This is a genomic window from Lactiplantibacillus sp. 7.2.4, from assembly GCF_018991185.1.
GTDB classification, from domain to species: Bacteria; Bacillota; Bacilli; order Lactobacillales; family Lactobacillaceae; genus Lactiplantibacillus; species Lactiplantibacillus pentosus.
Genome location: NZ_JAGYGS010000009.1, coordinates 1 through 57671, shown reverse-complemented (window position 1 = coordinate 57671; position 57671 = coordinate 1). Strand labels below are relative to the sequence as shown.

The 57671-nt window shown below is 47.3% G+C and carries 55 protein-coding genes, 2 pseudogenes and 1 riboswitch (1 of these 58 running past the window's edge); of the genes and pseudogenes, 19 read left to right on the top strand and 38 right to left on the bottom strand.

Annotated elements, in window-relative coordinates; translation table 11 throughout:
- The 5 genes from KGF70_RS04965 to KGF70_RS04945 all read right to left on the bottom strand — a co-directional run.
- Nucleotides 1-900, bottom strand: partial view of an MFS transporter gene (locus KGF70_RS04965; protein WP_105923368.1) — the 5' portion only. The gene continues 291 nt to the left of window position 1, outside the view; only the first 900 of its 1191 coding nucleotides appear in the window; its start codon is at nucleotides 898-900; the stop codon falls past the left edge of the window.
- Nucleotides 901-961: 61 nt separating this feature from the next.
- Entirely contained in the window at nucleotides 962-1261 is a 300-nt protein-coding gene (locus tag KGF70_RS04960) for a helix-turn-helix transcriptional regulator (protein WP_003637385.1), read from the bottom strand.
- A gap of 236 nt (nucleotides 1262-1497) precedes the next feature.
- On the bottom strand, nucleotides 1498-2730 hold the full coding sequence (locus tag KGF70_RS04955) for an MFS transporter (RefSeq protein ID WP_065674438.1): 1233 nt from the start codon (nucleotides 2728-2730) through the stop codon (nucleotides 1498-1500).
- A gap of 327 nt (nucleotides 2731-3057) precedes the next feature.
- Complete coding sequence (locus KGF70_RS04950) at nucleotides 3058-3480, bottom strand: Hsp20/alpha crystallin family protein (RefSeq protein ID WP_216767846.1); 423 nt, start codon at nucleotides 3478-3480, stop codon at nucleotides 3058-3060.
- A gap of 144 nt (nucleotides 3481-3624) precedes the next feature.
- Nucleotides 3625-4098: a MarR family winged helix-turn-helix transcriptional regulator gene (locus tag KGF70_RS04945; RefSeq protein ID WP_105920309.1), complete on the bottom strand. Its 474-nt coding sequence runs from the start codon at nucleotides 4096-4098 to the stop codon at nucleotides 3625-3627.
- A gap of 109 nt (nucleotides 4099-4207) precedes the next feature.
- Between KGF70_RS04945 and KGF70_RS04940 the strand changes: the two genes are divergently transcribed.
- From KGF70_RS04940 to KGF70_RS04930, 3 genes are all read left to right on the top strand, one after another.
- A complete protein-coding gene (locus KGF70_RS04940) occupies nucleotides 4208-4810 on the top strand; it encodes an NADPH-dependent FMN reductase (RefSeq protein WP_209042288.1) in 603 nt (200 codons plus the stop codon).
- 64 nt (nucleotides 4811-4874) lie between these two features.
- Nucleotides 4875-5069, top strand: coding sequence for a PspC domain-containing protein (locus KGF70_RS04935; RefSeq protein ID WP_050337966.1), 195 nt, complete (start codon nucleotides 4875-4877; stop codon nucleotides 5067-5069).
- A gap of 455 nt (nucleotides 5070-5524) precedes the next feature.
- Nucleotides 5525-8269, top strand: coding sequence for a cation-transporting P-type ATPase (locus tag KGF70_RS04930; protein WP_216767845.1), 2745 nt, complete (start codon nucleotides 5525-5527; stop codon nucleotides 8267-8269).
- 159 nt (nucleotides 8270-8428) lie between these two features.
- Here the strand turns inward: KGF70_RS04930 and KGF70_RS04925 are convergent, their stop codons facing one another.
- The 4 genes from KGF70_RS04925 to KGF70_RS04910 form a co-directional block, all read right to left on the bottom strand.
- Nucleotides 8429-8671 (bottom strand): AbrB family transcriptional regulator, encoded by a 243-nt coding sequence (locus tag KGF70_RS04925; protein WP_216767844.1) that lies wholly within the window; start codon nucleotides 8669-8671, stop codon nucleotides 8429-8431.
- 127 nt (nucleotides 8672-8798) lie between these two features.
- Complete coding sequence (locus KGF70_RS04920) at nucleotides 8799-9581, bottom strand: alpha/beta fold hydrolase (protein WP_216767843.1); 783 nt, start codon at nucleotides 9579-9581, stop codon at nucleotides 8799-8801.
- A gap of 24 nt (nucleotides 9582-9605) precedes the next feature.
- A complete protein-coding gene (locus KGF70_RS04915; RefSeq protein ID WP_216767842.1) occupies nucleotides 9606-10316 on the bottom strand; it encodes a hypothetical protein in 711 nt (236 codons plus the stop codon).
- A 217-nt stretch (nucleotides 10317-10533) separates the two neighbouring features.
- Nucleotides 10534-11898, bottom strand: a complete 1365-nt coding sequence (locus KGF70_RS04910) for an amino acid permease (protein WP_050337973.1) — start codon at nucleotides 11896-11898, stop codon at nucleotides 10534-10536.
- Between the two features lie 237 nt (nucleotides 11899-12135).
- Between KGF70_RS04910 and KGF70_RS04905 the strand changes: the two genes are divergently transcribed.
- Complete coding sequence (locus tag KGF70_RS04905; RefSeq protein ID WP_216767841.1) at nucleotides 12136-12600, top strand: NUDIX hydrolase; 465 nt, start codon at nucleotides 12136-12138, stop codon at nucleotides 12598-12600.
- Nucleotides 12601-12946: 346 nt separating this feature from the next.
- On the opposite strand, the gene KGF70_RS04900 is transcribed toward KGF70_RS04905, so the two are convergent.
- Both KGF70_RS04900 and KGF70_RS04895 read right to left on the bottom strand, forming a co-directional pair.
- Nucleotides 12947-14539: an HIRAN domain-containing protein gene (locus KGF70_RS04900; protein WP_216786417.1), complete on the bottom strand. Its 1593-nt coding sequence runs from the start codon at nucleotides 14537-14539 to the stop codon at nucleotides 12947-12949.
- 371 nt (nucleotides 14540-14910) lie between these two features.
- Nucleotides 14911-15255 carry a helix-turn-helix domain-containing protein gene (locus tag KGF70_RS04895; protein ID WP_021338275.1) on the bottom strand — a complete coding sequence of 115 codons (345 nt, stop codon included), beginning with the start codon at nucleotides 15253-15255 and terminating at the stop codon, nucleotides 14911-14913.
- A gap of 167 nt (nucleotides 15256-15422) precedes the next feature.
- Here KGF70_RS04895 and KGF70_RS04890 point away from each other — a divergent pair, with 167 nt between their 5' ends.
- Nucleotides 15423-16448: a zinc-binding alcohol dehydrogenase family protein gene (locus KGF70_RS04890; protein WP_216767862.1), complete on the top strand. Its 1026-nt coding sequence runs from the start codon at nucleotides 15423-15425 to the stop codon at nucleotides 16446-16448.
- Between the two features lie 174 nt (nucleotides 16449-16622).
- On the opposite strand, the gene KGF70_RS04885 is transcribed toward KGF70_RS04890, so the two are convergent.
- The 5 genes from KGF70_RS04885 to thiM all read right to left on the bottom strand — a co-directional run bounded on the left by KGF70_RS04885 (nucleotide 16623) and on the right by thiM (nucleotide 20917).
- Entirely contained in the window at nucleotides 16623-17351 is a 729-nt protein-coding gene (locus tag KGF70_RS04885) for a gamma-glutamyl-gamma-aminobutyrate hydrolase family protein (RefSeq protein ID WP_216767839.1), read from the bottom strand.
- Between the two features lie 82 nt (nucleotides 17352-17433).
- Nucleotides 17434-18633 (bottom strand): putative hydroxymethylpyrimidine transporter CytX, encoded by a 1200-nt coding sequence (gene cytX, locus KGF70_RS04880; RefSeq protein ID WP_216767838.1) that lies wholly within the window; start codon nucleotides 18631-18633, stop codon nucleotides 17434-17436.
- Entirely contained in the window at nucleotides 18630-19286 is a 657-nt protein-coding gene (gene thiE / locus KGF70_RS04875; RefSeq protein WP_216767837.1) for a thiamine phosphate synthase, read from the bottom strand. The genes cytX and thiE overlap by 4 nt, the downstream gene beginning before the upstream one ends.
- Nucleotides 19276-20100, bottom strand: coding sequence for a bifunctional hydroxymethylpyrimidine kinase/phosphomethylpyrimidine kinase (gene thiD, locus KGF70_RS04870; protein WP_216767836.1), 825 nt, complete (start codon nucleotides 20098-20100; stop codon nucleotides 19276-19278). The genes thiE and thiD overlap by 11 nt, the downstream gene beginning before the upstream one ends.
- Nucleotides 20101-20125: 25 nt before the next feature.
- Nucleotides 20126-20917 (bottom strand): hydroxyethylthiazole kinase, encoded by a 792-nt coding sequence (gene thiM, locus KGF70_RS04865; protein WP_122212047.1) that lies wholly within the window; start codon nucleotides 20915-20917, stop codon nucleotides 20126-20128.
- A gap of 79 nt (nucleotides 20918-20996) precedes the next feature.
- A riboswitch (TPP riboswitch) is annotated at nucleotides 20997-21102 on the bottom strand.
- Between the two features lie 160 nt (nucleotides 21103-21262).
- Here thiM and KGF70_RS04860 point away from each other — a divergent pair.
- Nucleotides 21263-22234, top strand: a complete 972-nt coding sequence (locus tag KGF70_RS04860; RefSeq protein WP_105922081.1) for a zinc-binding dehydrogenase — start codon at nucleotides 21263-21265, stop codon at nucleotides 22232-22234.
- A 291-nt stretch (nucleotides 22235-22525) separates the two neighbouring features.
- Here KGF70_RS04860 and larE read toward each other — a convergent pair whose 3' ends face one another.
- The 6 genes from larE to larA are packed head-to-tail and all read right to left on the bottom strand — an operon-like array spanning nucleotide 22526 to nucleotide 27541.
- Complete coding sequence (gene larE, locus KGF70_RS04855) at nucleotides 22526-23356, bottom strand: ATP-dependent sacrificial sulfur transferase LarE (protein ID WP_216767835.1); 831 nt, start codon at nucleotides 23354-23356, stop codon at nucleotides 22526-22528.
- Nucleotides 23357-23379: 23 nt separating this feature from the next.
- A complete protein-coding gene (larD, locus tag KGF70_RS04850) occupies nucleotides 23380-24096 on the bottom strand; it encodes a D/L-lactic acid transporter LarD (protein ID WP_216767834.1) in 717 nt (238 codons plus the stop codon).
- A 4-nt stretch (nucleotides 24097-24100) separates the two neighbouring features.
- A complete protein-coding gene (gene larC / locus KGF70_RS04845) occupies nucleotides 24101-24532 on the bottom strand; it encodes a nickel insertion protein (RefSeq protein ID WP_253954711.1) in 432 nt (143 codons plus the stop codon).
- A gap of 38 nt (nucleotides 24533-24570) precedes the next feature.
- A complete protein-coding gene (locus tag KGF70_RS04840) occupies nucleotides 24571-25473 on the bottom strand; it encodes a LarC family nickel insertion protein (protein WP_216767833.1) in 903 nt (300 codons plus the stop codon).
- A 30-nt stretch (nucleotides 25474-25503) separates the two neighbouring features.
- Nucleotides 25504-26265, bottom strand: a complete 762-nt coding sequence (larB, locus tag KGF70_RS04835; protein WP_050337986.1) for a nickel pincer cofactor biosynthesis protein LarB — start codon at nucleotides 26263-26265, stop codon at nucleotides 25504-25506.
- Nucleotide 26266: 1 nt separating this feature from the next.
- Entirely contained in the window at nucleotides 26267-27541 is a 1275-nt protein-coding gene (larA, locus tag KGF70_RS04830; RefSeq protein WP_216767832.1) for a nickel-dependent lactate racemase, read from the bottom strand.
- Between the two features lie 250 nt (nucleotides 27542-27791).
- Here larA and KGF70_RS04825 point away from each other — a divergent pair, with 250 nt between their 5' ends.
- From KGF70_RS04825 to KGF70_RS04805, 5 genes are read left to right on the top strand one after another with little or no spacing between them, the layout of a single operon-like run.
- Nucleotides 27792-28457, top strand: a complete 666-nt coding sequence (locus tag KGF70_RS04825; protein WP_003637353.1) for a Crp/Fnr family transcriptional regulator — start codon at nucleotides 27792-27794, stop codon at nucleotides 28455-28457.
- 14 nt (nucleotides 28458-28471) lie between these two features.
- Nucleotides 28472-29458 carry a cobalt transporter CbiM gene (cbiM, locus tag KGF70_RS04820; RefSeq protein ID WP_216767831.1) on the top strand — a complete coding sequence of 329 codons (987 nt, stop codon included), beginning with the start codon at nucleotides 28472-28474 and terminating at the stop codon, nucleotides 29456-29458.
- Entirely contained in the window at nucleotides 29433-30254 is an 822-nt protein-coding gene (locus tag KGF70_RS04815; RefSeq protein ID WP_216767830.1) for an energy-coupling factor transporter transmembrane component T, read from the top strand. The genes cbiM and KGF70_RS04815 overlap by 26 nt, the downstream gene beginning before the upstream one ends.
- 1 nt (nucleotide 30255) lies before the next feature.
- Entirely contained in the window at nucleotides 30256-30987 is a 732-nt protein-coding gene (locus KGF70_RS04810) for an ABC transporter ATP-binding protein (protein ID WP_216786416.1), read from the top strand.
- An 18-nt stretch (nucleotides 30988-31005) separates the two neighbouring features.
- Nucleotides 31006-31239, top strand: a complete 234-nt coding sequence (locus tag KGF70_RS04805) for a hypothetical protein (protein WP_003637349.1) — start codon at nucleotides 31006-31008, stop codon at nucleotides 31237-31239.
- 138 nt (nucleotides 31240-31377) lie between these two features.
- Here KGF70_RS04805 and KGF70_RS04800 read toward each other — a convergent pair whose 3' ends face one another.
- The 3 genes from KGF70_RS04800 to KGF70_RS04790 all read right to left on the bottom strand — a co-directional run bounded on the left by KGF70_RS04800 (nucleotide 31378) and on the right by KGF70_RS04790 (nucleotide 38009).
- On the bottom strand, nucleotides 31378-32127 hold the full coding sequence (locus tag KGF70_RS04800; protein ID WP_216767829.1) for a hypothetical protein: 750 nt from the start codon (nucleotides 32125-32127) through the stop codon (nucleotides 31378-31380).
- 106 nt (nucleotides 32128-32233) lie between these two features.
- Nucleotides 32234-34360, bottom strand: a complete 2127-nt coding sequence (locus KGF70_RS04795; RefSeq protein WP_216767828.1) for a hypothetical protein — start codon at nucleotides 34358-34360, stop codon at nucleotides 32234-32236.
- Entirely contained in the window at nucleotides 34353-38009 is a 3657-nt protein-coding gene (locus KGF70_RS04790) for an ATP-binding protein (protein ID WP_216767827.1), read from the bottom strand. Before KGF70_RS04790 ends, KGF70_RS04795 begins: the two co-directional genes overlap by 8 nt.
- 613 nt (nucleotides 38010-38622) lie before the next feature.
- On the opposite strand from KGF70_RS04790, the gene KGF70_RS04785 reads away from it, so the two are divergent.
- Nucleotides 38623-40266, top strand: coding sequence for a peptide ABC transporter substrate-binding protein (locus KGF70_RS04785; RefSeq protein WP_216767826.1), 1644 nt, complete (start codon nucleotides 38623-38625; stop codon nucleotides 40264-40266).
- Nucleotides 40267-40478: 212 nt separating this feature from the next.
- Here KGF70_RS04785 and KGF70_RS04780 read toward each other — a convergent pair whose 3' ends face one another.
- The 5 genes from KGF70_RS04780 to KGF70_RS04760 all read right to left on the bottom strand — a co-directional run bounded on the left by KGF70_RS04780 (nucleotide 40479) and on the right by KGF70_RS04760 (nucleotide 43085).
- The gene (locus KGF70_RS04780; RefSeq protein WP_216767825.1) at nucleotides 40479-41288 is read right to left on the bottom strand and encodes an ImmA/IrrE family metallo-endopeptidase; all 810 of its coding nucleotides are present in this window, start codon (nucleotides 41286-41288) and stop codon (nucleotides 40479-40481) included.
- Entirely contained in the window at nucleotides 41281-41619 is a 339-nt protein-coding gene (locus KGF70_RS04775; RefSeq protein ID WP_050337994.1) for a helix-turn-helix domain-containing protein, read from the bottom strand. The genes KGF70_RS04780 and KGF70_RS04775 overlap by 8 nt, the downstream gene beginning before the upstream one ends.
- A 204-nt stretch (nucleotides 41620-41823) precedes the next feature.
- Complete coding sequence (locus tag KGF70_RS04770; RefSeq protein WP_105920180.1) at nucleotides 41824-42258, bottom strand: pyridoxamine 5'-phosphate oxidase; 435 nt, start codon at nucleotides 42256-42258, stop codon at nucleotides 41824-41826.
- A gap of 89 nt (nucleotides 42259-42347) precedes the next feature.
- Nucleotides 42348-42548 (bottom strand): hypothetical protein, encoded by a 201-nt coding sequence (locus KGF70_RS04765; RefSeq protein ID WP_152704958.1) that lies wholly within the window; start codon nucleotides 42546-42548, stop codon nucleotides 42348-42350.
- 51 nt (nucleotides 42549-42599) lie between these two features.
- Nucleotides 42600-43085, bottom strand: a complete 486-nt coding sequence (locus KGF70_RS04760) for a hypothetical protein (protein ID WP_181186311.1) — start codon at nucleotides 43083-43085, stop codon at nucleotides 42600-42602.
- Nucleotides 43086-43273: 188 nt separating this feature from the next.
- On the opposite strand from KGF70_RS04760, the gene yaaA reads away from it, so the two are divergent.
- Nucleotides 43274-44020, top strand: coding sequence for a peroxide stress protein YaaA (gene yaaA, locus KGF70_RS04755; protein WP_216767860.1), 747 nt, complete (start codon nucleotides 43274-43276; stop codon nucleotides 44018-44020).
- 125 nt (nucleotides 44021-44145) lie between these two features.
- Here yaaA and pepI read toward each other — a convergent pair whose 3' ends face one another.
- Nucleotides 44146-45030, bottom strand: coding sequence for a proline iminopeptidase (pepI, locus tag KGF70_RS04750; RefSeq protein ID WP_216767824.1), 885 nt, complete (start codon nucleotides 45028-45030; stop codon nucleotides 44146-44148).
- Between the two features lie 137 nt (nucleotides 45031-45167).
- Between pepI and KGF70_RS04745 the strand changes: the two genes are divergently transcribed.
- Nucleotides 45168-45323 (top strand): hypothetical protein, encoded by a 156-nt coding sequence (locus KGF70_RS04745; protein ID WP_162985045.1) that lies wholly within the window; start codon nucleotides 45168-45170, stop codon nucleotides 45321-45323.
- Between the two features lie 254 nt (nucleotides 45324-45577).
- Nucleotides 45578-46906: an MATE family efflux transporter gene (locus KGF70_RS04740; RefSeq protein WP_216767823.1), complete on the top strand. Its 1329-nt coding sequence runs from the start codon at nucleotides 45578-45580 to the stop codon at nucleotides 46904-46906.
- A 100-nt stretch (nucleotides 46907-47006) separates the two neighbouring features.
- Here the strand turns inward: KGF70_RS04740 and KGF70_RS04735 are convergent, their stop codons facing one another.
- Nucleotides 47007-47333, bottom strand: coding sequence for a helix-turn-helix transcriptional regulator (locus KGF70_RS04735; RefSeq protein WP_050338000.1), 327 nt, complete (start codon nucleotides 47331-47333; stop codon nucleotides 47007-47009).
- A gap of 177 nt (nucleotides 47334-47510) precedes the next feature.
- Here KGF70_RS04735 and KGF70_RS04730 point away from each other — a divergent pair, with 177 nt between their 5' ends.
- On the top strand, nucleotides 47511-48536 hold the full coding sequence (locus tag KGF70_RS04730) for an NADP-dependent oxidoreductase (RefSeq protein WP_216767822.1): 1026 nt from the start codon (nucleotides 47511-47513) through the stop codon (nucleotides 48534-48536).
- An 18-nt stretch (nucleotides 48537-48554) separates the two neighbouring features.
- Nucleotides 48555-49232 carry a type 1 glutamine amidotransferase domain-containing protein gene (locus tag KGF70_RS04725; RefSeq protein WP_216767821.1) on the top strand — a complete coding sequence of 226 codons (678 nt, stop codon included), beginning with the start codon at nucleotides 48555-48557 and terminating at the stop codon, nucleotides 49230-49232.
- Nucleotides 49233-49285: 53 nt separating this feature from the next.
- On the opposite strand, the gene KGF70_RS04720 is transcribed toward KGF70_RS04725, so the two are convergent.
- The 6 genes and pseudogenes from KGF70_RS04720 to KGF70_RS04700 all read right to left on the bottom strand — a co-directional run bounded on the left by KGF70_RS04720 (nucleotide 49286) and on the right by KGF70_RS04700 (nucleotide 55540).
- Nucleotides 49286-49783 (bottom strand): GNAT family N-acetyltransferase, encoded by a 498-nt coding sequence (locus KGF70_RS04720; protein WP_216767820.1) that lies wholly within the window; start codon nucleotides 49781-49783, stop codon nucleotides 49286-49288.
- Between the two features lie 176 nt (nucleotides 49784-49959).
- Nucleotides 49960-50121 (bottom strand): annotated as a pseudogene (locus tag KGF70_RS17745) (EamA/RhaT family transporter); the annotation flags it as partial.
- A complete protein-coding gene (locus KGF70_RS04715) occupies nucleotides 50118-51488 on the bottom strand; it encodes a dTMP kinase (protein ID WP_050338004.1) in 1371 nt (456 codons plus the stop codon). The pseudogene KGF70_RS17745 and the gene KGF70_RS04715, both read right to left, overlap by 4 nt.
- A gap of 47 nt (nucleotides 51489-51535) precedes the next feature.
- Entirely contained in the window at nucleotides 51536-52420 is an 885-nt protein-coding gene (locus KGF70_RS04710; RefSeq protein WP_105922064.1) for a DMT family transporter, read from the bottom strand.
- 166 nt (nucleotides 52421-52586) lie between these two features.
- A pseudogene (locus tag KGF70_RS04705) lies at nucleotides 52587-54579 on the bottom strand (GTP-binding protein).
- 295 nt (nucleotides 54580-54874) lie between these two features.
- Nucleotides 54875-55540, bottom strand: a complete 666-nt coding sequence (locus tag KGF70_RS04700; RefSeq protein ID WP_105922061.1) for a type 1 glutamine amidotransferase — start codon at nucleotides 55538-55540, stop codon at nucleotides 54875-54877.
- Nucleotides 55541-55685: 145 nt separating this feature from the next.
- Here KGF70_RS04700 and KGF70_RS04695 point away from each other — a divergent pair, with 145 nt between their 5' ends.
- Both KGF70_RS04695 and KGF70_RS04690 read left to right on the top strand, forming a co-directional pair.
- Nucleotides 55686-56135 (top strand): ASCH domain-containing protein, encoded by a 450-nt coding sequence (locus tag KGF70_RS04695; protein ID WP_216767819.1) that lies wholly within the window; start codon nucleotides 55686-55688, stop codon nucleotides 56133-56135.
- Nucleotides 56136-56212: 77 nt separating this feature from the next.
- The gene (locus KGF70_RS04690; protein ID WP_216767818.1) at nucleotides 56213-57637 is read left to right on the top strand and encodes a 4-hydroxyphenylacetate 3-hydroxylase N-terminal domain-containing protein; all 1425 of its coding nucleotides are present in this window, start codon (nucleotides 56213-56215) and stop codon (nucleotides 57635-57637) included.
- Nucleotides 57638-57671 lie beyond the last annotated feature (34 nt).

Below are 57671 nucleotides of genomic sequence, written 5' to 3'. Positions count from 1 at the left end.
GCTGGTCCCTGACATCAGAATGCCGCCGATACCTGCGATAAAGCCAACTCCAACGACCCAAATCATGGCCAAGACGCCGCGTCGTTTACCCGAACTTGTGGGAACGATAAAGGACATCGGTAGCCCGCTCAATTGCATAATCGTCACCAAATTACCCGCGACAATCGTTGAAAAGCCATGGGCGGTGAACACGGTTGGTAGCCAGGTCAACAGGGAATAATAAACTAAAGCTTGGAGGCCAAAGAAGGCGGTCACGACCCACGCTAAGGGCCGTCCCCACACCGAACCGTGCGTCACGACTGTCGAATCTTGCTCATCATTTGTCGCTACTGGTTCCCGATGGTTGTACTTCAAGTTTGGCAACCAGACGACCAGATTAATCAGCCCAATCACTGAAAGTACCGCCATCGTTGCCGGCAAAGACCAGTGTGCGGCTAGTACGCCAGAAATACCGGTCCCAAGTGAGCCGACTAGCAGCATCGACAATGTATACTGACTTGTTGCCACTGGGATCTTAGTTGGAAAGTTATCCTTGATGATTGCCGGGATCAAAACATTGCCACCGTCAGCACCAATGCCCACTAATAGCGTTCCGATAAACAGTGCCGCGATGGTTGGAATGACCCGCAAATAACTGCCAAGGGCCAGAAAAATCAGCATCACATAAATCGTCAGCTCGTTACCAAACCGGCGCCCCCAGTGCGCAATCAACGGTGACATGACCGCGAAAGTCAGTAATGGAATTGTCGTCAGCAGGCCGGCCATTGAGCTCGGCAGTCCCAGCGTTCGTTTCAAACTGCTAATAAGCCCTGGCATCATGGTGATGGGCAGCCGCATATTAGTTGCCGCCAAAATCATGCCCAGCGTCAAGTAGCGGCTATGTTGATGAGTCGTTGTCATATCCTAATATCTTCTTTCTATGTCGTTATTCGATATTTGTCGAACTAAGAGCCCAAAAAAATTACAGAGAATCCAAAAATCCTGGCAAAAAATGGTCAAAGGTCGCCCGTTGCAGTGACAAATACTTCGTCTGCGCTTCACGGCGCGTATTCGTCAGTCCCACTAAGCGTAGCGCTTTGAAATGATAGGAAACGGTCGACTTGCTAATGTTTAATTGCGCCCCCACTTCTCCGCAAGTCATTTCCCGCTGTGCTTGATACAGCACGCGAATGATCCGTAACCGATTATCATCTGCCAACGCCTTGAAAATTGCGACCCGTTGTTGATCTTCTTGATTTTGTTGGTTTATTTCGATATCCATGAAACAAAGGTTACACCCAATTTAAAATGAATGCAACTCGTCTTCACGGGTGAGGACGCAATCAGTGTTGTCACTTGAACGCTATGGACAATTCCGCTAACTAACGCATCACACCCTCCCCAAACCCATCAGAATCGAATTGATGGTTCTGAATCTAAAAAAGCAGTTAGCCCCAAACAGACTAACTGCAACAGCGAGTCGGCAGCGTTCGCTGTCAACATACTGCTTGATTCACGTTAAGAGGCGACCCGGTCGCCAGTCTTCCAGATACCAGGCACGAGCCACAAAATCAGCACTAAGTTGATCAGTAGTAAGAGCGCTGTCATAATAAAGACCGCATTGTAATTGAACCAGCCGGCGACTAAGCCCCCTAATAAGGCACCTAGCATATTACCGATGGCTTGAAACGATTGATTATAACTAAAAATCGTGGATGTTAAATTAACTGGCGTATTCTTAGTCAAGACCGTTTGGATTTCAGGGTATAGCGCCCCGTCAGAAATCCCAATTGCAAACCGTAAAATCCCTAATGCGACGACACTGGTGACGATGCCTTGTGGGAAATACATGATCACCGCAAAAATGTAGCCGAATAACAGGACTTTACCCGAGCCGTGGTGGTCACCATAACGGCCCAGTCGCGGTGCGGAAAAGATGTTTGAGATTCCTGGCAAGGCGGCAATAATTCCGGCCACCACCGTGATGGGTCCTTTATAATGCATCAATTCACGCACATACAGACTAATAATGGGCGCAATTGATGCATTCCCAAATTGAACAATGGCGGTCGAACAGAGCATCATAATGATCAGCCGGGGATTTTGAAACGCCGCCAACGGATTGCGGCTATCGCCAGGATTGCGATGATGCTCGACAGGTTTAAAGTGTTCTTGCACGAAGAAGAGGCTCAACAAAAAGGCCACTAGCAATAGGCCGGCCGTAATGAAGAACGTATTACGGATTGAAAACAGTTGGGCCAAGAAGCCCCCAATCACGGGACCGAACAACTGACCACTGACCGCACCGGTAATCAAGGTGCTCAATGCCCGACCACTATACTTACGCGGTGCTTGCGACGCCACTAAAGCCTGAGCATTTGAAATGAACCCAGCAAAGACCCCTTGTAACGCCCGCAAGGCAATCAGCTGCCACACATTCGTGACTAAGCCCATCAGCCCCATAGCAACCGCCATCCCAAAGGACGCCCGCAGTAGCATGATCTTGCGGCCCTTCTTATCCGCAATAATGCCCCACAACGGTGCTGAAATTGCCGAAATCGCGTAGTCGGCCGCGAACGCCAAGCCACTATAAAAGGTCACTTGGGCCTTGGTAAAATCACCTAACTGACTAACAAATAATGATAAGAACGGCATAATTTCACTGAATGCCATCCCAGCAACGAACGTACAGAACCATAAAACGATTAAATTACGATGCCATGGTCCACGTTCGCGTTCTGCGTCATCCACGCTCGTCATCTCCAAATCTAGTGTTACTAATTTTCAGTAAGTGTTATCACGATAAATAGCTTATCACACTTTGGGCGAGGTAGTGACAATTATTTCCCGGGAAATAAAGTCGTATTTCCGGGTAATTTATTGGCAAGCTGAGCTACCAGTATCGCCTTAACTAACGCTTAACCTCGGCACTAATCGACTTAGAATACATGGCAATTGGCTAGTACTGCTAACTTTAGGACTACTTGAATTTTCTGGCCTTCCGCACGGCACTCATTAAAGCTAAAAAAGGCACCACCGCCAAAATGCGATGGTGCCTTTTTTAGTGGGACTAGTTAATTACTGAATTTCAATGGTGCCATTATCGTCACTTGCTTGCGTCTTCGGCAACGTGATGGTTAAGACGCCGTCTGCTTGGGATGCACTGATTTTGTCCGCCGCAACGTTTGGTAACATGTATTGACGTTGCAACGTGCCAGTATGACGCTCGTTCATCACAACATTTTGTTGCTCGTCTTCATGGTCCACGAAACTATCCTTTTGAACCTTGATCGACAAGACATTGTCGCGATAGTCGAGCTTAACATCTTGCTTGCCAATGCCTGGGACGTCAACCTTAACTTGATATTGGTCATCAGTTTCACTGATATCCGTCTTCAAGACCTGATCCATATTTTCAAATGGTGTCCAGAAACTACGTGCCAACCGTTCAAACGGATCCATCATACCAAAGTCGTTCCGATTCATTAAAGTATTAGCCATACTAACAATCCCCTCTCAAAATTTAATTGGCTATTAAGACCGGCCAGTAATTCAAATCTTTGTTTGACCTTTCCTGACCTTCAATTAATATCTTAACAGCTTTTTGGGGGAATGCAACAATTTAGCACTCAACTACCAAGAGTGCTAAATTCTAATCTCGCGAATTCGTTTCATGAGGGTCACAAACCGCGCTAGCTCAGCATCCGAGTAGTCGTCAGCGATGGCCTGCGCCTGTTGTGCAATCGCCGCGTCCAACTGCGTATGCAACTGTGCGACCTGTTGACCGGTGGGCGTCAGTCTAACCAGCACTTCCTTATTATTCGTTAAATCACGGTACTTCACGGCTAAGCCCAGTCGTGCCAGCTTGGTCAACCCGCGCGAAATCGTCGCTTGTGATAATCCGGTCGGTGCGGGTAACGCCTTCGCCCGACTGGCGCCCACCTGTCCCAGAACCGCAATCATTTTAATATCGGTCGTCGACAGTTGCTTCAGGACTGCCTGTAGCTGTGGGTCCGTCGTTTGGCGCATCGCCCATTGTTTTTCTTGATCATCCACGCTATCCTGCGCAATAAATTGGTTTAATTCTGACATTAATTGATCGATCAACGTTGCCATCAGAAACACTCCTTTTTAATTCATGTGAATAAATGCTTGCTTAATCGAACCATCCAGCCCATAATACCATTTTGTATTCATGTGAATCAATAATTTTCTGGAGGCCATTAATATGGTAAAAATCGGTATCATTCTCGGTAGTACCCGCACGCAATCCAACGGCCGAGCCCTATTCAATTACTTACAAAGAAACCTTGATCAGTGGCAAACTGACGAGGCAATCACAACGGCATTCTTAGACCTAGCGCACTATCAGCTGCCATTCTTCGACGAGCCTGAGCCACCAATGGCTAATCCCCACCGCCAGCTTCCTGCCAATCAGCAGCAATGGCTAGACGACATGGCAGCCATGGACGGCTACATCATCCTAACGCCGGAATATAATCACGCGATGCCCGCAGGCCTAAAGAACGCCTTAGATTTTTTAGCCTTCGAAGGGTTGCGAAAACCAGTCAAACTGATCTCGTACTCGGATAACATGCGGGGTGGCCAATTTGGCGCTGCAGCGCTCGTCCCCGTCTTGCAACGATTAGGAATGGTGGTCCTGCCTAAACCAACACCCGTCGGCAACGTCCCCCAAACACTCCAAGCTGACGGACAAGTCATCCCGGACGCACCATTAGCCAGCCGATACGAAAGCGGTTTACAACGCGCCGTTGGTGAAATCGCCTACTATACAACCGTCCTCACGCAGCACCCCTTCTTGACTGATTAAATTGGTAGCGTTCCATGTCTAAACCTGCTACATTATAGTTAATATCAAAAGGAGGTATTAACTCATGAAAATCAATATTCATCGTTCTGCTACCAATCGGGTGCTGGCTGGTGTCATCGGGGGCATCGCTGAACATTTCAACTGGAATGCCAACATTACGCGCTTGGTATTCGTGCTTCTAGCCATCTCACCGATGTTTCCTGGTATCATTGCTTACCTCATCCTCTGGCTATTAATGAAGGATCCGGTCGAAAGCTAAGTTGTGGCGACGCACTAAACATCGTCACGCTACAGCTTGGATGCCGGGTTTAACCTGCTACAGTTATGACTTACTTACGTTTAATCATCAGATCAGATAATGAGTCCCAGTCGCCGCATCCTCAGCTAGTGTCTGCTGAAGCGATGCGACTACCGGAGCTCATTTTTACGCCTGTAACTGATTTTTACCCCGATTGGTGAAAAATAACGCGCCCACTGGTCTTTTTCAGCGACAAGGCTGTCAAAATCTGATATATTATTGCAACCAACGTAATAATTAGTCATGAATTTGTCAAATATTTTAATGGTAATCAACGTGATTGTTCGTATATAATATTATTTATAAGAGTTTTAATCAGAAAGGATGTGGCGAAATTGGCCTACTTAACACGCAATAAACGTCGTGATTTTACAGAACCTCACCGGTAATAATTTTATTTTTAAGGAGCGAATTGAATGATAAATGATGACAACAACCAGTCGTTGAGCGCGAATAATGAAGCGCAAAACGACTCTCAGAACCCTCCCGATGCGGATAACTTATGGCAGCTTGATGAATCAGCCTTAGCTAACAAGTACGCGACTGATCCTGAAAATGGATTGAGCACGGCTGAAGCTGCCGCCCGTTTACAACATAACGGGCGCAACGAACTGGAGACTAAGCGTACGTCGCGGTTCGTCCAATTCATCAAGCAGTTTAATAATAGTATTATCTACATTCTTGCTGCCGCCGCAGTATTGACGTTCTTCATGCACCACTATTCCGATTCTATCGTTATTGGACTGGTTATTATTGCCAACGCCATTATCGGTTACGTCCAGGAACGTCAGGCCGGCAACGCCCTCGAACGAATTCGTGAAATGCTGATTTCTAAAAACTTCGTCATCCGTGACGGTAAAAAGTTAGAAATCGACGCCCGCGAATTAGTCGTTGGGGACTTAGTCAACTTGGAAGCCGGTGATGCTGTGCCTGCCGACATGCGACTGATCTCCGCGGATAACTTCAACGTTCAAGAATCCGTTTTGACGGGTGAAACCAACCCGGTTGAAAAGCAAGAAGAACCGATGACTGACACGTCACTAGCACTGGCGGACCGCAAAAACATGGTCTACGCCTCAACTGCCGTGACGAGTGGTTCAGCCGTCGGAATCGTAACAGCGACCGCCGCCGATACCGAAATTGGTCATATCCAGCAATCCGTGAGTGATGTCAAAGAAACCACGACACCATTGATGCGGAACTTGAATTCACTGGGTGTCGGCCTCTCAATCGCGATCGTGGTTGCAGCGGTGCTGTTATTCTTATTAGGGATGGTCATGGACACCTACAGTCTACCAACCTTGCTAATTGCCGTCATTACGATGGTGGTTGGTTCCATGCCGGAAGGATTACCCGCTAGTACCTCAGTCGTATTAGCCATGGGGACCCGTCAGATGACGAAGAAAAACGTCATCGTCAAATCCTTACCAGCCGTGGAAACTTTGGGTGCCGTTGACATTGTTAACACCGATAAGACTGGGACATTAACTAAAAATGAAATGACGGTCACCAAAGTCGTGACACCTGAGCACACGTTTGACGTGACCGGGGTCGGCTATGATGATAATGGTGGCGTCAACTTCGATGGTCACTTAAAACTCAATGGTCAAAAGGTGGACTGGCATCAAGACAAAGCAATGGAATGGCTCGTTAAAATTGCGGGTCAAACAACTGACGCCGAACTGCATTTTGAAAACAATCGTTGGGAACTGACTGGTGAACCAACTGACGGTGCCTTAACGACGCTGTTTCGTAAGATGACCGGTCACGACCCAGAAGTTGACGAAATCGAGTCATTGCCGTTCGACTCCGCCTTCCGTTTCTCCGCACGACTAGCTGATTTAGACGGCCAACGCCTATTGATGGTCAAAGGATCACCAGCAACCGTCCTGCGTTTGACCGACCAAGCCAACCAAACGGCCTATTGGGATAACGCGATGGACGATTTGACTGCTGATGGTCTACGTGTCGTCGCGCTCGCTTACCAAGTCGTTGATGATGACGTTACTGATATCGACCCGAAAACGATCAGTGGTTTACACTTAGCCGGTTTCGTCGGCATCATTGACCCACCACGTGAAGAAGCTGCGACCGCAATCGCCGAATTACGGCAAGCGGGGGTCGACGTTAAGATGATTACCGGTGACCACCCTGACACCGCGATGGCGATTGCCAATAAGCTGAACTTGGCTGCTAACGTCAAGGCAATCACTGGTCCCGAAATCGACGCGATGGATGATCAGCAGTTGCAAGAACACATTGACGACTACAACGTCTTCGCGCGGGCCACACCGAACAACAAGCTACGAATTGTGCGTGCCCAACAGGCGAACAACCACGTCGTTTCCATGACTGGGGACGGTGTCAACGACGCGCCCGCCCTTAAGCAAGCCGATATTGGGGTTGCAATGGGAATCAAGGGGACTGAAGTTGCGAAGGAATCGGCTGACATGGTGCTGGCTGATGACGACTTCGCCGATATCGTCGCCGCCGTTCGTGAAGGTCGCCACGTCTTCGATAACATCCGTAAGACGATTCGTTTCTTATTACCAACGAGTTTTGCTGAAGGCCTGGTGGTCATCATTAGTATCTTGATGGGCCACGAATTACCGCTCTATCCGACCCAGCTGTTATGGATCAACATGGTTTCTGCGTTGACCATCCAGTTCGCCTTCATCTTCGAGCCACCCGAAGCCGGCATTATGGCACGGGGACCACGAAACGTGAAGTCCGGGTTATTGTCGAAGCTTGATTATTTCGAAATTGGCTACGTTTCCTTCCTGATTTCAGGACTCGGAATCTTCGCCTACGACTACTTGACCGCACTTGGTTTACCGAACGTGGTCGGTAGTACGATGTCACTGAACATCATCATCTTTGGTAAGATTTTCTACCTCTTCAACTTGCGAAACGACCACCCCGTCATTTCCAAGTATTTCTTCCAAAACAAGATGGCGTTCTACATTATCGGTATTCTGATTCTCCTCCAGCTTGGCATCATTTACTTGCCATTCATGCAATCCGTCTTCCATACGACCAGCATCAACTTCTGGTATGGTTGGGGCATCCCAATTGTCTGCGGGATCGTCGTTCTGATTGTGACCGAAATCGGGAAGTTCATCCGTTTCCGGCGAATGGGTAAAGACCGCGTGCTTGATTAGTTTAGTTGCCGAATAAAAACCGCTCGACCTGGTGGGTCGGGCGGTTTTTTGGTGTGTAGGGAAATTTAGATTACGGTCACCACCATACTAATCATGACCAGTATTGACGCTCCGTAAAAATCCAGATTAATCTTGTATAACTGTAGTACCGTTTCTACTTCATTTCCAAACGTTTTCTTTGCCAACCAGTTTCCCATTATCGGGTAAACTCATTTCTTTAAGCGCGGCTTGGAAGTCATAGTCAGGATTTTGTTCAAAGCTATTCTTATGTACCGGAATAAACGATAAGATTCCGGTGTCATCATCCATAACTGGCTGGTATTCCGCGTTCTCCTTAACATGGTAGTTCGCTGGTATCGGAATCATTAGCGAATGACCCTTTTTTTGTACTTTTACCGGCATTGTGAACATCTCCTTGATATATCGTAGAAGAAACCAACTATCAGCAAAAGTGCTGTGTTTCCTTGCACCAAAAACACAGCACTTCTTGACCAAATTAACCATGACGTTCGAGCAACTTATTTTAAGTCTACAGCGTCTTCAAAAACGCCAACAACGCCTCATTAAACGCTGCCGACTGCTCCGCCATCACAATATGACCGGCATCTGGAACCACGACGCTTTGCCCCAATGGCGCCATTTTAGCCGTCACTGCAGCGAAGTCTGAATCAAAGAATGGCGATTTCTCGCCTGCAATAATCAGAAATGGGACGGTGAGTTGCCGAACGATGTCACGCCAGTCTTGGACCGCATGGTTGACTAATAGTGGGAACATCAACTTGCCATCAAAGGGCGCCTGCTCTTCCACGGCCGTGACCCGCGCGTAAGTATCATCATCGATGTGTTTGAACGTCGAGTGACCGAGCGGCATCCGGAAATAGTCCGGAAAGTCGACCCACTGAACCGACTTGAAGCCGTATGGCCAGTCGGGGGTATTGATCATCTTCGGTGACTGGTCGACATCGATCAACGCCTTGATTCCCGTATCACCATATAGTGAAACGTAGGCAAACCAGGTCGCCGCACCCATTGAGTTACCTAACAGAATCGGCTGCTTTAGCTGCAACTTTTCAATTAATTCATGGGCATCGACGGCTCGGCGACTCATCCGCAATCCCTTAACCGTGTGCTCCGACAGACCTTGACACCGACCATCTAGATTAATGACCCGATAGCCTGCTTGCACCAATACTGGGATTTGGGCGTGCCAAATATCCTTCGAGCCACCAAAGCCCGTCAAAATAACGATTGGTTGCCCGCTACCCTGGTCCGTATAATCTAACTGAACATGGTCTGACGTTATGAAATGCATCTCACTCGCTCCTTTATTGACTGATCATTCAACATCGGCATTGAACTTTGCTGGTGCCAATTTATTCAACCGTTCCAGCCACTGTTTTGTCTTGTTATCCATCATCGTGCTCGTCAATGGATCCGGTTCCATGACGGTCGGCCCCAATAATTGAGCAACCTTCTCCCAGTCAACCCCATTTGCCGTTTGAATGCTGGTCTGTAGGCTTTGAATCTGGTCTGTCTGGACTTGTTGCAGTTGTTGCCGATTATTGTGGGTCATCGCTAGCATCGTGTTAACCGCTAACTGCTCGGTCAGACAGGCGCGCCACGTCTCAGTTGTCAGTGGTTCTACTAAACTAATCCGTTCTTGCAGCGGAACGGCAGGAACTTCTTTAGTTAAAAACGCCGTCCAACGGGGCATCTCCTGATCAAGCAGCGCATACCCCTGCCAAGGCAGTTGCCGATTGAATTGCTGCATTGCCTGTTTGGTGAGTGCTGTCATGGACCAGGTCGTTTGCTCGTCTTCATCTAGCAAATCTTGGGCATTCGCCAACCACCGCGACATGAAGCGTTGCATCGTCTGTCGCATGACTGGCCGCTGTTGGCCGGCCTGTGTTAAATGGTACCGCACCTGCAGAAATTCACCGACTGCACCAGGCCGAATCGCGCGCTGTTCCTGTGCTTGATGCCGCTGTTTTAATTGCCGGAGCCGCTTTTGCTTACTGACACCTGCATAACGTCCTTGTTTAACCATCTCGCCACCACTTTTCTGAGTTTTTATGCGCTCGTTTTTACGATTAACGTTGCTATTAACTTTGATAGCGACTTTGATATTATCTTTGATATTAACTTTGCTATTAATATTAATAGCAACGCAGTCTTAATAACGTTACCTAATTTTACCGCAACAAATGGCCAAAATAAAAGGTTCTTGCCGTTGCCAGCAAGAACCTTAATTGGTCCATCTAAAATTACAAGTTATCTTCCTTGTTCCCAGCATATTTGCGGAAATAAATCAGGGTCATCACGATCAAGAAGACGACACCGACTAAAATCGAATAACGTGTTTCTGGGTTGATAAACATAAAGAGCAACGTTAAGGCCAAGAAAGCTAACGTTAAATAATTGGAATACGGTGAAAATGGCATCTTGAACGGATGGTTTTTCATCTTAGCCGCATTTTGCTTCCGAAAAGCAATCTGACTCACTAAAATAACGACCCATGGCACCATTCCGGGTAGCACACTCGAACTGTAAACCATGACGAAGATTTCGCCGGCATCCTTGAAGAACATTGGTAAGACGACGTTTAAAACGACCCCAATCAGAATCCCAGTCGCAATCGCAATCACGGAATAAAAGGGTACCCCGTGGCGATTCAACAACGTCATCTTTTTCGGTAATTGATGACTTTCAGCCAACGTGTAGGTCATCCGACTCGCACTGTAGATCCCGGAGTTCGTCCCGGACAGAGAAGCGGTGATGACCACGAAGTTGATAATTGAAGCGGCCGCGGTAATCCCAATTTTCGCGAAGGTTTGCACAAACGGTGAGCCAATCTGGCTGAGTTGATTCCAGGGATAAATGCTGACGATGACGAAGATGGCGCCGACGTAGAAAATCAAGATCCGTGCGACGGTCGAACGAATTGCTTTGACGATCGTGCTTTGTGGATTTTCGGCTTCTCCGGCAGTGACCCCGATGAGCTCGATCCCTTGATATGATGCGAGAACAATGGCTAACGCGAACACGAAGCCCTTGACGCCACCAGTGAAGAATCCGCCATGCGTCCACAAGTTACTAATTCCAATCGGCTGTCCATGGTTCCCAATTCCGAAAATAATCAATCCTAATCCGGCAATAATCATCAAAATAATCGTAATCACTTTGATGAGCGAGAACCAGGTTTCCAGCGTCCCGAACATTTTGACCGAAATCAAGTTGGCCGCACATAGGAAGACGATGGCAATCAGGCCGGGAATCCAGTCCGGTAAGTTCGGCCACCAATAGCGACAATAGCCGCCCAGCGCAATCATTTCACTCATCCCGACGACCACGAATTGGAAGATATTGCTCCAAGCCGTGAGATAACCGAAGACTGGGTGAATGTATTCGGAAGCAAACTTGGCGAACGAACCGGTATTAGGGTCGACGTACAACATCTCACCCAACGCCCGCATTATCAGGTATAAAAAGGCCCCTGATACGATGTATGCAATTAGCACGGACGGCCCGGTCCACTTAATGGTCGAGCTCGAACCCATGAACAGTCCGACCCCAATCGTGCCGCCCAGTGCAATCATTTGCATCTGGCCCGTACTTAGTTTTCTCTGCATAAAATACTCTCTTTTCATAAATCAAAGAACTCACACCGCCCATAGCAGGCAGAATGGTATATAGCCTTTATCATAGCTAAAAAAACGCACCGACGCAAACGTATTTCCCGACACATGGTCAGAACGCACCCGATTTCACGCGGTTTCAGCTAACTCTGTAGAAATTTATCAACTCACCACTTTCAACGGCAATAATCGGTATAATAAGGGTAATCAAACTAGAAATGAGGTTTCGTCATGGCAAATTATATTAAAGAAATCCGGGCCTTAGTCGGTCACAAACCAATCATTTTAAACACCGCAGCTGGTATTTTGGTCAATGATCAACAACAAGTCCTACTGAATCTGCGCACTGATACGCATAACTGGAGCTTACCCGGAGGCTATTTGGAATACGGTGAGACGTACGCAGCAGCTTGCGTCCGGGAATATAAGGAAGATAGCGGGATCGACGTTGAAATCGTTGATCGCATCGCCATCTTCGACAAGGGCGAGACAGCTTATCCTAATGGCGACGTCGCCCAGACAATCAGTGCCCTCTTTTTGGTCAAACCAGTTGGCGGTCAAGCATTGACCCACGCCACTGACGAAACGCTCAAACTAGATTATTTCGACTTCGACAACTTGCCACCATTATTGAATCAGCAAAACGCCGACATGATTCACGCGGGGCAACAATATTTACAGGCGCATCCTCAGTAGACTCAGTGTTGATGCAATCAGTCCGACAGTGGATGCGCTGTTGATGAAAATCGGTCAACCCGTCATTCGACTATCACTTGGCGATTATCGTCACTCGTAGTCGTAGCAGTTAGTCGCGGTGGTCATCGATTGCTAGTGACTTCATCAGCGATAAGCGCGCTAAATAAAAACGTTCGCTGCTGCTAGGCGCGAGACGCTGCAGTTACGGCCCCTTTTAGACGCTAAATAGACGGTTCAAGAAAGCTTCCAATTCTTGAACCGTCTATTTTTGGGATTATTTGATTTTCTAGCCTAAACCGCCCATTCGGTGAGTGCCTCTGTCAGCCGCGAAAACAATTTTGACTATTCATTCAACATCGTCGTTCCAACCACGAAGAAAGATGCGTAACCAGTCGGGACTTTCGGTGGTGGGCGTCATTTGTGGATGCTCCGGGTCAGCGATGATTGCAATGCGGGCAATTGCCGTTAACGGTACCTGTTGAATTTCAAACATCGCATAGTTATAAAATGCCAGGCAACCAATTAGTTGGGACTCATCATCCTTAGTTGCCGTACTGAATAACTGCAACGGATAAATGACGTGATCGACCATCCCGACCGTGGGCTGATAATAGTGCATCGTCGTGATCTCATGATAGACGACCGCGTGAATCAAGGCTTGTAGCAACGTTTCGTCCACGTCTTCAGTGCTGGTGGCCGCTAACTGCACGTATTGTTGGTAATTGGCCAGTGCATGATAAGCTTGGTCTCCGAGCGTTTGGCAGATTTTTTCGACCGTAATGGCTGTCACACTTGGCTCTAAGCGCTGACCACCCTGATAATTAGGCAACGCCGACACTAGGATAGCAGCGAGCTCTTGCTGGGTGAAGGTCGCGTGCGTTTGACTCGGCGTCTTGGGTTGATACGGCACCACTGGTTGAGAAGTAAATTGCAAGGCCAGTTTTAGTGCCGGTTGCACCCGTGGATCGCCAAATGGGGCCCAGCTAACCATGAACCCAGCCTGTTCGTGTGCCTTGAGCTGGCCAACACGATAAATCACGGCCGCCTGACTGCCATCATCAACTAAATTATCATTTAAACCGGTCCGCGTTTGCGCACTGAACCCAACTACGTAGAAACTGCTAGCATTGGTCAATACTGCAGCCGAAACGCGTTCATCTTGCCACCGCTGGACGACATCCGCAGTAGCCGTGACTTGGCACGTGACGAGACTGTTGGCTGGAACTTGTGACCAATCCGGGGTGATTAAATAACGTTTGGTGACTTGCAAGGCATCATCCGGCGTCAACCAGGGCGACAGTGGCACGCGTTGATAATTGATAGGCCGACCATTGCACAGTACGACTAAAGTCCCTAATGGCGTTTGCAATAAGTGTTTGGGCATCGCCCCCAGTGAGGTTGATTGCGTCGTCAACTGTTGACGCGCCTGCATCGCTTCTACCGAACTTTCGCCAGTAGTCGTGCGCCAGACCATCACGGATAGATGCTGCTGCTTTTTGTCCAATTCGGTCACTGTGCCATACAACAGTTGACCTTGATCCATCAAGGCAGCGTAGGGCTGATTCTGGTAACGGGCAATATAACCCAGTTTTTCGTGCTGGCACGTCCATACCGAGATGGCATTATCATCATACTGATTGTTAGACTCGCGTTGCAACAGCACTGGCAAGCCAACTTCTAGTTCGGCCAGCACTGGAATGATATTGTCAATGTATCGTTGGCCAACGACCGCAACGGTATCCAAAGATAGCCCGGTTGCTTTAGTTGGTTTTTGTTCGGTTATCTGAACAATATCGGTTGCAGCAATCACCTCAACTGGTGCCGTTTCTGGTTCGATTGGCCGTGCCAAGATTTGTTGTCCCTGATTAACGACCGCAATCACGCGATATATCTTCTGCTGATTGGTCGTAATTCGCATACCCATTTCAATTTGTTTCACAATATCACCCCCACGTTCAACTTAAACTATCTCTATTATACGTAACCGCTATCATCATTGATAGTTTAATGAGTCGTTTCGCAATTTCAGCTTACATAGTCGGTCACTGGGGTAATACCTCTTAGCTGTGATGAAACAACTTGTGTGACCAAATGTTTCACGTGAAACATTCTGCGCCAGTTACACACTCGAGAAACTTGCGGTTAGAAAAGCCTCTTAGAACCAGCAACAACCAATCCTGCTAACAGGGCTGGTTTCACAGCAGTATCCTTACACCAACTCGACGCTATCCGTCATGTGCGCATCAGATCAAGCTACCAAGCCTAGTGCTAGCCCGGTTACTATAAGCCATGTCAGTTTGTGTTTCACAGTCAATCTGCTACTTGCCGTGCGTTATACAGCCGGCCCCACTTCTCCATTTCCATCACGACTGGCTTTAGCGTCAGGCCGAAATCAGTGAGGCGGTATTCGGTCTTAGGCGGAATCACGGGATACACCCGCTTGCTAATCAGTTGATCGTGTTCGAGCTCCTGCAATTGCAATGCCAGCATCCGCCGCGAACAGTCTGGCATTCGTTTTTGCAATTCGCTGAACCGACAAACGCCACTCGTTAACAAATGATACAAAATAACGCTCTTCCACTTGCCAGCAATCACTTGTAAGGTACTTTCAACCGGGCACCCTGCCTGGCAGTCAAAAATCTTTCTCGTATGCATACACAATCCCCATTTCTGATGGTTAACTTATAAGCAGTATACCATTCACGCGTCAGCCTGAGACCGTTACACGCTTGTAACTAAGTGCAAACAAATTCACGTCTTGTTTTTGACTCACAACATCGTATATTTAAGGCAGTCTAAGGGGGATGTTACTCATGAAGAAAATGAAGGCAGTTGGTTTCTATGCACCATTACCCATTGAATCACAGGACAGCTTACAAGATGTCACGCTTCCTGTGCCCGTCGTCAGTGGACATGACTTGTTGGTCCGAGTTGCGGCTGTATCCGTTAATCCAGTCGACGTTGGGGTTCGTCATGCCAAACGGCGGCCGCTTTCTGCACCAAAGATCATTGGTTGGGATGCTTATGGCACCGTGACAGCAGTCGGTGACCAGACCAGTCTGTTCAAAGTTGGCGACAAAGTCTACTATGCGGGCTCGTTCAAACGACCCGGCAGTGACAGTCAATACCAGCTCGTAGACGAACGTATCGTTGGCCTGGCGCCCAAAACCATCCGACCAGAAAAAATTGCAGCCATGCCGCTGACGGCCCTGACTGCCTACGAAGCACTATTTGAACAGTTACAGATTCCATTGACCGCGCCCTCACAGTCGCAACCCTCAAAGACGATTCTCATAATCAATGGTGCTGGTGGGGTTGGTTCCATTGCGACCCAGTTAGCGAAGTTAGCCGGCTTGACCGTAATTTCAACCGCCTCACGTCCACAAAGTATTGCCTGGACAAAAGCACACGGCGCTGATTTTGTCGTCAATCACCGCAATGACTTGGTCCGCGAAGTTCATCAACTCGGGCTAAAATACGTGGACTATATCTTGGAGCTGAACGACCTTGATGGCCATTGGAATGAAATGTGCGACTTAATCAAGCCATCCGGTCACATCGCTTCAATTACGGAAAACCACCGCCCCATCAATCTCAAAAAGCTGACTAAGAAACGTGGCACTTTTGCATGGGAGTGGATGTACGCGAAATTTTACTACGGCACTGATGACCTGCAGTCTCAACATGACATTCTCAATCAAATTGCGGCTTGGCTGGACCAAGGCCTGATTTCGTCCACCCTCACCAAAGCACTGACACCCATCAATGCCGCCAATTTGCAGCTGGCCCATCAGCTGGTTGAAAGTCATCATATGATTGGGAAAGTTGTGGTTAGGGGTTGGGATTAAGGGTGTGAGTCCCATATATTAAGTCACGCGAATACACACAGATTGAACAGTAAAATAATCACCCCGAGAATTTGTGGAGATTCTCGGGGTGATTATTTTCTCTAGCGCAAGGTCCTACTCGACGCACGCTATTCTGGTTCATTTACTTTAATCACTGTATCTCGATTCATCCATTCAGCAAGCCGCCACAAACCGCGCAAACAGTTGTGCTTGAATCGAATCAGCTTGCTGCATCATTTCAGGGTGCCACTGAACGCCTAATTGTAGGGCACCATCCGTCGATTCGATGGCTTCGACGACCTGGTCTGAACTCTGAGCAACGGCTTGAAAGCCATCCGCCACCTGCTTTAATGCTTGATGGTGAAATGAATTGACCGCCACCTTGGTCGTTCCTAAGTATGTCGCTAAGGTCGACTCAGGGGTTACGGTCACTTGATGACTACCATAAGCGGCTAACTGGCCCTGCATGTGTTTGAGCGTCCCTTGGCCCGCCGGTAGATAACTCATGTCCTGGTACAAACTACCACCGTAGCACGCGTTCAAAATTTGCAAGCCACGGCAAATGCCTAAAACGGGTTTATCTGCCGCGTGGGTCGCCCGAATCAGCGCCATTTCATACTGATCTCGTTCTGGATCGATCCCACCCAGCTTGGGCTGTGGCTCCTCACCATACGTCGCGGGGGCCACGTCTGCGCCACCGCATAATAATAAGCCGTCAATTAGCGTGACGTAGCGCGCAATCGTTGCCTCATCCGTCGTCACTGGCAACACTAGCGGCACGCCACCATTAGCCGTAATCGACCGCAAATAATCGCGGTTCACGTAATCGCGTTGCCGGCCCGGAAACATCTGGCTGTCGACCGTAATCACGCCAGGTGCAATGCCAATAATTGGTTTGCTCATTCTCTTTGCCCTCTTTCCAAAAAAATCCCACGGTAACTGAATATTACCAATGGGATTATCATTTACTTTTTATTAGAAATTGTCAACGACTAAGCTCGCCACGCGTCAGTGGCGCTAGTTTGACGACTAAGCCACTCAACCAGACCGCTAACCCTAAACAGACTAGCACTAATAGCGTCGTGCCACCAATAAAGTCTAGTTTTTGGAGTTGATAGTACGCAACGATGCCAATCACCCACCAACTAAAATTGAGCCAGTATGGTAGCGTTGCTTTGCGAATAAAGTAGGTGACGAAGATAATCGCGTATAATGGTGTGAAGACCGAACCAATCAGGTACAAGAAATTCTCATAGTAGGTCATGGCCACGGTCAACGCAATCACTAGCCCCACGACGGTCACGCCGATTGCGAGTCGGTTAATATGCCGACTACCGGTCAAATTCGCTAGACTGGTGGCCGCCGAATACGTATCCAGGAAAGTCGTCGTGACCGTTGAGAAGACGATGATCAGTAACGCAATCAGCCCGAGACCTGAGCGCGTCAACAGGGCCGTGATATCGGTTTGGCCTGTTCGCAAAACGACTAACAAACCAGTCACAAACATCACGATGCTGCCGAGCATGTAGCCCCCAGCGCTGACCAGTGCAACGGGTAACGGTCGGTCAACCCGCTGCGTGTAATCCCCAATCAGCGGTAACCAGGACAGTGCCATCGTGACGTTTAGCTCGACTGCTTGACCAAAAGTCAGGCTGTCTGCCGGTAGCGAATGTGCGGTGGCGGGAGCCATGAAGACCATCGTGAGCATCAGGACGGTCCCAATCACGAGTAAACCGACCACGAAATTGTTGATTTTGAATAGGAGCTGACTGCCCATCAATAACCAACCGATAATCAGAACAGCCACAATCGTTGCCATCAAGATAGGACTTTTGAAGCCAAATAGCTGCCCGCTGATACTGTTCATTGCTAGCTGGGCATTGACGATCATGACGGCGGTCCAACCGACCAGTTGTAAAGCATTTAGCCCAGAAGCTAGCCAGACACCACCCTGACCAAACGCCAGCTCAGCTGAAGCCAACGCCGAGCGGTGCAGCTTGGCACCTAAGTACCCAGCTGGCACCAAAAATAGGCCACAGCCAATCAGGTGTCCGAGAATAATTGCCGCTAACCCGCGCGTTAACCCTAACGGCGCAATCAACGTTCCCGTCAGGATTTCGGCAATTGAGATGGCCGCCCCGAGCCAGAGCAAGAATTGACTACGAAACAAGCGCCCCGTCTTCATAGTCGCGCCTCACTTGCCGTCAACATCGCCTTAACCGTCGCAGCCATATCAGGGCTCTGCGCTAGCATTGAAATCACCGCTGCACCCGCAGCTCCCGTCGCCGCAATCGCCGGCAGCTGGTCGACCGTAATCCCACCAATTGCGACAATCGGCCGTTGTGACGCTGCCACTAATTCGCGTAAGCCAGCTAACCCAACGACCGGATCCGCGTCATCTTTCGAATTGGTCGGGAAAATTGGCCCACTGCCGATATAAGCAATGCCATCAATCTGATTAGCCACTTTAATTTCTGCTAATGTCGAACAAGATAGTCCCACAAATAATTGTCCTGCGACCCGTTCAATCACTTGTGTCACGCGGTCATCGCTTTGACCAACGTGAATGCCATCCGCCTGCAATCCTAAGGCCAGTTCCACATCATCATCCACAATAAACGGAACGTGCGCGTCCGCACAGCGCTGGCGTAACCGCTCACCAAGCGTCAACCGTTGGGCGGCCGTCAACTGACTAGCGCCCTTATCACGATATTGAAATGCCGTAATGCCGGCGTCGAGGGCCGTTTGGACGACCGTTTCTAAGTCGCGGCCCACCACGTCTTGTGTGCCACAAACAAAGTAGGCGCGTAGTTGGGCTGGTTCAAACTCAAGCGTCATGGATGGTCACCTCCTCACTGAGCGCTGCCCAATGATTTAAGGGACCGTGACCATGCCCAACTTGGATACCGTCTTGAATCGTTCCCGCCACGTAAGCTTTCGCTGTCTGAATGGCAGCTGCCATGGACTGACCCTTCGCGAGTTCTGCGGTGATGCAAGCCGACAACGTATCGCCAGTGCCATGCGTCCGCACCGTTTCGATTCGGGGTGCCGACATCCAAAAGGCAGTTCCATCCGCCAACAACACAAAGTCATTCGCCAAATCCGGATTGTCGCCGTGGCCGCCCTTAATAATGACCGTCGTCGCACCCAAATCCTGTAGTGCGTGCCCGGCTGCAACCATGTCTTGATTACTGGTGATGTGGTGTCCCGTCAACCGTTCAGCTTCTGGTAAGTTGGGCGTCACCACCGTTGCTAATGGGAGCAACTCATCACGAACCGTCTGAATAGCATCTTCAGCCAGCAGTGCTGCGCCACCTTTGGCAATCATGACTGGATCGACCGTCAGTGGTCCAAAATCGACTCGTTTTAAATTTTCAACAACGGCATGGACGTGTTCAGCATCCGCCAACATCCCAGTCTTACAAGCGCGAATCTTCAAATCCGCCGCCAATGAGGCAAACTGTTCATCGATCAATTTAGTTGGCATCGCCATAAAATCTTGCACGCCCAACGTATTTTGCGCCGTCACTGCAACGACGACTGCGGTCCCAAAGACGTGCCGGGCTTGCATCGTTTTCAAATCAGCCATGACACCGGCGCCACCGCCGCTATCCGTCCCGGCAATCGTTGCAACTTGTGGAAATTCATTCATAAAACTCTCGCGACCCTTCACTTATTTAGTTTAATTTTGCAATTGCTTGAATCTCTTGCACCGAGACGAGGCTCAGCCGGTCGATCAAATCGATGGCAAACGTCGCTGGCCGCGCAGCCGTCATCTGACTCGCGACCAGTTCGCCGGCACCCGCCAAGACGACACAGGCCACTTGAGCCGCGTCATAAATAGCTGTTGGACTGACCGCGGCAAACGCAGCAACGATGCTGGATAACAAATCTCCCGACCCGACGTGTAGCTGAAAGAGTGGCGTCCCATTGGCAACTTTAGCGACCCGTTTGCCGTCCGTAATAACATCCGTAGGGCCCGACAAAATCACACAACAGTTAAATTGCTGCGCACACCGTTTGGCAATTTCGACCACGTCACCCTGGCCCGCACCGGCATCAATACCTTTCGCTTGCCAGTCGATGTCAGCTAGCGCGGCAATTTCGCCCGCATTTCCCCGAATCACATCGACCGAAAACTTGGCTAATAGGTCCAAAGCGACTTGTTTACGATAAGGCACCGCCCCCACCGCAACCGGGTCCAGCACAACTGGCTTATGATACTGATTAGCCAACTTTCCAACAACGGCCATTTGATTGACCTGTTGCGTCGTCAACGTCCCCATGTTAATGCAAACTGCCCCCGCAATTTGGACCATTGACTCCGCTTCCTGTACTTCTGCTGACATAATGGGCGACGCGCCCAGCGCATTCAACCCATTGGCAACATCCTGGACCGTAACAAAGTTGGCAATGTTAAAAACGATTGGATTTTGATCGCGCAACGTGTTCAATAATTGTAACGTCATTTCAAGTCTCCTCCTTAGTCCTGGTCACGGCTAATAAAAAACGACCACTGATCAACTTACATCGATCCAGTGGTCGCTAATAGTAGCAATGACACTTTCCTACGCAAGTTTGAGCTTACAGGTTCGAAGGGATCGGCACTTACAGCACCATCTCAGCCCATTTTTGGACACCCCTAGTGTTTTGAGAATTCAATTGTTACCCTCTAGTTTACCGATTGTAACCGGTAACGTCAATCTTTGTGTCAGCCCATTATTCGAGCGAACGCAACGTATTATCGTTTAATCTTCATTGACGTAATGGTTATAATAAAGACAACTAAACTTTAAAGAAAAGAGTGATTGTCGATGCAAGCACTAGTTGTCCCTGCGCCATCAGATCGTTCCTTAGAACAGCTTGAATGGCAAGAACGGCCCATGCCTGAGCTGGGAGCCGACGAAGTTTTGATTAAAACACAAGCAGTCGGGCTCAACCCGGTTGATTACAAATTAGTCCTAGGTGGCGATGACGCCTGGAAATACCCCCACATTTTAGGCCTGGACGTGGCCGGAATCGTTGAAGCAGTCGGCGCTAAAGTCACTGACTTCGCCCCTGGTCAACGGGTCTGCGGTCACGCGAACCTAGCTAAAGATGGGACGTTTGCAGAATATACCTGCTTGCCCGCTGCCGCCCTCGCTAAAATTCCAACGACCCTCAGCTTCGAAACTGCCGCGGCCAGTCTCTGCGCTGGCTTGACTGCCTATCAGGCTTTGTTACGCAAGGCCAACCTGAATGCGGTGCACACCGTCCTCATTCACGCGGGTGCCGGTGGTGTCGGCAGTATGGCCATCCAGTTGGCGAAAGCTGCGGGCAAAACGGTCTATACGACGGTCTCGCAACGCAAACAGGCCTTTGTCGCACCGCTTCATCCTGATGCGCAAATCGATTACCGCCATGAAGACGTGACGGCTAAGATTCAAGCATTGACTCAGCAACGGGGCGTCGACTTGATTGTCAACACGATCGGCAATCCTGAAGCTGACCTACCCCGTTTGGCCTACAACGGACAGCTGGTTTGCGTCCTCGATACGCCTCAGACTTTCCCAAAGAACCAAGTCGTCAGCGTTAGCAAGCTCGATTTGGGTGGCGCCCATCGCAGCGGCAATCCCGCCCAAGTCGCGGACCTTGGTCAAATGGCTGCCGCCCTGTTAGCTCTGATTGAAGCCGGCAAAGTCGACCCCTTGATCAGCGAAGTCTTGAAACGCGACCAGCTCGTCGATGGTCTGCAGCAACTCCAAGCAGCCCAAGTGGCCGGTAAACTCGTGGTGACGTTTGACTAAGAGACGCCACGTTAGGTCTTCACGATTCAGTTATCTCAACAACTTTCTACCAGAACGAATTTTAATATCGCGAATCAGGTCTCGTTTTAACCATTGTTGAGCAGTGATTTCCATAAATGAAATCGAATCAAAAGAAAAATGCACTTCAAGGGCGGCCTTGAAGTGCATTTTTGGGGTGTTAGCCAATGACCATTATTGGTAAAAATTCGGCTGGTATCATCGTCATTGGCGCCATGGACGAACAAGTCCTCTTGCCGCCACCTCCTCGTCCATGGTGGACCGAATCAGTTATTAAGCAAAGGTTGCCAATTGGGCCTTCGTCAAGGTGTCGTTCATGCGACCACTACGGAAGCCGCCTAAGTCGAGGGTCACGTAACGGAAGCCTAACGATTGTAATTGACGGTTGACGCGGTCATTGAAGACTAAGAAGTCGCCGATGCGTGCTTCTGGTAATTCGATCCGCGCAATGTCATCGTGGTACCGAACCCGCACCGTTGGGAAACCTAAGTCCCGCAAGTACTTTTCTGCGGCCATCACTTGGGCAATGTTGTCATGCGTCAACGTCGTGCCATATGGGAAACGTGAAGATACGGAGCATGAGGCCACTTTGTTCCAGTTCGTTAATCCAAGTTCTTGTGCTAAAGCCCGTACATCCGTTTTGAAGAAGTCGGCTTCTTGTAATAAGCTCCGAGCGCCCGCTTCAGTCCGTGCCTTCAATCCTGGCCGATAATCATTTTCGTCATTTTTGATCATGCCATCTAGGACGGCGGCACTCCCATTGTTTTCAGCAATGGCGTTCAACCGGTCGTAGAATAGTTTTTTAGCATAGTACCAACTGTCAGGCGTATTGTGTTTGATGTGGTCGTCACTCAAATAATCGAGGGTCGTCCCTTGTACGTCGGCGCCTAATTCTTCGGCTAAGCTGATGGCTTTGTCGAACTCTTCATCCGTGAATAATTCTGAATTGGCGACAACTGCCATCACGTTATCACGGCCCAACACATCCAAGGCCATTTTTAAAACTAGGGTACTGTCGATACCGCCGGAAAAGGCCACCGTGACCCGTTTTAAATCTTTTAAGGCGGCGATTAAAGTTGCTTTCTTCGTTGCTAAAGTTGTCATAAATTCCATTCTTCTCTCTTAATTTAATTAATCCCAAAAAAGCCATGCATGAACCAAGCGGCACAGGCAGCACCGACAAATGGCGCGATGCCGGGAACGATGATGCCATATTGCCAGTCACTATCCGCTTTGTTCGCAATCGGTAAAATCGCGTGAGCAATCCGGGGCCCCATGTCACGCGCTAAGTTCATCGCGAAACCAGTTGGGCCACCTAGTCCCATCCCAATCGCCCAAACGAGCAGGCCAACGCCAATTGGCACGATCCCCGGCGTTTTGATCTCAGAGATCGCTAAAATTCCAGAAATGAAAATAAAGGTATCGAATAATTCCACAAAGAAATTCCGTGGTAAGTTCCGAACGGCTGGCGCGGTACAGAATAAATTTCGAATCGTGATTGGCGAGATTTCATCCGTCGATGCTTTGAAATGGTCGGCATACATGATCCAAACAATCACTGACCCGACAACACCACCCAATACTTCGGCAATCGAATACGGAATGAACGCTGACCAGGCCAGGTTTCCTAGCAAACACTGCGCCAGCACCATGGCCGGGTTGATACAAACGTTGCCAAAAATGAACAGTGCGATGCTGATCCCAAACCCCCACGTTGTAATCACAAAAATATGACCGGAACCCCGGTACTTAGTGCCTTTCAACACGGAACTACAATGAACGCCCACCCCAAAAATAATCATGAGGGCCGTGCCCATAAACTCGGCAATTAGCTGATGTCCCAAAAAATTACGCCTCCTCTTCAATTTGGTCTACAGCAACCAATGCTGCCTGGTAGACCGTCCTAAACGGAATATGCAACTGTTGTGCCAACTGTGCGCAATCCGCATATTCCGGCATTGTCTTCTTAATATCTTGATAGGTCGCCACTTTAACGCGAACGGCCCCGTACGGCGTTGCGACGGTCAAAAAATACCGTTGCATAATGGCGCGCTGCCACGTTTGGTAACGCACACCAATCGTCGTGGTCTCCTGTAAAATCAACTTGGTCAGTAAGTCTTGATCGTCAACGTTTCCCAATACCGTTAACTTAATCGCTGGCCGATCTTTTTTCATCTGAATCGGGGTAAAAAACACATCGTATGCGCCCGCCATTAATAACTGGTTCATCACGTAACCCAGTCCCTCACCCGTCTGGTCATCCAGATTGGCCTCAATCATCAAGACCGCATCGGCCGTCTGTTCAACGACTTGCTGACTTAGTTTTTTTTTTCGAATAAGACCGCTCGCAACGCGTTAAAACCACCCGTATCTCGTTTGCCAAACCCATAACCGACCTTCGTGGCAACGGCACGTTCTGGCAACGGCCCGAAGTCTTGTACTAACGTCTTCACAATGCCCATCCCAGTCGGCGTGATCAATTCTGTATGCACATCTAACCGTTGCTGAATCGGAATCGCGCTTCCAACTCGCATCTGCATCACCGCCGGAACGGGAACTGGCATCTGTCCGTGAGCCACGTTGATAAAGCCGCTGCCATCACTTAAGGGTGACGACAGAATCGTATCGATCTGCATCAATTCCAACCCGACGCAGCAACCGACAATGTCGACGATTGAATCCAGTGCGCCCACTTCATGAAAATGCACCTCAGCTAGTGGCATGTGGTGGACCGCCGCCTCTGCATGCGCGATTTCCATAAAGATCGCTTTTGCCCGCTGTTTCACGGTATCAGATAAGTCACTCGTATCGATTAGCTGTTCAATATCTGCTAAATGGCGCGCTTCGTGATCGTGATGATGTCCGGCTGCATGGTCATGCTCGTGTGTATGCACATGATCGTGGTCATGTTTATGGTCATGGTCACATTCACGTTTATGTTCACATTCATGCTCATGCTCATGCTCATGCTCATGATGATGTCCATGTTCATGATGTTGTTCCACAAAGCCATGGTCCTTGCCACCAGCGACCTGAACGTCAAAACTCGTGCCATAGATACTACTCTGAGCTTCCCGGTGGCGGGTTAATTCATAACCGTGCACGTGTAACTTAGCCAATTCGGTTTTTAATTGCTCAAAATCAAGGCCTAAATCGAGTAGCGCGCCCAGAAACATATCACCGCTGATTCCCGAAAAAGCATCTAAATAAAGTGTTTGCATTCGTCTTCTCCTTGTTCAGTTAACTGAACCTTACATTTGATTGATCATACTAGCCGAATAGGCGGCGCCAAAACCATTATCAATATTGACCACGGTAATCCCCGACGCACAGCTATTGAGCATCGTCAGTAACGCGGTCATGCCTTGAAAGCTGGTCCCATAACCGATACTCGTGGGCACAGCAATCACCGGTTTGTCGACTAAACCGCCGACAACACTGGCCAGCGCACCTTCCATCCCAGCAATCACGATCACCACCCGGGCGCCACGAATCACATCGAGTTTGGCAAATAAACGGTGAATACCGGCAACGCCGACGTCATAGACCCGCTCAACGCGATTGCCAAACGTCTCGGCCGTGACCGCAGCTTCTTCGGCGACCGGTTGATCGGACGTTCCTGCCGTCACTACGGCAATGTAATCTTGAGTCTTCGGTGCAGGTCGTTCCCCGACCGTCATACACTGCGCCGTCGCGTGATAAACGGCCGTTGGCAATGCCGGCTGCAGCGCCGCAAATTTGTCTGCAGATAACCGGGTCGTTAAAATCGGTAATGCTGACGTTGGTGCCGATACCGACTGCTGTGATAACGCCTTAACGATGCCGACGATTTGGGTGGCCGTCTTACCCGCACCGTAGATGACCTCAGGAAAGCCATTGCGGCGTTGCCGGTCTAAATCGACGTTTGCAAAACCCAGTGCCGCTGTCTTGTCCGCTTCTAACTGTTGTGCGGCCGCCGTCGGACTCAATTGCCCAGCCGCTACTTGTTGTAGGATTTCTGTCGTGGTCGCCATGCTACTTCACAATGACGCCTAGGCCATCGGGAACGACCGTTACTTTGGCTGCTTGTCCCTCACGCGCATAGGCCTTTGCCATCGCTTCATCAAGGGTCGTCGCCAATTCCATGTGCATATTGGTAATCAAGTCTGGATCGACCAGATCAGAAACAAAAATCACGTGATGATGCACGAGGATGCGGGCAAAGATTTGCGCTGTCCACTGGTCTGGAATCGTCTTGAGCCGCGGCGTGTTGATTGCTTGGTCCAAAAATTCCTTGGGGTCGTCAACATCGGCTAAATTATGATAAAAGCCGTCGCCACCGTGACCATCACGCGCACCGGCTACCATAATGATCGTGCCGCCTTCCTTATTGGTTGCTTCGGCCGCCGTCATCCCTTTAACGGCTTGATAAATATTTTGATCAAGCGGATAACCACCGTTAGTCGAGATGGCAATATCACAGTCGATCGCGGGCACACTGGAGAGTTCTTTGACAAAGTCACAACCCACTTTATGGGCCGCTTCCATATCGCCGGCAAAGGAGCCAATGATTTTTTTATCTTCGTCTAACACGACGTTGATAATGAACGCCAACTTAGCTGTCCGCGCAGCGTAAACCATGTCTTTGTGAATCGGATTATGCATTAAATTCCCAGTCCGCGCTTTAGGTGAATTAATAAATTCGCCCGAGTGATTCGCCATGATTGTCTTATATGAGGCGATGCCCGGCAAAACCGACTTGCGCCCACCTGAAAAACCAGCAAAAAAGTGGGATTCAATGAAGCCTTCAGAGATCAGCAAGTCCGCTTCAGCGGCGACTTTATTAATAATACAATCACCACCAGATGGCAGCTGGCCAATTTTGACCATACTACTGTCGTCGGTCGAAACGTGCATCACGATTTCCTCATGATTGACGATGTCTTCACCATACTTATTAACGAGTTCTTCGTGCGTCGAAGGCCGATGGAAGCCGGTCGCGACTAGAATTCGAATCCGGGCATCCGGTGCTACTGACCGAATCCGCCGCAATAGAATTGGCGTGATAATGTGGGAAGGAACGGGGCGCGTGTGGTCTGAGCTAATAATGACGATATTGTGCTTACCACGTGCGAGTTCTTCTAACTTAGGCGTGCCGATCGGATTGTCTAATGATTGTTCGACCGTTTCCTGTTCTAATAATTTGTTATGATATGTTGCAGCTTGCGACACTAACTTACCGGCATAATTTTCATCGCTAATTTCAGCCGTAAGTGTGCGCTTGTCATAGGGTAAATCAATTGAAACCATGACTTTGAGCCATCCTCTTTCCTCAAAAGCTAATTTTTGCATGCACGTTTTGTTATACTAGTAGTCGCGACGGTTGTCCGCTACATTTCAAGTTTTCAAAAATAGTTAACAAATGTATACTTTAAATGCGATTGTCACAATCACGAAAACCGCTATGCTTAAGAAGCGTCATTGTCGTGATTAGCGTTGAGAATCGCTATTTTAATGCACTCAACCTTAAATTTATTCACGAAAGAACTGAAAAACTAAGATGGTATTAACTGATATTGAATATTTACTGAGTTATTTGGAAGCCCATCACGTGCCGACGATCCAGAAAAAACGGCACACTTATTTGACTTACCATGGTCTGGCCGAGCATTACACCTACGTTTTGAAGGACGGCATCATCAAAAACAGCATTATTTTGCAAGACGGGCGCGAATATAATTTGTCTTATATCGCCAAACCGGATGTGATCTCCCTGTTGCGTGATGAAGTCTCCCGTTCGACTGACCAGCCGTTTAACGTCCGCATCGAATCCGAATACGCGACCTTCTATCAAGTCAATCGTGTCGCCTTTTGGAAGTACGTCAACAGCACGCCGGAGCTTCAAAATTACGTCAAGAACTACTACCGCAAAAAGTTGTCTGAAAACATTTTGCGCCTACAGCGGATGGTGATGAATGGTAAGAAGGGCGCGATTTGTGCGTTTATTTATAGTCTGGTGGATTTATTTGGCCGCAAAGTCAACGATGGTATCCTGATCGACTTCGTGGTGACAAATGATGACATTGCGGGCTTCTGTGGCATTAGTTCCCGCAGTAGCGTTAATCGAATGTTGAAAGAATTGCGCACGGATGGCGTGATTACGGTCCAAAATCACAAGTTTATTATTCAAGATGTCAGCTACCTCTTAGACCAAATTGCAAATTAGTGAGGTGCTCATCCGTGCATATTCCGGATAATTATTTAAGTCCCGCGACCTGCGGAACGTTGGTCACCGCGATGGTCCCCGTTTGGACCGTTGCCGTCTTGAAAGTCAAAGTTCAACTCAAAACACATCGTGAAACCCTGCCAATGCTCGGCATCGCCGCGTCATTGGCATTTTTGATTATGATGTTTAACCTCCCGATCCCAGGTGGGACGACGGCGCATGCCGTTGGGGGCACACTACTGGCGGTGCTGATTGGACCGTGGGCGGCTTGTCTTGCGTTGACCGTGACGTTACTGCTACAAGCGTTATTATTTGGCGACGGCGGCATCCTCGCCTTTGGGGCCAATGCCCTGAATATGGCCGTCATTATGCCGTTCGTCGGTTACGCTTGCTATCGGCTGGGTCAAAAATGGCACCATGAAAAATTAGGACTCGCTGTTGGCGCCTATTTGGGCATCAACATGGCGGCACTTGTTGCAGGAATTGAGCTCGGACTACAACCGCTCTTAGCTCATACGACAAGTGGCGCCCCGCTCTATTGCCCGTATGGCCTCAACATCACCGTGCCGGCTATGCTAGCGGCCCACTTACTGGTCGCGGGCTGGGTCGAAGTTGTATTCACGTTACTCGTCTTTCAATTCGTGAAACGCGTCGCGCCGACCAACCTCTATCAAACGCCAACGCTTCGAAATCACCGTCCCTGGATTGCTTTATTGCTGGGACTAGCCGTGCTTTCACCTTTCGGCCTCCTAGCAAGTAATACTGCTTGGGGTGAATGGTCGCCTCACGAACTCCAGCAACGTCTGGTGCAACAACACATTAGCACCCACGCGCCACAAGGGATGGTCCACGGCTTTCACTTTCAAGCGTTATTTAGCGACTATACGATTGCCGGATTACCAGTTAGTCTGGGATACATTTTATCTGGAATAACTGCCATTTTGATTTTTCTACTTTTGATTCGAGGCCTTCAACATGAAACCAACCCGTCACACCGCTGATCTGCCAGCGTGGCTGCAAACGACCACGACAGTCACCACCGCCGCTACTAAGCATCAATGGTGGCAACGCAATCAGCAGCATTTACGCCAATTACTGAGCCGCCTCGCGCAGCCGACGCCGGTCACCGTTACGACGCGCTGGCAAATCGCCCCGCAGTTCAAGTTGATTCGGTTACTACTGCTGGTCATCTTGATTGCTGTGAGCCGTAACGCCATCCTGTTATGGGGACTGGCCCTACTGATTGGTGGCCAATTATTATGGTTACCACCGCACCAACTCCGCCACTTTATCAAAAGTTGGCTCATTAGCGTTGCGGCGGCATTACTCTTCGTTTTGCCTAGCTACTGGCTAGCTGGCCCCAGCACCTTATTATTTTTCGGCCTCAAAACCAGTCTAATGCTGGCAAACGCCCAGTATTACCGTCTAACAACGCCGTTTCAAGCGTTATTAACAGGCTTGAAGGCGCTCCACTGCCCTGACCTGTTAATCATGACTTTAGCCATTGCGATCACTTACTTGCGGATGCTCGGACAACATTTATTGTTGACGATGGAAGCCTTAGAATTACGGACCGTGGCACCAGCGGCTCATCCGTACCGTTTGATTGGTGCGTTATTCGGTAATTTATATCTCAAAAGTTACGCGTACGCGCTGGAACTCTATGCGGCAATGGAAGCACGTGGTTTCAACGGACATTATGCACGGGCAACGACACATTCAACACATTGGCGTGATTATCTGGCCTTAACACCGGCATTAATCGTGTGGGCCGTCTTTATTTTCTGGGGGCATTAACGTGGTATTGATTAAATTGGTAAATATTTGCTATGATTATCCTGATACATGTGGGTTAAACGCGCTCAATTTGACGATTGATGCGGGTAAGTTTGTGTGTCTCATGGGTCCCAATGGCTCGGGCAAATCAACATTGTTACGGCTCCTCAGCGGTTTAGCGAGTCCCACCAGCGGCACTTACTGGTTGCACGACCAAGCCATTACGGCTGACTACCTTGCCAACGCACAACAACGCCAGCGACTCCATCAACAAATCGGGATGGTCTTTCAAAACACTGACGTCCAGTTGTTTAACACTTCGGTCGCGGCCGAAGTTGCGTTCGGGCCCCGCCAACTGGGATTATCTGCGGCCACCATCAAGCAACGTGTCGACGATTGTTTGGCATTAACTGACTGCGGCGACTTGGCCGACCGCGTCCCGTACCAACTGTCGGGTGGCGAGAAGAAGCGCGTGGCACTAGCTAGCGTGCTCGCATTAAACCCGGAAATTTTATTGTTAGATGAACCGTTGAACGGCCTCACGATCGCCGCTCAACAGCACATGCTGACCCTACTGCAACGGCTACAAGTTGCTGGCAAGACGATCATTATGGCGAGCCACAACTATCAACAAGTTCAAACCGTTGGCGAACGTTTCATTATTTTTAATCCTACCCACCAAGTCGACGCTGACCTAACGCGTACTGCCCTAGCGCAGCAACCCGCGCGGCAAGCGCAATTGATGACTTTATAATTAAGAGGAGTTGAGAAGATGCTTAATCCAAATACTGAAATCCATCGTGGTTGGAACCGGCGCGTCGTTACCGGCAAGACCTTAGCTGAGTGTGACGAACGTTTAGTGAAATATTTAAACGATCAAGATTACGGTTCAGGTGAATTCGTCGTTTTACATGAAAATGACGGTAGTAACGAAAATACCGGTTACGACTTACCTGATGGCGACAAATGCTACATCAGTTTCTTGATTTACAACAGCCGACTTTAAGTTGGGGCAACACAAAAAATGCTTACTAGTGATTGATCACTGGTAAGCATTTTTTGTTAAGCTAACGATCTTTTCTGATTTTAGTCCTAATTGTGTCACCATTATCCGTCGAAACAAAATTGTTTCACGTGAAACATCTTACTTCAAATAAACTCGAGTCAGTGCTTCATTCATGCGCTGGTTCTCTATTTCTGCGGCGTGAATCGCCTGTAAAACCTGCTGCTCGTCACCCTGTGGCTGCGTTAAAGCCACCCAAGCATCAACATTAGCCTGATGAACATCATCACTCAAATGTGCCGGAAGCGCCGTTGAAGCTTGTGGTGTTGGTTGGTCAATTTGCTGTAATGTGCCGCCTAGCTGGTCAATTGCCGTAATCAACGCCGCCACTGGTGCCTGCAGTGACTCGGCTGCCGTGTCGTTTAACTGGCGGAAGCCAACGCTATCCCCTAACGTCCAGTTCCCACTAAAGGTGGTCGTATCCACCGAATCAGTCGTTCGTTGATACGTGATATATCGTATCGGCATTGGACCTGTGATTAATAATCCGGGCATGGCCGCTAAGTTTTGATTAATTTCCGCCAAACTCAATTCACGAAAATCATGCCCTGTGAGTTCATAGCGTCCACCAATTAATTGATAATCCACAAGACCCATGGCTTTGACTAGCCCAGCTTGCACCTTAAAGCCATCGTACGCCACGTGCAATGCATCAAAGACATCAATCGCTTGCTTGTCCGTCCGAAAGCCAAAGTTGGGACCAGCCCCTTCTGGATAAACGAGATTGCACTGATACTGAAATGAAATCCCAATAACACCCAAATCCTGATTTGCCTGCTTCGCTTCATCACTAAATTCGCCAAAATAACCGGCAACTACTCGAAAACTCATGTCGTGGCGCCTCCTTAATATGCTCATCCGTTTAAATCCGCTTACACTATTAAGGTTATTATAATTTCAATTCAGCTGAAAGGAAAGTAAATAAAGCGGTCGTCACTTACAATCGGTCTTCAAGTGCCAGATATTCACGCAGATATTTCGCCGGAAACGGCACAACGGTGTTTTGATTATTACGAACAAACGTTACTGACATCATATCTGCCACATCCAGAAAAATCTCCTTTTCAAAATAGGCAGCGGGAATATCCACTAAATCGACTTTCTTTAAGTGATTTCCTCGTGCGGTGACTTTCCTGATATTTTCGGTTGCGGCAGAAAAATAATTATAGGTGTTAGGTTTTTTAGGTACCAATAGCCCAATACCATAGTATCCTCGAATATGATCTTCATTCTCTTTTTTTAAAATACCATTCAGAAACGCCCCTTCGAACGTCTCATTGAGTCGCAAGTCATTATTGATTTGTGCCATGGCACCTCCCTGCCAATTGATGCTAACTTCCTTTAGGGACTGATTGACCTCACCCTTACTGACCAGCACTTTAGGAATCTTTTCAACTTGAGCAATAATCTGCAACAGCCTGTTTCGCTTCGCTGCTCCTTCTGCATTTTGCAACTGATCTTCCAAAATTCGTAAAAATTGTTCACGATCCACTCGCATATTCGGGTTACTGATATTTAATTCCTGACGAATCCACTCAATATCCGGCATTGTTTGTTGATTCGTATCCCTAATAACGAGCCAACCATTATCCGCTTTAATGACCAACAGTAAATCTTTCAGCCAATACTTCTTTTTTCCGCGCGCATTATCATAAACAATTTGATAAACTTCATCCAAATCATCGTTAATTTCATCACCATTACACTCACGCCTCGATAACATGAGATGACGATTTTGATCGACTGTCATCTTAGCAACATTAACCACTTTGTAATCGTCCTTAGAGGCTGGCGTAATTAAAAAGTACGTATATTTCTGTACTTTTTCGACTAGCGCGTCTGAAATTGAAGTGAGGGTTCCCAATACAATATCGCGCCTAATGACGATTTCCTGTGAGATTTTTCGTGTTTTTGCGTCTTGATTCTTGCTTTCACCCGCAGCAATTTGCTGGATTTCCTCGTTCCAATCCGGACTCTTATCACCATGCTGGTCACCAAACCCGTTTGGCGTTAAATGAAAAATAACTGTATCATCATGGCTAACTTCATAAACGTCATCTTCATTTTCTGGCTCATATTCTAGAATTTGGATGTTTAAGCCAGGCCTTGATTGCGACGATCGCTCAATCGTGATGTTATGCGCCTGCACACCCGCATTCTGGATTAATCCGTGGTAGGTTGCATCCGCCAACTCACAAACCCGTTCACTATCCGAACTGCAATAAATATTGATCGTTTTATTTTCAATTGCAGACCACAACGCGCCCCGTGTTCGATCTCGTTTACCACGATTATAATAAAGCAAGTCCCGACTGTTGTACCGCGGCCAGTACCGACTCCCACCACCTTCTCGTTCCCTGAAGCACTCAGAAAACACGGTTTTCAAACGACTCAGCATTTCATTTGCAACGCCCACCTTGGAATTTTCATATCCCCTTAGATGGTCTAGCCTGATTGCTTTAATCGAATTACGATGATCGTAGTAATTATGTTTTTCATAGAGTGGGTCTCGATCCAGATCCCAGCACCGTAACATTCGTTCTTCATCCGCATTCCAATAATAATATTGGCCATTCTCATCAACTTGACTCACTTTTGAGAAAGTAACGCCAGTGAGACATAAGTTGTTTTGCCAGTCGACACTAATTTGCAATCCATAACACTGAGTCTTTTTACTCCAATTAGGCCGTACACAGTAATGAGCGGCCGTATAGTTATTCGCGCCATCCGTATCACAGTCTTCTAAACAATTAATCAATAATTGTAGGATGTGATTGGGATAAAAATCGTAGCCAGCGTCATTACAATCTTGAAATGCGCACTGAATAAAATACTCGCTCGGAGCCGCTTTCTTGGCCAGCTCAGCATCCAGCAAGATTAAATACCGATTGGACTTAATCTTAGTCATTGATAGCACAGGAATTGTCTGCAGCTGAGCGTAAAACAGCTCATAATCTTGCTTATTAACGACGGGACTCATCACTAATGAAAATCGGTCTTCCAAGCCCGACCAATCAAGCCAATACTGAAGGACACTTGTTCGAACATACTTATTATCAGTCAATTAGAAACTCCCCTATCTGTTGCTTATCAGTTGGACTCAACACTAGTGCCCCTTGATCATCAATTAGGGCTGATACTTCTAAAATTCGATTATTATTAATCAACGTCACCTTATCTTTCACTTCTGGGGTTCGATCGATCACATTGATCACCATAACTCGCATGTTATCTTTCCCAGTATCCTTACAGAATTGATTTAACTTATGCATAACCCACTTCTCATCATCGAATGCTGTAGCAGTATGCGTGTAATGCCAATTCTTAATATCAACCAAAACTTGATCATCAATGATAAAATCAAACAACTCATTCTTATCTACGGCGGTAATTTGGGATAAGTTAATACCCAAAGCATCGTCTAAAATAAAAGTTGCGGCCACTTCTCCTAATATTCCTAAATAACCATTAATAAATTGCACAGGATTCAGAATATAATCCTGCTTTTGCCACGTGGTTGCATACTGATGCTTGTCAAAATAGGCTGCCATCCCCGGATACTTGAGAATCGTCGGAAGACCGGCTCTTTCTGCTGAAACAATCATATTGTCTTTATTATCATCACCAAATTCAAAGACGCCCGTCTCAATATCAAGCTTTTTCCCATCTTTTTCAATTTCCTCCCACATGCGGCACACACCGTACTCAGTACGCGCTGAGGGCAGATACTGCATAAACATGGTTTCACTATGGTGCATCGCTGCTAATTCAGCTTCACTAGCGGTTGGATGTTGTAAGTACCACTCGCGCACATTTTGATAGGCATTAGCCATCGCGACATCAAGTTGTAATCTACCCTTTGCACGCTTGAAATCGACATAGGACAAATAGGTCCGATTTTGATATAAGTTATTCTTCATACTATCTTGTCGTGATGTTGATCCTGAAGAAGGCGATTTGGCTGCTAGTGCCTTTGCTTCTGGACTAATCGCGTCGGTATTGAGTGACGTTAAACCAAAGTTGTCAAAAACATCTTCGGTGGCAATAATTCGAATCTGTTTCCGCCGATTATGGGTTCTCGTCATCCGTCCCAATGCTTGAATGATCACCTTCGTGTAACTCATCCGATAACTCAGCATGTCTTTCAACTGCTTTACATAACTAGTAGCTGGCCGATCCGTCCCTGCTGGTCGATGAACATGGCTTAAACCTTTCCAGTAGTTATGATATTGTTTTTGGTTGATTTCACTATTATCCAACAGATACTCGTGTTGTACTGCGAGTTTGATTGCTTCCGGTGTTAAAGTCGAAAAATCTTGGATACTGGAGAAAATATGAGTGACATCTCCCAAGTAAATACCGTTGATATCAGTTGCTGAAAAACGACCATCGTCGTCACTGGCGACTAGACCACTAATATCAATTAGTTGGCCTTCATCCAGAGCACCAATCGGATGCTGCAAATTGACACCCACTCCCAATGATTGATATGCACTCAGTAAATAAACGCGTTTTCCTTGTTTCTTAGGTATTTGAAGTGCAGTGGCACATTGCTCTTCCATGCTACCTTGATTTTCAGGTGTGATTATTTTTAAAACTGGTGCTGATTTTGCGCATAGTAATGTTGCCAGTCCATTAAAGATTTCCAGCAACCGGTCCAAATCCATATCGGGATAATCACGCTTAGGCAACAATGATTGTAATCCTAAGAAGACAATCATCTCAGTATCAAGCAAAAACGTGATAAAACTACCAATCAATTGAGCATAACGCTGAGCCTTGTAGTCATTGCCTACATCGTCCATGGTCCGTCGCAATAGTTTCCGGTACTTTTTTTCAACAATTGCCATTTGAACCGTGTCTAGTTGACGCTGTTGCCCAGTTACAGCCATCTGATTCAAGATTAAGTCTTCCAACCGTGCGTCAACGTTCTTACATTTCGCTAAACTGACTAGAATTTGAACACCACATTCCTTATAACGTTCATCCAACTTAAAACTTTGCTTGGTTTCTTCTGTCAAAAACGTATTAGCTGAAATAAAGCGATTGCCTAATCTTTCATGAAGATAGGTCAAATCATAATTGTCCAAAACAGTTGGAATTTCAGCTGTTGCAGACATGCCTAACACATCAGCCTTACTCAAGACCCCAAGTAAAAACCGTTCTGGTGTGTTTCTAAACTTTGACGCACTGATTTCAGTCTGCATCGCGTGACGTTCAGCATCTTTAAATTGATAGAACGAAAGCCCTGATCTTTGCAACTGTCGATAGGATTCGGTCGCAGACACTGATAGCTTAGGCAAAGATACCCCCAGCCATTTACTGCGTGTCTCGACTAGCATCTTCTGTTGTTCATGATTAAAACCCAGTAGACTGTATATGGAATAGGCCGCATTATCCAAGCTCAACTTGGGGGCTAGTAAATTACGATCTGCATTTTCTAGATCTGCAAAACGATGAGCGCATCTTCTAATAAAAGCGACAAAATCATCAATAAACATTGATACTCGAGCAAGCATCTGATAGAAATGTAAGTCTTTATCAGGGTTATACGCCTTTTTATTGTTAATAAATTTTACAGTTGCGAGCGGTTCTTCCAATTGTGTCCACCATTCAAGGCCACTACTAGCCATTCGAATATACGGAAAATGAAAAATGAAATTATTTTCGAATGTCTGCAAGCTACTCTTGTGTGGGAAATACAGCCGATAAGTTAACGATAATTCATTTGCTTCATCAACGAGTGCTTGCAACTTCCGTTTAGTCTTGGGAGACTTTAGTGCCAGACTAAGTGGTTTAGGCACTTCTCGCTGCAACCTAGCTAACCCCGCCTCAATCGCAGCAAATAGCGCTAAGATATTTTCCTTGTCATTGATTGTGTTTGCAATCTCATAATCAAGCAGTTTCACTTTAGTCGCGTCGATTTCGTCCAAAATAACCAAAGCATCATTTAATAAATGTGACGTAATAAACGGAATTCCCCTGTGACCATAAAACGGTGTATAAGAAGTAATGAATTTATTGGTTGTCAACAAGAAGATTTTTCGTTGCTCTTCATCCGCGAGTGGATAATAGCGATTCACCCAATCACAAAGTTTCTGATTTTGAGCCGACTTATGATCTTGCCGCAAAAAATGTTGAATTTTTTGAATGTTGTCTTCACTGCTCACTTCTTTTGTTTTTGTGCGTTTAGTTAGTTTCAGTACGAGCTTATCGCGAATAAATAGACGCCAATTACGCAGCTCATTTCTTAATTCTCGACGAAACTCATCGTTATCGGGTTCTGTACAAAAATTCTTATACCGTCGTTTGACTTTGTTGAAAGTAACTTCAAAATTTTCTTGGCGTCGAAAATAATCAGGAATTCTGTTCAAAGGGTCTAAAAGATTCTTCGCTTCATCGGCCAATGAATAAAGCACCCCAACGCGGCGATAAAATTCACGTTCAACTTTCTCACTTGTGATCGGAACATTTAATTGACGTGCGATTTCTTTCTTTAGCGGTTCAGTCGGAAAATTTTTCTTTTGATCAGTCACAAAAAAGGTCACCCGCGCCTTCTCATCATGACAATTTTGAATCAAATATTGCGCTGCAACCGTGGTTTTCCCTGTCCCGGTAAGTGCCGTTAATAATGATAACGTATGTTGATTTTCGGTCATTGCTTTAACCTTTTTAGATGCCGCTTCAATATTAAGAAAATCCTGAACTTGCATTATTTCACTCCTCGTCTGAATTGCGCCTACATCAATCATTAGATTTTGAATATCGTACCCTAATAATTACACAAAAGCATGCGCTCAACAAATGATTCACCTTATAAATAATTAAATTAGTACGTTTAAATGATTTTATGATAAACCAATATTTTTCCAGCCCTTGACAACTGATTTTCATTAGCGGTATACTCTTTTCAACAAAATATCGTCCTTATAAACCAATGAGGTGGAGATCAAGATTATCGTGCCCGCACAGAGAGTCATCGTTGCTGAGAGTATGGCTGAACGCAGATGATTAAATGGACCACCGAGGGCTTTTCCGAAATCGACATTTGTCGAGAGTACGATAAGACGTGCGACATACGTCAGTTGTCAGGGGAATGTTGGTTCCCTATGGAGTAGGAGTGTTTGCGGAATTTATATGACTAAATTCGTGAACACTCAATTAAGGTGGCACCGCGGTTCTCAAAAACCGTCCTTAACACAGCATTGGCTGGATAAGGACGGTTTTTTTGACTTTCAAACGGGGTGAAATACATGGTCACAAAACGATGGCAAAACTCATTGTACAACTTCAACCAATCTAATTATTCTTTTGGAGGAACACAACATGAGTTTATCACGGGGACACAAATTATTATTAACGATCGGTGGCGTGGCAATTATTGGCGGTATCGGATTCACCGTTAACGCCCATTCGCAGGCCGGTCATACCAAACAATCACAGGTCATCAACTTATCCGCTGGCTCTGAAATCATGAGCCTTGACCCAGCCAAAATGACCGATAGCACTTCTAACAGTCAATTGACGCAGGTTGATGAAGGCCTATACCGCCTGAACAGCCAGAGTAAACCAGTCAACGCCTTGGCAACCAAGACGACCGCGACCAACAATGGCCACACGTATACCATCAACCTGCGCCATGATGCGCGCTGGAGCAACGGCCACAAAGTAACCGCCCATGACTTTGTTTATTCATGGAGACGGACGCTTGATCCGAAGACCAAGTCTGAATTCACTTACGTTTTTACGAACATCAAAAACGCTGACGCGATTGCGGCGGGTAAAAAACAACCGTCCACGCTCGGCGTCAAAGCTAATGGCAACTATCAATTGACGATTACGTTAAGCAAACCGGTCGCCTACTTCAAAAAGATTTTAGCCGTTTCGACCTTCTATCCGGTCAATCAAAATGCGGTCCAGAAATACGGCCAAAAGTACGGCACTTCAGCAGCCAAGACCGTTTATAACGGGCCGTTTACACTCACCGGCTGGACTGGAACCAATAATACTTGGACACTGAAAAAGAACCCGACTTATTATGACCATCAGCTCGTTCGACTCCATCAAATCAATTATCAGGTCATTAAGTCTAATACGACGGCCTATAATCTGTACCAGTCAAACAAGCTTGATACGGTCACCCTTAGCAGTGAGCAGAGTGTTCAAAATAAGACTAATCCTGAATTAAAAACACTCGCTGGTGGTCGCATCGGTTTCATTCAGTATAATCAGCACGACCACGTTGCCGCCAACCAGAAGCTACGAACCGCGCTATCCTTAGCCATCAATCGCAACCAGTTAACGCACAAGGTATTGGCCAACGGATCGATTCCGGCGAAGAGTTTCGGTGTTCGTAATATGGCTAAAAATCCCAAGACTGGGGCAGATTTTGTTGACGATGCCACGGTCAACGATACGGTTAGCTATGATTTGGCCAAAGCCCGGACCGCCTATCGCCAGGCACAACAACAATTGCATCAAAAGCAGCTCACCTTGTCGATTACTTGTGGTGATGATGATGCCTCGCATCAAATCGCTGAATTCATCCAAGGTCAGCTCACCAGCCATCTACCCGGTCTGAAAGTCAATATCAAGGCAATGCCATTCACTGCCATGCTGGGCAAAGTCTCCAAGGGTGACTATCAGTTGAATCTGACCAGCTGGGCCATGGATTTCGCTGACCCATCACAATCACTGACGATTCTGACATCTGACAGTAACTCCAACATGGGGCATTATCAGAGCAAGTCCTATGACCGTGCAATGCAAGCCGCTGAAGGCACCGACGCCTTAAACGCAACGAAACGTTATCAGGATTTAGTCCAAGCAGGCAAAATTGCATTGAACGACCAAGCAGTCACACCGTTGTATGAAGGTCGTTCTAGCATCTTGGTCAAATCTCATCTACAAGGTGTCGTTTATAACAACTTCAGTGGTGCTGCCAACTATCGAACTGCTTATGTTAAGTAATTGAACTGATGTTGCGGGCAAAGAGCATGCAACAGCTAATCAGTGGTAACCAATTAACCGGCGTTTGGACAACCGTTTCTAGCTTTGTTCAGCTTCAAAAAACGAGATTTGCGTGAGTAACATAACTCATGCAAATCTCGTTTTTGGCGTTTGACGAAATTCTATGAAAAATTAGCATGTTTGTATCTATAAAGGTTTTCACCTTTTTTCTATCAACCATTTTCATCCTCGGACAACTGTCTTTCGGCTTTTTCTTTTCGCAGTTTCAAATAATTAATAGCCTGTTTTGGATCGGAATTCGTTAAAAAATTTGCCGCTTCCATTAATGTCATTTGACCTTTATCCACTTGTTTTTTAATAAAGGATGATAGTCCGGCAAATTGTTTAAAATTAGCGGCATTATCTAAAGGACTAGGTGGAAAACCGACTTGTTCCAAATATGCCACCCATTCCTCTCTTGTCCATCGTAGTAAATCCCGGCTCATTAATAAATGTAATTCATCTAAACGTCTGCATACGGCCTCATATGGCATTGAAGATACCTCAGCAATACGAACAACCGCTTCCTTGGCAAGTGCAGGATTGGGAACTTCCCGCTGCTGTACATACTTATACCAAGTGTTAACAACTATCTTTTTTGGTAACATCAGAGCCACTGCAAAATGGTCTGCTGCACGTTCATTATCGAAATCTTCTTGGGTTGCAGCAGTTTTAATAACCTCGCTTTGTCTACCCAACATCGAACCTTCTAACGCCAGATGCCACATCTCATGAGCAGCACTATAATAGCGAGCTCTCAAATCTTGATGTGTATTTAAAACGACAAAACATTTATCCTTATAGTTAATCAAAGCGCCAAAAAATTTAGGATCGTCAATATTTTGATAGATGACTTGAGCCGTTTTAGCAATTAGATTTTCTACATCTGAAGCAATAAATATATCCGAGCCAACGTTTTCTTTTAAAAAGACATCCGCTGCATTATCCGCGATTACTTCCGATAAACTACTCTGTTTACTCATGGGTCATCGCCTCTAAATCCACATAGCTTTTAATGTCTAAGAGTAGTTTCTTAAACTCCCTTGTGGATTCCCGACTTGAAAGTTCTCCCATTAAAACGTATGCGGGCTCATTAGAATCTTGTTTGTTCTCGTCCTTAGCTAATTGATTGGGTGTCATGCCCGTCACTTTACAAATACTGATCAGATGTTTAGTTTGGATTTTTCTTTCCCCTTTAAGCATCTGACTAAGCATCGTCGGACTGACTTGAATTTGTTCTGCCAACCACACTTGTGATGATTTCGTTTGTTTCAGCCATTTCTTTATGTTTTCAATTACGACTGTATTATTCATTCATCTTATCTCCAAGTCACTGGTTAAGTTTCAACAACATGTTTATTAGACTCGAGTCTTGTATCATGCTTTACGTCCAGAAACGACCTCACCCCAGCAAAAGACTGGAATAAGGCCGTATAAATAAAGTAAAGCTTGTATTATTTCAACAATCAATTTGGCAGGGACCAGCACGCTTAAAGCGACTGTTCTTCTATACTTAGTCTAGTCAAACTGTAACGTTTGTTTTTTGCCACCCACGCCGGCATCGACGAACAGTGTGGATAATTTCAATTCGAAGACGACCAAGGTTGATCCAATGGCATCCCATACTTGTTGATAGTTCGGAATCGTTTTTAAATATTGTGGGAGTAACTCATCCATGGTCTTAGTGGACCGTTGTAACTTGACGTGTTGCGCGCGTAAATAAGGGTTCCCGGGCGTCCCGTCATTAGGAATCGTGATAAAGGCAATATCTGGGTTCTGATCATAGACCTTTAAGGCCGGACTCGTCTTAACCGATGAAAAATATAACGTATCCGGCTGATCTGCATACCACACAAAGTTGACGATTTTAACGTCGGCTTCGCTATTAACTGCCGTACTAAGCGCAATCTTATTCGTCGTTTGCGCAACTTGCTTTAAAAGTGCTAAATCCATGATGTCAAACCCCTTTTAGTCTTTAATGTGATTCAACTAATTATAACGCAACCAGGTGCAATTAGGGAACATAAGTTTGCATTCATCAGTTACTGTAACCAATTTCCAATCAGTTGCTCATAATCGCCAATCAACTGTTCCTGTTCGACGAAGCGTTCTAAGACGTGAATCGTGTTGGCTTCGTCTTGAAAAGGCGCAGGTTCTAACGTTACCGCACGCGTTCGACTCGGGGAAATTTTACCGTACAGACTCAACCACTCGACAACTTGTTGCGGCGTCTGAATGGTCAATAACTGTTCCGCTGTCGTGTGTTTTAAGTTTGAGAAAAATTGGGCGGCAATTCAGATGCCCGTGCTCGTCAAATCAGCTTGCGGTGCGTTCAAAGTATGCACATAATCGCAGAATTCATTGATGCGCGTAATATTGGCAGTGACCGTACTTTCAGCTTCGACCACTTTTTGCATCATGGATAAATATTCAATCCCACTGCTCGTAATCCGATAAACATACGATTGTTGCATATGAAAGCCACCGTTACGCATCGGCATTCGAACATTCCGGGGGGCCACATCCACTAACCGCGCGTCCTCACTCACGACGCGCAGCACTTCTTTCAAAACCGCATCGCTCAGTGGTCGCTCATCTGCTTCTAAGTAATTGCGGTTATACTTATCTAATAAGAAATTAAGTGTCAGCGCCGTCCCACTACCCCCATCGTGGTATAAAATCGTTAAGACGTTCCACCCAGCCAGTGGGTGATTCTTGTTGCGCCCTAACACGCTCGCCTTCAGCAGTCGCTTCAATGGTTTTGAAATTTTAACGGCCACACCAATTCCTCCTTTCACCAATGCTTCATTAGCCTTAGTATAAAGCGGTAGGCCCGTCTATCGTGAAAACGAATCAGACGACTCGTCTGCCATTGTCAGAACTTCAGGTCTATATTAAGCTATTACGTAAAAGTGACCTCGTTTCCATTAAATTAATGGCATTATTTTTGATTGAAAGTAGTGATTTCGTGAAAATTATCATCGCTCCAGCTAAAAAAATGATTGTCGATCAAGACGCTTTTCCATCGCTCACGACCCCGGTCTATCTCGGCCAAGCACAACAATTACTGACACGGTTGCGGCAATTGAGTTACCCCGAGGCCAAGCAATTGTGGCATTGTAGCGACAAGCTCGCGCAACCCAACTATGATTGGCTGCAAAAAGTTGACCTAACACAACAGTTAACTCCCGCTGTTTTGAGTTACAGGGGGATTCAGTATCAATACATGGCACCAGACATCTTTACCCAACCAGCCCTGGACTATCTCCAGGATCACTTACGTATTTTGTCAGGCTTTTATGGTATTCTGCGCCCCTTCGATGGTATCGTCCCGTATCGGCTAGAGATGCAGGCTCGGCTTAAGATTGGTGCTTACAAGGATCTCTATCATTTCTGGCATGACCAACTCTATCAGGCTTTGACTCCCCAGCCAGAGCCAATCATCAACTTGGCCTCGCAGGAGTATACGAAAGCGATTCGACCATACCTGGTGCCTGGGCAACCGATGATTGACATCGTCTTCGCCAGTCGCGTTAATGGTCAGTTGAAGACCAAGGCCACCTTAGCGAAGATGGCTCGTGGCGCCATGGTTCGGTTCCTCGCAGAGCATCAAGTGACCGACATGGCGGCCATCACCCAGTTTGATCATCCCGATTACCAATTTGACCCTGAAGCATCCACTGACCAGCAATTTGTCTTTGTCTATCAACACTAGTCAGGCCAAAAAGATTGCCTCAATAACCTTTATAAGCGTCGATGCAGCTCAAAAAGGCACCCTATCAGCTAGGATGCCGTTTTTTCGTGCAAGTATTTCCCGGGAAATATTACCCCAGAATTCCGTTAATCGTGTGCGGCCAGCCAGTGTTGCAGACGAGCAAAGTAGACCGTTGGCTCATCAATAAACGCCATATGCCGGCTGTGGGTGAACAACGTCCACGTCGCATTCGGCAACTGGTCGACCATCGTCTTGGCAATCAGGGGCGTACACAAATCGTCCGTCCCACTGGTGACTAGCGTAGGCACTTGTAACTGACGCAGCTTGTCTGTGTAATCGTAGTCGGCGAGCGTGCCGGTCGGGCAATACTCGTTTGGTCCCCAGGCCACCTGATAGGCTTGCGTCCCCGTTCGTTTAGGTCGCTGCAAGAATTCCGGGTCAGCGGCCGTGACTGGACCACTCGCATGCTGGGTCATAAAGTGTTGATTGGCTGCCTGATATGCCGCCCCTGTGAAATCATGGTGCTGCTCCGCTTCTGCAATTGCCGTTTGCTCCGACGTCGGCATCAATCGAATCATTCGATGCTGTTCTTGTGCCCATAATCGAGCAGATGACAAGGTGCTCGCTAGAATCAGGCTTTTAAGGCCTTGGGGCTGATAATCACAACTATAGATAATCGCGAGCATTCCGCCCCACGATTGGCCGAGCAGATGAATAGCCGGCAAATCTAACGCTGTGCGTACAGTCTGTAATTCCGCCACCCAAGTACTTGCTTGCCACAGTTCTGGCTTATCTGGCATCGACGAGCGACCACACCCCAACTGGTCATACATGATAATTGGTCGGCCTGTCTGACGTGATAATTCATCAAAACTTTCAAAATAATTATGGGTTAAGCCCGGGCCACCATGTAACAATAAGAGTGGTGTCAACTCAGACTGGCGGTCCCCCACGATCCGATAATAAGTCTGATACCCTCGGAACGGTAAATAACCTTCCGTAATTTTCAAATAATCGCCCACTTTCAGGTTTTTAACGCTTCATTTTATAAAAGTGAAAATATTAATTTTATTCTAATACAACTCAAAGGACAATGGCGATGTAAGCGCTACAATAGATGTGCAGAAATAATCAGAAACGGGTGACTATGATGGTATTAAGTATTATTACAGTTTTAGGAATGGGATTAATTGCAGCGACTGGTGCGCACTTTGTTCACGGCGCTCAAGCCATGCATGCTGGTACGGTCGGCCATCATACCGGTCAAATGCCAGTCAACCTGCATCAGATCGACCTTCGTTAATCCAGTAATTAATCTAACCAATTATGGTGGTATTGCACGCTGAACAGCCGTGCAATACCTTTTTTTGTCTCGCCAGCAGCGCAACTTTGACTGCAACAATTCAGTGCAGCAATCACAACCACGACCCGCTACCATGCAAAATTCCTTGAGCCCCTTGACACCCAAGCGTATCATGAAAATAATGACTATTTTTCTGTCCGTCTCGTCACACCTTCTACGACCGACAGTTCAGATTAAGGAGTGACCTTATTTTTATGAATGATTTATTCGAAAAGGCACCGATTCCTAAAGCCTACTTTCATCTAGCTTTACCCGTGGTGTTAGGAATGGTTGCCAGTATGATTTACAACTTGGCTGACACCTTCTTCGTTGCTCAGACTGGTAACGCTGATTTAGTCGCCGGGATTGCGCTCGGCAGCCCCCTGTTTTCATTTATGCTAGCAATTGGCGATATTTTTGGTCTCGGTGGCAGTGCCGTGATTTCACGAGCGCTGGGGAAACATCATTATGAGCAAAGTGCGCGTATCAGTAGTTTTTGTTTTTATATCGCGATTGCCCTCAGCCTCGTGATTACTGCGTTACTATTGGTCTTTGAGCAGCCCATTCTTGGGTTATTGGGCGCGACTGCCGCCACGCGGCCCTATATCTCAGATTTCTATCGCATCTTAGTATTGGGGTCAACGTTCATCATCGTCTCACTGGTTCCCGGCAATATTATTCGGACTGAAGGCTTGGCGCAACTATCGATGATTGCGACGATCAGCGGGACAGTTTTGACAATCATCCTTGATCCCCTCTTCCTATTTGGCTTTCACTGGGGTGCTTCGGGGGTTGCTTTTGCGAACGTCTTGGGCTACGCCGTGAATACTGGACTGCTGGTGCTCTTTATGCGCCGGACGAAGACCTTGTCACTGGCACCAAAACTCGCACACGTTTCGCGGCCAGACTTTAAGGCCGTGGTCGCGGTCGGAATTCCCGCCTCATTGACCAATCTAACGCAGAGTTTTGGGATGATGATTTTAAACAGTTACTTGGCTGCTTATGGCGCCCAAGCCGTGGCCGCGATGGGAATCGTTCAAAAAATCTACATGGTCGTCATGATGGTGATGGTTGGCTTTGCCTTTGGTGCTCAGCCCCTCATCGGCTACACGTACGGTGCCAAAAATTGGGACCGCCTGCGAGCGACACTCCGGTTTGACTTAAAAATTGAAGGCGGCTATGCTTCGATTTGTGCCATTATTTTGATGTTATTTGCCCCACAGCTGATTAAATTATTTATGAATCAAGCCGCAATCATCAGTATGGGAACTCATATGCTCCGGGCGATGCTACTGACGACACCATTGGTCGGCTTCATTCTAGTCTTCACGACGGTCTTCCAATCAATTGGTGTGGCTATGAGTGCGTTGACGATGGCCCTTTCTCGTCAGGCGGTCTTGCTGGGACTAGCCATCGTGATCCTGGCCCAGTTATTCGGGTTAACCGGGATCATCTGGGCACAACCCGTTGCCGATGTCCTAACTTGCTTAATTGGTTGGGCCCTTTACCACCAGGCGTTCAAAGCCATTCGGACGGCAGCTTAGTCAAAATTTCTTAGCAAACACCTTTCATCATACAAAAACACCTGCGCAAGAAGACGCCCACCAGGGGGCCATTTCTTGCGCAGGTGTTTTTCGTGTTGCGTTAGTTGTTTTGTGGGGATTGCTGACTGGCAATATCAGCCTCTAAGGAAGCGGTCAGCTCCCGCAGTAATTTTAATGTTGGCCCCATATTTGCACGATAATACCGCTCAGTTCCAGTCTGGTTCACTGCCACGATACCCGCGTCCAGCATTAATTTCAAATGATGCGAGACAGCTGGTCGTGACAAGGCCACTTGCGCCGTAATCTGATTGACCGTCATCTGGTCAGTCCGGCATAGCATCACGAGAATTTGTTGGCGATGTGTATCTTGTAAAATGGTGAAAATTGGCACTCCTGCTTTGAAAATTGCCATCGTTTGTTCTGCCATCTACTCACGTCCTTTAATGATAAAAGCTGGCTTACTCGTTCGTATTCTTAAACCATTTAACACTTGCAAACGACGAAAGTCAAACAATAATTGTTGACTTTTAGTAAGCGACGGTCTAAAATCAGCACCATGATTTGTTCAAGATGTTAAACGCTTGAACGGATACGGAGGAATCTTATGAAGGCAGCACAGATTAACCATTACAAACAAGCCACTCTGACACTTACAGACACGCCAGTTCCTGTCGTTGGCGCCCACGACGTCCTCGTCAAAATTATGGCCGCGAGCATTAATCCGCTCGATTTAAAAATCATGGCCGGTGGTATCCGACCCCTGCTCAAATATCACATGCCGTTAACGTTGGGTAATGATTTTGCCGGCATTATTACTGAAGTTGGTGCTCAAGTCACGGCTTTCAAAGTTGGTGATGCAGTCTATGGCCGTGCCCCTAAGGACCGTATTGGCACCTTCGCTGAGTTTATCGCGATCGACCATACTGCCATTGCTTTCAAGCCACAGAACCTGACTTTCACCGAGGCCGCCGCAATTCCACTAGTTGGTCTCACGAGCTACCAAGCGTTACACGATATCATGCAGCTTCAGCCTGGTCAAAAAGTCTTTATTCCTGGTGGTTCAGGTGGTATCGGTAGTCTGGCGATTCAGCTGGCAAAACACTTCGGCGCATTCGTTGCTACAACCACTAGCCCGCAGCATTTCGACCTCGTCCGGTCCTTAGGTGCCGACAAAATTATCGATTATCATCAGCAAAATTTTGCGGACGTATTAACTGATTACGATGCAGTCCTCGATACTCGGGGTGGTCAGGACTTACAAGCAGCTTTCAAAATCATTAAACCGGGCGGCCACGTTGTCAGTATCGCCGGCTTACCTAACGCTCGGTTTGGCAAATCTTACGGTGTGCCTGTCTGGAAACAATGGTTGTTTGCCCTCGCGACCCGGCCCCTCAGTCGGTTAGAAAAGCAAACGCATGCGACCTATGATTTCTTGTTTATGCATCCGAGTGGTCAGCAGTTGACCATTCTAAGCGAACTACTGGCGCAAGGCACACTGCGACCAATTATCGACCGCGTGATGCCACTTGATCAAATTAATGACGCGTTACAATATTCGCATTCCGGCCACGCGACTGGCAAAATTGTCATTGAAGTTGCAACGATTTCAGCTGACCAGAATGCGCACTAATTTTAGGAGTGATGAACAATGAAAAAAGTGCTGATCGTCGAAACTAACGTCATGCGTTACCAAGGTACCAACGACCCCACCGGTTTATGGTTGGGCGAAGCAGCAGAGTTTGTCGATGAAATGCAGCGAGCTCACATTGCCGTGGATTACGTCAGTCCGAAGGGTGGCTTCGTGCCACTAGATCCACGCAGCATGAAGTACACGGACGCCGCAACCATGGCGATTTACGAAAACCCTGATTTTATCGACTGCGCCCTGAGCCATACCTTGACGCCCAGTCAGATCAAGCCTGAGGATTACGCCGCCATTTATTATACCGGCGGCCATGGCGTCATGTGGGATTTTCCAGATAATCCTGAATTGCAGGCCATTGCCAGTGCCATTTATCAGCACGGCGGCTATGTCACTTCCGTCTGCCATGGGATTGCTGGCCTGTTCAACATCAAGGACGCAAACGGGCAATTCCTGATTGCGGGCAAGACAATTACCGGCTTTACTGCCACTGAAGAGCGTCTCGCCGGCAAAAAACGGGTCGTGCCCTTCCTTAATCGCGACCAAGCAACCGCGCACGGCGCCACGTTTAGCCAACACCGTTTTTACAGTGAATATGCCGTCACTGATGGTCGACTGATTACGGGCCAAAATCCATTTTCAGTCCGCGCCGTTGCGACACAATTAATTACTAAGCTCGCTTAAAAGATGAGCAATCCACCAAGTATGCCGAATACCGACACACTTGAACGGACCGCTCATCTTTTAAATGACATGATAAAAATTCGTTCATGCAGCGTCCCAAAAGGCGCCTGATCGACATATTGACGACCAGTATCACGGAACCCATGTTGACGATAAAACTGTTGCGCAGTGTCATTGTTAGCCAAGACCAATAGATAGATTTGCAAAAAATCAGCACGCAACTGTTGCAGAGCCGTCGTGATTAATTGGTGCCCCACCCCATCATGCTGATACGCTGGGCGCACGTATAACGAATACAGCTCGCCCCACCCTGCATATGCCGCATTGCGGGCTGGGCCATATGTACAGACATCGATGATTTCACCGGCAGCCGTTACCGCCAGTAACATATCGCGCCAATGTCGTTCAGGACGCCAGATAGCGGGTGTGAGTTGCTTAAGGGCCGCTTCAGGAATTAAGTCGCGATAGGCTGATAACCAAGTCTCGTAATAGACCTTTCGAATCGACGCAAAATCACTGTCCGCTCGCGCTGGTTCAATATGATAAGTCATTTTGCTCGCCACCTTTCAAGTTGGTCCTAGATTACCCGAAGTGTGTCGTTGAGGCAACTAATAAGTGGTTACATTGAGTAATGGGATGATTTTTTAGGAATGTTTCACGTGAAACATTACCAAAAGCCACCAACGGGTTCAACCTCGCTGGTGGCTTTGTGCGTAACTATCAAGTTTTAGCGTATCTGCCGTCGATTCAACACATTCGGTAAAATGACAGCCGTAATGATGACAACAACTCCTATCATCTGAACCCAGTCACCGGTTTACACAAGTGCCACGACAATCGAAGCTGGCAATTCCAACAAAGAAAGAATTAACTAAACTCCAGTATCTATCCCTTAACCTTCATAACTTCCTCGACCAAGCTGTCAGTTCTATTATGAGACCCAATCAGCCACAGGGCCTTATCGACAATCGTCCAATCCAATCTGTTCCTATTGCATGCAGACAAGAGTTCCTTCTGAGCTGGTAAAACGTAATCATAATAATCAAAGTTTTCAGACTTCGGTACAGAAAACACACCAGTTTTAAAAAGGATCCTGGAATCATGTATATCTACTGGGACTAAGACGGCTTCCATGTTTTTCAAAGCTGGATTAAACTTTAACCCATGAATTGCCCGCACTAACATCCCGCTGATTTTCGGCCCATAGCCCCTTAACTTCTGAATGCTTTTCAGCAGAACATAGGCATCATCGGTACTGGTAAACAAATTAATTGGCTCACCTTCGTAATTCTGCATGATGAAGCTGGTATTTTCTATCCACGAACGCAGTAACGCGTTGGGGTATCTGGCACCTAATTTTTTAACAATCGCATTAAAAATATCGTCTTCACTTAAGTTGATGATCGTTCTTGGGTCAAAGTATTCTGGGTGAGTTTCATACAATCGTTTCGCTTTCTCATACATACTATTGGATTTCAGCCCATGATCGTTGCAAGCAATGTAGTACAAAAAGCGCGCGTGATATTTTGACCCCTTCGCTACACCCTTGGGGACTTGATTCCCAATCAAATTAGCCTGAACGCTTAGAAAAAAGGGATCGTTATAATACTGCTTATTTAATAATTTGACTAACACATCCGCTCGCTCATGGTCAATTTTCAATGCGCTATTTTTATGAAACTCAAAGGCCTGCAGAATACTATTCACGACCTCATATACCTGCTCGATTGGTTGAGAAGCATCAACTCTTACATATGTCGAATCTGTTTGAACTTTATTTTCATAAAACTTATTCATACTACGAAGAAATTCGATGGTAGCCGGTTTTCTACGATTTTTAGCTGTTGTGTCATCCAAAAACATCTGTTCATCTGTATGAAAGTAAAAAGTCAAATCGGGCTTCTTAAAGGGATTGTTAATTGCATGGGCTAAATCATGATTAACAATTCCTCCAGTGCTCTCTTCTGCATACCGATAAGCCAATACAGTGTCAACATAGCCGTCCCAAATGACTATTTTGTTCTGCTTGAGTGCCGGCAAGGTTTTATTATCGTAAGTCCAAACCTGATCTGCGGTAAAGACATCCGTCCCGGCTAAACCTGAATCCTTATGCGCTGGTGCTTGTTGTGAGTCGCCATCTAAAGGAGCGTTAAATGCTTTGCAAAATTCATATTGTGACGCCTTTTTCCTTTTCTTCAATAGCGCCAAGACAGCTGTCTTCTCCGCACCATCAATACCTTCAAATGCAACTAGCATCAAAATCACTCCCAATATTTTCATTTTGAGTTCGGTATTAGCCTAAATTACGGCCGAGCTCGGCGTCGATTCAACACATTCGGTAAAACAACAGCCGTAATGATGACAACAACTCCTACCATCTGAACCCAATCAACGGTTTCACCTAATAATACAAATGCCACGACAATCGAAGCTGGCAATTCCAACGAAGAAAGAATTGGCCCAATGCCCAGTTCCAAGTATGGCATGAATAGTGAATACATGACCAACGGGAAAACCATGGAAAAGAGTGCAATTAGCACACCCCAACCGACCGTTGCTGGCGTGGTTGGTGCGGTAATCAATTGCGGCGACCACAAGATGGCAATGAGTATGAAAGCACCCAAACACAGCAACCACGTTTTCGATAACGGGTCGAGGTTATTGCCTAAGCTAGCTGTGAACTGCATCGTACAAGCATATGAACAAGCGGCCAAGAAGCTAAGCAACAAGCCCCATGGTGAGAGTGCCTGCGTAATCGGAAACAGGCCAGCAGCTAAAATCGTGCCTAGCAATACCAAAACAATGCTGACTGTTTGTAGTCGTGAGGGGCGCCGATGATGAATGACTGCCCCTAGTAGCGTCGACAACCAGACTGCTTGCATCAGCATCACCGCAGCCACGGCAACTGGGATAAGTTTCAATGCCTGAATATAAAAGGTATTAGTAAACCCTGATGCCGTTCCTGCCGCAATCACTAGGCCAATTTGCTTCCAACTCGTTGCCTGGCCTTTTAAACGTGCGTGTCGAACTAATTGAATAACACCTAAGATAACGACTGCGCTAAGGAATGACCAGAACAGCAAGGGGCCATTAGCCACCCCTTCTCGCCGCGCAATTTTAAACAACGATGCCGGCACACCAAAACTAATCGCCCCGAGTCCAACGAAAATGGGCGCGATTTTCTTCACATTTATCATCCTCTCATTGACAAAAATATATTGAATATGTGTACGATGCCACTCGCAAATAAGCTTGGGTCGACATACTGAAAAGCTACCACAAGCGTCGTATTAACTATCACACCCACAATCCGACTTTTCATAGTTCCTATTTTGATAATAAATTAAAATGCACTTATTCTGTATCCGAATAAACATACGCCACATGCGCCATCTCCGGCACCTGATCCCAAGCCACCGGATAACCCCGCGCCGTGTGCGCAAAAGACGGAGTCAGGCGTGTTTTCCAAGTCTGCAGTTGGGACGTAGGATTCGTCCGCAATGACTTCATCAGCATTATGACACGGCCGATAGCCATCCACCACACACTCCAATTGGCCCTGACCATGCGTGTAGGCCCGCACCGTCTGCGAATAATCTTGCATCGCTGCGACTGGCGCCACGCCGGTAATCGTGGTCAATTCCGTGCCATCCGTTGCAACACTAGTATTTGCGACCGGTGCGTCGAACTGGCCGTTCATCCGTTGAATGTCCGTCATTGCCCGGCCTACTTGGTCTTGACCAACCTCTAATCGAAAACGATACCATGGCTCTAACAGCTGACAGGCACCTCGTTGCCGCAACATCATCAATCCCTGACGCAAAGCGCGCCACGTTGCTTCGCGGAAGTCGCCTCCGACTGAATGGACGATGCTAGCCCGACCGCTGATCAAGGTCACGTTGACATCAGTCAGTGGCGCCCCAACCAGTACGCCCCGTTGCGTCTTTGCCTGTAAGTTAGATAAGACTTGATGTTGCCAATTACGACCGAGGACTTCCAAGGAACAATCAGCAGCGAAGTGCAAGCCACTACCCCGGGGTGCCGGTTCCAGCAGCAAGTGCACCTCTGCATAGTGCCGCAATGGTTCAAAGTGGCCGACCCCTTCAACTGGTGCGGTAATTGTCTCTTGATACAAAATACTGCCAGTGCCAAACTGAACCGTTAGTTGAAACCGGTCCTTGAGCAACTGTTGCAACACCTCTAGTTGAATCGTGCCCATCACTTGTACCCGTAATTCTTGTAATGATTCCGACCAGGTGACGTGTAGTTGCGGGTCTTCATCCTCAAGTTGTCGTAGTGCCGTCAAACAAGCATGCAGGTCCTCGGACTGCGGATCGAGTGCGTACGTTAAGACCGGTTGCATCAACGGTTGTTGCCCATCCGCCGCAGCACCCAATCCCTGACCAGGATACGTCTTGATTAGCCCAGTAATCACACAGACCGCCCCCGCATTGACCACTGATTGGGTCTCATACTTGGTCCCGCTATAGATGCGCAGTTGATTGACCTTTTGCGCGCCCAGTACCACGTCTTTAGGATGCAACGCACCGCCAGTGACTCTGACCCAGGTTAGCCGTTCGCCCTGCTCATCATGCGTGATTTTGAACACCTGAGCGCCAAACTCAGCCGCAGCTGGTTTGGGCAATGTCCAGTGGTCCAACCCGGTCATGAGGTCATCGACACCCGTTAATCTCAAGGCCGCACCAAAGTAGCAGGGGAAAATCTCGCGGCGCTGAATCATGTGTCGAATCGTCTCATCATCAATCGTCCCCGTTTCAAGGTAATCGGCCAAAACGTCGTCATTTTGCATCGCAATGTCTTCCATTGCCGCATCTGGAACCGTCGGCAATTCAGTAGCCGTCGCATTGGCTTCAACCGTATTAAAGGCGACGCAACCAGGCGATAAGGTCTGTTGAACTTGCGCCATCAAGTGCGCCGCATCCGTTCCAGGCGCGTCCATCTTATTGATGAAAATGAAAGTCGGCACGTGATAGCTCGCTAATAATCGCCATAAAGTTCGCGTATAGCCTTGAACGCCATCGGTCGCTGAGATGACCAGAATTGCGTAATCCAAGACGGATAGGACTTGTTCGGTCTGTGTCGCAAAATCGACATGTCCCGGCGTATCTAGTAATGTCAAATCAAGATTATTATATTTTAAATTAGCTTGGTGCGAAAAAATCGTGATGCCCCGCTGTTTTTCAAGCGTGTCCGTATCCAAAAAGGCATCGCCATTATCCACACGCCCTAATTGCCGCAACGCTCCAGAACGGTAAAGTAGCGCTTCTGATAGGGTCGTTTTACCAGCGTCGACGTGGGCAATCATTCCCGCTACAATTTGTTTCATATTGGGCTCCCTCGTATTAGATGATTTATGCTTATGTTATTAGTATACCGGTTCTACAGACGTCGTGGACACTCAAAAGTCTCTGTAGCCAATTAGGTGACGTGAAATGCCAGCTTAAACGTCTAAAATTGGTAATTCGCCACATTTAAGCCGCAGTGTGCGAGCTTTCAACCACCGAATAGCAACCCTGAAAACGAAAAAGCAGGCTAGCTTCATTTAATTGTTCAGTTTCCTAAACAAATAGCCACCATTAAGACAAGATTTGCTTAATGGTGGCTATTCAACATCACAGTGCTTAAGCCGTGATGTAATCCAAAATAGTGTATAAAATGTCTTTGTTTTCGGGTGGAACTGGCGTTTGTAGGATTGTCTTCGCTGATTGGTCTAAAACTGAACCGGCGATATAGCGATAATCATTGACGACCATCTCACGCACATTGTCAGCTGCGGGTTCAAAATGAAACTGCAAGCCAACGACTCGATGATTCATGACAAAGCCTTGATTTCGGACGGCGTCACTGGAAAATAACAACGTTGCCCCGGCTGGGATTTCGAACATTTCCTCGTGCCAGTGTAAGACCGACATTGTCGCCGGAATACCTGGAATGACCGTACTTTGACGAGCAACCGGTGCCCAACCGACTTCCTTGGCTGGTGCCTTCGTGACCGGGTAGCCCAAGGTTTTCGAGATTTGTTGGGCACCATAACACGCCCCAAACATCGGGACATCCTGGTCCAGTAATTGTTGAATCAAGTCCCGTTCCTGTTTGATCCATGGCAGGTCATCGTTTGGACTCATCGGCCCACCCAGGATAACGAGCATTTCCGTCTCATCCGCCGTTGGGAGTACACCAAATTGGTACGGATGATAGACATACATTGTATGGCCGTGGGCGTGCGCCCAATCAGCAATCATTCCTGGCCCTTCATTTGGGGTGTGCTGCAGTACGTTAATTCGCATAACTGCTCCTTTCCACAACGGCAATGTTTGGTATGGGTATCGCCTGCAACTACCCAAGATAGCGTCATTATACCACGCCAGTTGCACAATCGATTAGGCATTATGCTAAACTTAGACTTAACTGAAACTAATCGGAGGTTCGCTTATGAACGCACAAACTTTTTTCGAACAAGCTAAAACCAGTTTAAACTTACCAGCCAGCACCACCTTACAGAGTGCCTACCAGTTCGGCAGCAACGCCGATACTCTGGCACACCTCGTCCTAACTGGCCGTAAAACCGCAACGACTAGCGCTTACGACCTGTACGAACCCGACGAACCACTCCCTCAAGTGGGTGCTTACGATGTCATTTTAGATGCGCATGATCAACCCGTCTGTGTGACACACACCGACCAAGTCACGATTACTCCTTACCGTGATGTCGACGCAACTCATGCCTACCTTGAAGGTGAAGGCGACCGCACTTATGATTACTGGCGCCGCGTCCATGACGACTTCTTTTCTCAGGAATACGCAAGTGAACATCAGACTTTTGACCCCCAAACTGCACAGATGGTCTTGGAACGGTTTCATGTGATTTATCCAGTGCAGTAAAATCACCGCCACCCACTAGTGAATTCGCTTCCATTCATGGTATATTGGAATTAATTTCATCAGGGGGGAATTCACACATGCATACTATTGAACAGCTCGACGATGGCCGCACGGTCTACTTAAATGGCAAACGGATCAATGTCGCTGAGGTGCCTATCTTTCGCAAAACCTTAGCGCTGAACAATCAATATTACGATTTACAGCGCACACATCCTGCAGTGCACACCTATCAGGAAAATGGCAAAAACTATGATATTGCGTTTAAGGTCCCGCGTACGGTTGATGATTTACGTCAAAAGCACCAAGCTTATCAAGAAATCGCTCAAAGTAACAGTGGCATGTTGGGACGCACACCGGATTTTCTCAATACTGGTATGGCAGTTCTTGCCGAACGGGCAGATTTTCTAGGCCATAATCAATATGCTGACTTTGCGGCCAATGCTCGAAATTACGCCAAATGGGTCAAAGCCAACGACATCTTTATCAGTCATGCCCTTCAAAATCCACAATTGAATCGGCAACGCGCCATCAACGCGATTCCATCTGGTTATGCCGGCGTTCATACAGTCGAACGTAATCAAGATGGCATCTTCGTTTCCGGTGCCAAGATGGTTAATACGATGGCGCCGATTGCAGATGATTTATTGATTTTTAATCCTCCAGAACTGTTGCTCGAACCAGGTGACACAAGTTATGCGGTCGCCTTTGCAACGCCTTTGAACAATCCAGGAGTCAAAATCATTTGTCGTAAGCTATTAGATCATCCAGGCTATACCACCGCTGACTATCCGCTAAGCAATCTGCTAGACGAAATTGACGCGTATATTATTTTCGACCATGCTTTCATTCCGTGGTCAAAAGTTTTTGTAGACAATAACGTCGAAATGAGTAACCGCTTCTTTATTGATTCCGGTATGTTTATTCATACCTCTCATCAAGATGAGGTGCGCGGTATTACAAAGTTAGAATTAGCAACCAGTCTCGCCATTCGGGTCGCTCACGCCTTAGGACTGGACGGCTTCCTTGGCGTTCAGGAAAAGCTCGGACGTTTAACGGCTAACCTTGAATTAATTAAAGGTACGATTACACGCTCAGAGGATCAGGGCCACTTAGATCAATTCGACATTTATACCCCTAGTCTTCAAGCACTACAAGCTGTTCGATCCACCTTACCGTCTTACTACGATCAAGCCCTCCGCGTCACACAGCACCTAGCAGCAGGCTCCATGGTTGGTACCCCCGGCTATGCAGAATTTGACGGCGATAACGCTACGATTCTAAAACAGGCGCTGACAACTGACCGGGCAACAGCCACAGAACGTACGCGCCTTTTGAACTTAGCATTTGATTTAACAAGTGCTGGCTTTGGGCAGCGTCAGCTAATGTATGAATACTATCACGGTGGGGATCCAATGCGCATTCGTTCCCAACACTATCAGCATGCCGATTTAACAGCCGGCAATCATATGCTCGATTCGTTGCTTGCAGAACATATCGATTGATAGCGTCCATTACCATCCAGCTAATCATGATTAA

Coding starts and splice junctions, on each gene's coding strand:
- KGF70_RS04960 (WP_003637385.1), bottom strand. CDS start 1,261: ATGGATATCGAAATAAACCAACAAAATCAAGAAGATCAACAACGGGTC.
- KGF70_RS04950 (WP_216767846.1), bottom strand. CDS start 3,480: ATGGCTAATACTTTAATGAATCGGAACGACTTTGGTATGATGGATCCG.
- KGF70_RS04940 (WP_209042288.1), top strand. CDS start 4,208: ATGGTAAAAATCGGTATCATTCTCGGTAGTACCCGCACGCAATCCAAC.
- KGF70_RS04935 (WP_050337966.1), top strand. CDS start 4,875: ATGAAAATCAATATTCATCGTTCTGCTACCAATCGGGTGCTGGCTGGT.
- KGF70_RS04930 (WP_216767845.1), top strand. CDS start 5,525: ATGATAAATGATGACAACAACCAGTCGTTGAGCGCGAATAATGAAGCG.
- KGF70_RS04925 (WP_216767844.1), bottom strand. CDS start 8,671: ATGCCGGTAAAAGTACAAAAAAAGGGTCATTCGCTAATGATTCCGATA.
- KGF70_RS04920 (WP_216767843.1), bottom strand. CDS start 9,581: ATGCATTTCATAACGTCAGACCATGTTCAGTTAGATTATACGGACCAG.
- KGF70_RS04915 (WP_216767842.1), bottom strand. CDS start 10,316: ATGGTTAAACAAGGACGTTATGCAGGTGTCAGTAAGCAAAAGCGGCTC.
- KGF70_RS04910 (WP_050337973.1), bottom strand. CDS start 11,898: ATGCAGAGAAAACTAAGTACGGGCCAGATGCAAATGATTGCACTGGGC.
- KGF70_RS04905 (WP_216767841.1), top strand. CDS start 12,136: ATGGCAAATTATATTAAAGAAATCCGGGCCTTAGTCGGTCACAAACCA.
- KGF70_RS04895 (WP_021338275.1), bottom strand. CDS start 15,255: ATGCATACGAGAAAGATTTTTGACTGCCAGGCAGGGTGCCCGGTTGAA.
- KGF70_RS04890 (WP_216767862.1), top strand. CDS start 15,423: ATGAAGGCAGTTGGTTTCTATGCACCATTACCCATTGAATCACAGGAC.
- KGF70_RS04885 (WP_216767839.1), bottom strand. CDS start 17,351: ATGAGCAAACCAATTATTGGCATTGCACCTGGCGTGATTACGGTCGAC.
- cytX (WP_216767838.1), bottom strand. CDS start 18,633: ATGAAGACGGGGCGCTTGTTTCGTAGTCAATTCTTGCTCTGGCTCGGG.
- thiE (WP_216767837.1), bottom strand. CDS start 19,286: ATGACGCTTGAGTTTGAACCAGCCCAACTACGCGCCTACTTTGTTTGT.
- thiD (WP_216767836.1), bottom strand. CDS start 20,100: ATGAATGAATTTCCACAAGTTGCAACGATTGCCGGGACGGATAGCGGC.
- thiM (WP_122212047.1), bottom strand. CDS start 20,917: ATGACGTTACAATTATTGAACACGTTGCGCGATCAAAATCCAATCGTT.
- KGF70_RS04860 (WP_105922081.1), top strand. CDS start 21,263: ATGCAAGCACTAGTTGTCCCTGCGCCATCAGATCGTTCCTTAGAACAG.
- larE (WP_216767835.1), bottom strand. CDS start 23,356: ATGACAACTTTAGCAACGAAGAAAGCAACTTTAATCGCCGCCTTAAAA.
- larC (WP_253954711.1), bottom strand. CDS start 24,532: ATGATTGAGGCCAATCTGGATGACCAGACGGGTGAGGGACTGGGTTAC.
- KGF70_RS04840 (WP_216767833.1), bottom strand. CDS start 25,473: ATGCAAACACTTTATTTAGATGCTTTTTCGGGAATCAGCGGTGATATG.
- larB (WP_050337986.1), bottom strand. CDS start 26,265: ATGGCGACCACGACAGAAATCCTACAACAAGTAGCGGCTGGGCAATTG.
- larA (WP_216767832.1), bottom strand. CDS start 27,541: ATGGTTTCAATTGATTTACCCTATGACAAGCGCACACTTACGGCTGAA.
- KGF70_RS04825 (WP_003637353.1), top strand. CDS start 27,792: ATGGTATTAACTGATATTGAATATTTACTGAGTTATTTGGAAGCCCAT.
- KGF70_RS04815 (WP_216767830.1), top strand. CDS start 29,433: ATGAAACCAACCCGTCACACCGCTGATCTGCCAGCGTGGCTGCAAACG.
- KGF70_RS04805 (WP_003637349.1), top strand. CDS start 31,006: ATGCTTAATCCAAATACTGAAATCCATCGTGGTTGGAACCGGCGCGTC.
- KGF70_RS04800 (WP_216767829.1), bottom strand. CDS start 32,127: ATGAGTTTTCGAGTAGTTGCCGGTTATTTTGGCGAATTTAGTGATGAA.
- KGF70_RS04790 (WP_216767827.1), bottom strand. CDS start 38,009: ATGCAAGTTCAGGATTTTCTTAATATTGAAGCGGCATCTAAAAAGGTT.
- KGF70_RS04785 (WP_216767826.1), top strand. CDS start 38,623: ATGAGTTTATCACGGGGACACAAATTATTATTAACGATCGGTGGCGTG.
- KGF70_RS04780 (WP_216767825.1), bottom strand. CDS start 41,288: ATGAGTAAACAGAGTAGTTTATCGGAAGTAATCGCGGATAATGCAGCG.
- KGF70_RS04775 (WP_050337994.1), bottom strand. CDS start 41,619: ATGAATAATACAGTCGTAATTGAAAACATAAAGAAATGGCTGAAACAA.
- KGF70_RS04770 (WP_105920180.1), bottom strand. CDS start 42,258: ATGGATTTAGCACTTTTAAAGCAAGTTGCGCAAACGACGAATAAGATT.
- KGF70_RS04745 (WP_162985045.1), top strand. CDS start 45,168: ATGATGGTATTAAGTATTATTACAGTTTTAGGAATGGGATTAATTGCA.
- KGF70_RS04740 (WP_216767823.1), top strand. CDS start 45,578: ATGAATGATTTATTCGAAAAGGCACCGATTCCTAAAGCCTACTTTCAT.
- KGF70_RS04735 (WP_050338000.1), bottom strand. CDS start 47,333: ATGGCAGAACAAACGATGGCAATTTTCAAAGCAGGAGTGCCAATTTTC.
- KGF70_RS04730 (WP_216767822.1), top strand. CDS start 47,511: ATGAAGGCAGCACAGATTAACCATTACAAACAAGCCACTCTGACACTT.
- KGF70_RS04725 (WP_216767821.1), top strand. CDS start 48,555: ATGAAAAAAGTGCTGATCGTCGAAACTAACGTCATGCGTTACCAAGGT.
- KGF70_RS04720 (WP_216767820.1), bottom strand. CDS start 49,783: ATGACTTATCATATTGAACCAGCGCGAGCGGACAGTGATTTTGCGTCG.
- KGF70_RS04715 (WP_050338004.1), bottom strand. CDS start 51,488: ATGCTAGTTGCATTTGAAGGTATTGATGGTGCGGAGAAGACAGCTGTC.
- KGF70_RS04700 (WP_105922061.1), bottom strand. CDS start 55,540: ATGCGAATTAACGTACTGCAGCACACCCCAAATGAAGGGCCAGGAATG.
- KGF70_RS04695 (WP_216767819.1), top strand. CDS start 55,686: ATGAACGCACAAACTTTTTTCGAACAAGCTAAAACCAGTTTAAACTTA.
- KGF70_RS04690 (WP_216767818.1), top strand. CDS start 56,213: ATGCATACTATTGAACAGCTCGACGATGGCCGCACGGTCTACTTAAAT.